General features: G+C 63.5%; 59 protein-coding genes and 3 pseudogenes (1 of these 62 only partly in view). 26 read left to right on the top strand and 36 right to left on the bottom strand.

All coding sequences use genetic code 11. The annotated features are described in order from the left end of the window. Positions 1-338, top strand: the 3' end of a protein-coding gene (locus tag NY1_RS33445) for an alpha/beta hydrolase (RefSeq protein ID WP_067721150.1). 532 nt of this gene lie to the left of the window's left edge; only the last 338 of its 870 coding nucleotides appear in the window; the start codon falls outside the window, past its left edge; it ends in the stop codon at positions 336-338. 31 nt (positions 339-369) lie between these two features. Here NY1_RS33445 and NY1_RS33440 read toward each other — a convergent pair whose 3' ends face one another. Beyond that, positions 370-2,133, bottom strand: a complete 1,764-nt coding sequence (locus NY1_RS33440) for an FAD-dependent oxidoreductase (RefSeq protein WP_067721149.1) — start codon at positions 2,131-2,133, stop codon at positions 370-372. Positions 2,134-2,531: 398 nt separating this feature from the next. Between NY1_RS33440 and NY1_RS33435 the strand changes: the two genes are divergently transcribed. Both NY1_RS33435 and NY1_RS45570 read left to right on the top strand, forming a co-directional pair. Further along, the gene (locus NY1_RS33435) at positions 2,532-2,957 is read left to right on the top strand and encodes an Hsp20/alpha crystallin family protein (RefSeq protein WP_067721202.1); all 426 of its coding nucleotides are present in this window, start codon (positions 2,532-2,534) and stop codon (positions 2,955-2,957) included. Between the two features lie 396 nt (positions 2,958-3,353). After that, positions 3,354-3,731: pseudogene (locus NY1_RS45570) on the top strand (cold-shock protein); the annotation flags it as partial. Positions 3,732-3,890: 159 nt separating this feature from the next. On the opposite strand, the gene NY1_RS33430 reads toward NY1_RS45570, so the two are convergent. Next, the gene (locus tag NY1_RS33430; protein ID WP_067721148.1) at positions 3,891-4,643 is read right to left on the bottom strand and encodes an IclR family transcriptional regulator; all 753 of its coding nucleotides are present in this window, start codon (positions 4,641-4,643) and stop codon (positions 3,891-3,893) included. Positions 4,644-4,760: 117 nt separating this feature from the next. Here NY1_RS33430 and NY1_RS33425 point away from each other — a divergent pair, with 117 nt between their 5' ends. The 4 genes from NY1_RS33425 to ptsP are packed head-to-tail and all read left to right on the top strand — an operon-like array spanning position 4,761 to position 9,574. Further along, positions 4,761-5,507, top strand: coding sequence for an MIP/aquaporin family protein (locus NY1_RS33425; protein WP_067721147.1), 747 nt, complete (start codon positions 4,761-4,763; stop codon positions 5,505-5,507). 13 nt (positions 5,508-5,520) lie between these two features. Next, positions 5,521-6,522 carry a dihydroxyacetone kinase subunit DhaK gene (dhaK, locus tag NY1_RS33420; protein ID WP_067721201.1) on the top strand — a complete coding sequence of 334 codons (1,002 nt, stop codon included), beginning with the start codon at positions 5,521-5,523 and terminating at the stop codon, positions 6,520-6,522. Continuing rightward, on the top strand, positions 6,522-7,139 hold the full coding sequence (dhaL, locus tag NY1_RS33415; protein WP_067721200.1) for a dihydroxyacetone kinase subunit DhaL: 618 nt from the start codon (positions 6,522-6,524) through the stop codon (positions 7,137-7,139). The genes dhaK and dhaL overlap by 1 nt, the downstream gene beginning before the upstream one ends. After that, positions 7,136-9,574 carry a phosphoenolpyruvate--protein phosphotransferase gene (gene ptsP / locus NY1_RS33410; protein WP_067721146.1) on the top strand — a complete coding sequence of 813 codons (2,439 nt, stop codon included), beginning with the start codon at positions 7,136-7,138 and terminating at the stop codon, positions 9,572-9,574. Before dhaL ends, ptsP begins: the two co-directional genes overlap by 4 nt. A 249-nt stretch (positions 9,575-9,823) precedes the next feature. On the opposite strand, the gene NY1_RS43865 is transcribed toward ptsP, so the two are convergent. Then, positions 9,824-9,979 carry a hypothetical protein gene (locus tag NY1_RS43865; protein ID WP_169815433.1) on the bottom strand — a complete coding sequence of 52 codons (156 nt, stop codon included), beginning with the start codon at positions 9,977-9,979 and terminating at the stop codon, positions 9,824-9,826. 174 nt (positions 9,980-10,153) lie between these two features. Between NY1_RS43865 and NY1_RS33405 the strand changes: the two are divergent. Then, positions 10,154-10,655, top strand: a pseudogene (locus NY1_RS33405) (hemerythrin domain-containing protein). Positions 10,656-10,762: 107 nt separating this feature from the next. Here NY1_RS33405 and NY1_RS33400 read toward each other — a convergent pair. After that, a complete protein-coding gene (locus tag NY1_RS33400; RefSeq protein ID WP_067721145.1) occupies positions 10,763-11,104 on the bottom strand; it encodes a putative quinol monooxygenase in 342 nt (113 codons plus the stop codon). A 167-nt stretch (positions 11,105-11,271) separates the two neighbouring features. Between NY1_RS33400 and NY1_RS33395 the strand changes: the two genes are divergently transcribed. Genes NY1_RS33395 through NY1_RS33385 form a run of 3 tightly spaced genes read left to right on the top strand, consistent with a single transcriptional unit; the run spans position 11,272 to position 13,153 of the window. Continuing rightward, positions 11,272-11,724 carry a MarR family winged helix-turn-helix transcriptional regulator gene (locus tag NY1_RS33395; RefSeq protein WP_067721144.1) on the top strand — a complete coding sequence of 151 codons (453 nt, stop codon included), beginning with the start codon at positions 11,272-11,274 and terminating at the stop codon, positions 11,722-11,724. Next, positions 11,724-12,146, top strand: coding sequence for an organic hydroperoxide resistance protein (locus NY1_RS33390; RefSeq protein ID WP_067721143.1), 423 nt, complete (start codon positions 11,724-11,726; stop codon positions 12,144-12,146). The genes NY1_RS33395 and NY1_RS33390 overlap by 1 nt, the downstream gene beginning before the upstream one ends. Before the next feature lie 11 nt (positions 12,147-12,157). Then, positions 12,158-13,153, top strand: a complete 996-nt coding sequence (locus NY1_RS33385; RefSeq protein WP_067721142.1) for a zinc-binding dehydrogenase — start codon at positions 12,158-12,160, stop codon at positions 13,151-13,153. 135 nt (positions 13,154-13,288) lie between these two features. Here NY1_RS33385 and NY1_RS33380 read toward each other — a convergent pair whose 3' ends face one another. The 3 genes from NY1_RS33380 to NY1_RS44290 form a co-directional block, all read right to left on the bottom strand. Next, positions 13,289-13,690: a hypothetical protein gene (locus NY1_RS33380; RefSeq protein ID WP_067721141.1), complete on the bottom strand. Its 402-nt coding sequence runs from the start codon at positions 13,688-13,690 to the stop codon at positions 13,289-13,291. 167 nt (positions 13,691-13,857) lie between these two features. Further along, a complete protein-coding gene (locus tag NY1_RS42320) occupies positions 13,858-14,250 on the bottom strand; it encodes a hypothetical protein (RefSeq protein ID WP_174567246.1) in 393 nt (130 codons plus the stop codon). A 10-nt stretch (positions 14,251-14,260) separates the two neighbouring features. Continuing rightward, positions 14,261-14,611: a zinc-binding dehydrogenase gene (locus NY1_RS44290; RefSeq protein WP_233434598.1), complete on the bottom strand. Its 351-nt coding sequence runs from the start codon at positions 14,609-14,611 to the stop codon at positions 14,261-14,263. Positions 14,612-14,637: 26 nt separating this feature from the next. Here NY1_RS44290 and NY1_RS43250 point away from each other — a divergent pair, with 26 nt between their 5' ends. The 5 genes from NY1_RS43250 (at position 14,638) to NY1_RS33345 (ending at position 17,972) form a co-directional block, all read left to right on the top strand. Next, positions 14,638-14,886, top strand: a complete 249-nt coding sequence (locus NY1_RS43250; protein ID WP_067721138.1) for a hypothetical protein — start codon at positions 14,638-14,640, stop codon at positions 14,884-14,886. Positions 14,887-15,236: 350 nt separating this feature from the next. Beyond that, entirely contained in the window at positions 15,237-15,845 is a 609-nt protein-coding gene (locus NY1_RS33360; RefSeq protein WP_067721137.1) for a methyltransferase family protein, read from the top strand. Positions 15,846-16,145: 300 nt separating this feature from the next. Next, positions 16,146-16,340 carry a hypothetical protein gene (locus NY1_RS33350; RefSeq protein ID WP_067721135.1) on the top strand — a complete coding sequence of 65 codons (195 nt, stop codon included), beginning with the start codon at positions 16,146-16,148 and terminating at the stop codon, positions 16,338-16,340. A gap of 165 nt (positions 16,341-16,505) precedes the next feature. Continuing rightward, a complete protein-coding gene (locus NY1_RS43245; protein ID WP_157762611.1) occupies positions 16,506-16,676 on the top strand; it encodes a hypothetical protein in 171 nt (56 codons plus the stop codon). Positions 16,677-16,748: 72 nt separating this feature from the next. Then, positions 16,749-17,972, top strand: coding sequence for a ricin-type beta-trefoil lectin domain protein (locus NY1_RS33345; protein ID WP_084535834.1), 1,224 nt, complete (start codon positions 16,749-16,751; stop codon positions 17,970-17,972). A gap of 109 nt (positions 17,973-18,081) precedes the next feature. Here NY1_RS33345 and NY1_RS44105 read toward each other — a convergent pair whose 3' ends face one another. Continuing rightward, on the bottom strand, positions 18,082-19,023 hold the full coding sequence (locus NY1_RS44105) for a hypothetical protein (RefSeq protein WP_176581979.1): 942 nt from the start codon (positions 19,021-19,023) through the stop codon (positions 18,082-18,084). Between the two features lie 380 nt (positions 19,024-19,403). Here NY1_RS44105 and NY1_RS33335 point away from each other — a divergent pair, with 380 nt between their 5' ends. After that, positions 19,404-20,516 carry a tetratricopeptide repeat protein gene (locus NY1_RS33335; RefSeq protein ID WP_157762610.1) on the top strand — a complete coding sequence of 371 codons (1,113 nt, stop codon included), beginning with the start codon at positions 19,404-19,406 and terminating at the stop codon, positions 20,514-20,516. Further along, a complete protein-coding gene (locus NY1_RS45465) occupies positions 20,513-20,959 on the top strand; it encodes a tetratricopeptide repeat protein (RefSeq protein ID WP_084535861.1) in 447 nt (148 codons plus the stop codon). The genes NY1_RS33335 and NY1_RS45465 overlap by 4 nt, the downstream gene beginning before the upstream one ends. Positions 20,960-21,218: 259 nt before the next feature. Here the strand turns inward: NY1_RS45465 and NY1_RS33330 are convergent, their stop codons facing one another. The 5 genes and pseudogenes from NY1_RS33330 to NY1_RS33320 all read right to left on the bottom strand — a co-directional run bounded on the left by NY1_RS33330 (position 21,219) and on the right by NY1_RS33320 (position 24,770). After that, positions 21,219-22,289, bottom strand: coding sequence for a CHAP domain-containing protein (locus NY1_RS33330; protein ID WP_169815432.1), 1,071 nt, complete (start codon positions 22,287-22,289; stop codon positions 21,219-21,221). Positions 22,290-22,539: 250 nt separating this feature from the next. Continuing rightward, a complete protein-coding gene (locus tag NY1_RS33325; RefSeq protein ID WP_233434597.1) occupies positions 22,540-23,073 on the bottom strand; it encodes a YfbM family protein in 534 nt (177 codons plus the stop codon). A 257-nt stretch (positions 23,074-23,330) separates the two neighbouring features. Next, positions 23,331-23,465 carry a hypothetical protein gene (locus tag NY1_RS45230; protein ID WP_267888478.1) on the bottom strand — a complete coding sequence of 45 codons (135 nt, stop codon included), beginning with the start codon at positions 23,463-23,465 and terminating at the stop codon, positions 23,331-23,333. Positions 23,466-23,491: 26 nt separating this feature from the next. After that, positions 23,492-23,641, bottom strand: a pseudogene (locus NY1_RS45460) (NUDIX domain-containing protein); the annotation flags it as partial. Further along, positions 23,634-24,770: a DUF1152 domain-containing protein gene (locus tag NY1_RS33320; RefSeq protein WP_084535830.1), complete on the bottom strand. Its 1,137-nt coding sequence runs from the start codon at positions 24,768-24,770 to the stop codon at positions 23,634-23,636. The gene NY1_RS33320 and the pseudogene NY1_RS45460, both read right to left, overlap by 8 nt. Before the next feature lie 74 nt (positions 24,771-24,844). Between NY1_RS33320 and NY1_RS33315 the strand changes: the two genes are divergently transcribed. The 3 genes from NY1_RS33315 (at position 24,845) to NY1_RS33310 (ending at position 26,572) form a co-directional block, all read left to right on the top strand. Next, a complete protein-coding gene (locus NY1_RS33315; protein WP_067721199.1) occupies positions 24,845-25,591 on the top strand; it encodes a GntR family transcriptional regulator in 747 nt (248 codons plus the stop codon). Positions 25,592-25,732: 141 nt separating this feature from the next. Continuing rightward, positions 25,733-25,987, top strand: coding sequence for a helix-turn-helix domain-containing protein (locus NY1_RS43230; RefSeq protein WP_157762609.1), 255 nt, complete (start codon positions 25,733-25,735; stop codon positions 25,985-25,987). Between the two features lie 204 nt (positions 25,988-26,191). Further along, positions 26,192-26,572 (top strand): hypothetical protein, encoded by a 381-nt coding sequence (locus NY1_RS33310; RefSeq protein ID WP_067721128.1) that lies wholly within the window; start codon positions 26,192-26,194, stop codon positions 26,570-26,572. A 76-nt stretch (positions 26,573-26,648) separates the two neighbouring features. Here NY1_RS33310 and NY1_RS43225 read toward each other — a convergent pair whose 3' ends face one another. The 22 genes from NY1_RS43225 to NY1_RS33215 form a co-directional block, all read right to left on the bottom strand. Continuing rightward, positions 26,649-26,786: a hypothetical protein gene (locus NY1_RS43225; RefSeq protein ID WP_157762608.1), complete on the bottom strand. Its 138-nt coding sequence runs from the start codon at positions 26,784-26,786 to the stop codon at positions 26,649-26,651. 14 nt (positions 26,787-26,800) lie between these two features. Beyond that, positions 26,801-27,751, bottom strand: a complete 951-nt coding sequence (gene mshB / locus NY1_RS33305; RefSeq protein ID WP_067721198.1) for an N-acetyl-1-D-myo-inositol-2-amino-2-deoxy-alpha-D-glucopyranoside deacetylase — start codon at positions 27,749-27,751, stop codon at positions 26,801-26,803. Positions 27,752-27,759: 8 nt separating this feature from the next. After that, a complete protein-coding gene (locus tag NY1_RS33300; RefSeq protein WP_157762607.1) occupies positions 27,760-28,365 on the bottom strand; it encodes a mycothiol-dependent nitroreductase Rv2466c family protein in 606 nt (201 codons plus the stop codon). 26 nt (positions 28,366-28,391) lie between these two features. Further along, positions 28,392-29,081 (bottom strand): O-methyltransferase, encoded by a 690-nt coding sequence (locus NY1_RS33295; RefSeq protein WP_067721126.1) that lies wholly within the window; start codon positions 29,079-29,081, stop codon positions 28,392-28,394. 34 nt (positions 29,082-29,115) lie between these two features. Further along, positions 29,116-31,206 (bottom strand): iron-containing redox enzyme family protein, encoded by a 2,091-nt coding sequence (locus NY1_RS33290; protein WP_067721125.1) that lies wholly within the window; start codon positions 31,204-31,206, stop codon positions 29,116-29,118. A 24-nt stretch (positions 31,207-31,230) separates the two neighbouring features. Next, positions 31,231-32,247: an NAD(P)/FAD-dependent oxidoreductase gene (locus tag NY1_RS33285; RefSeq protein ID WP_233434596.1), complete on the bottom strand. Its 1,017-nt coding sequence runs from the start codon at positions 32,245-32,247 to the stop codon at positions 31,231-31,233. Positions 32,248-32,290: 43 nt separating this feature from the next. Further along, positions 32,291-33,754, bottom strand: coding sequence for a pyruvate, phosphate dikinase (locus tag NY1_RS33280; RefSeq protein ID WP_084535824.1), 1,464 nt, complete (start codon positions 33,752-33,754; stop codon positions 32,291-32,293). After that, the gene (locus tag NY1_RS33275) at positions 33,751-34,365 is read right to left on the bottom strand and encodes a hypothetical protein (protein ID WP_067721123.1); all 615 of its coding nucleotides are present in this window, start codon (positions 34,363-34,365) and stop codon (positions 33,751-33,753) included. Before NY1_RS33275 ends, NY1_RS33280 begins: the two co-directional genes overlap by 4 nt. Continuing rightward, a complete protein-coding gene (locus NY1_RS33270; protein WP_067721122.1) occupies positions 34,355-35,959 on the bottom strand; it encodes an AMP-binding protein in 1,605 nt (534 codons plus the stop codon). Before NY1_RS33270 ends, NY1_RS33275 begins: the two co-directional genes overlap by 11 nt. A gap of 243 nt (positions 35,960-36,202) precedes the next feature. After that, positions 36,203-36,529 carry an acyl-CoA dehydrogenase family protein gene (locus NY1_RS44285; protein WP_233434604.1) on the bottom strand — a complete coding sequence of 109 codons (327 nt, stop codon included), beginning with the start codon at positions 36,527-36,529 and terminating at the stop codon, positions 36,203-36,205. Next, positions 36,447-37,400 (bottom strand): acyl-CoA dehydrogenase family protein, encoded by a 954-nt coding sequence (locus NY1_RS33265; RefSeq protein ID WP_218028502.1) that lies wholly within the window; start codon positions 37,398-37,400, stop codon positions 36,447-36,449. The genes NY1_RS44285 and NY1_RS33265 overlap by 83 nt, the downstream gene beginning before the upstream one ends. Then, positions 37,397-38,968, bottom strand: a complete 1,572-nt coding sequence (locus NY1_RS33260) for a PEP-utilizing enzyme (RefSeq protein ID WP_218028500.1) — start codon at positions 38,966-38,968, stop codon at positions 37,397-37,399. The genes NY1_RS33265 and NY1_RS33260 overlap by 4 nt, the downstream gene beginning before the upstream one ends. An 88-nt stretch (positions 38,969-39,056) precedes the next feature. After that, a complete protein-coding gene (locus tag NY1_RS45455) occupies positions 39,057-39,287 on the bottom strand; it encodes a hypothetical protein (protein ID WP_439956057.1) in 231 nt (76 codons plus the stop codon). Continuing rightward, a complete protein-coding gene (locus tag NY1_RS44855; protein WP_233434595.1) occupies positions 39,224-40,258 on the bottom strand; it encodes an acyl-CoA dehydrogenase family protein in 1,035 nt (344 codons plus the stop codon). The genes NY1_RS45455 and NY1_RS44855 overlap by 64 nt, the downstream gene beginning before the upstream one ends. Then, positions 40,255-41,463: an acyl-CoA dehydrogenase family protein gene (locus tag NY1_RS33250; protein ID WP_067721120.1), complete on the bottom strand. Its 1,209-nt coding sequence runs from the start codon at positions 41,461-41,463 to the stop codon at positions 40,255-40,257. The genes NY1_RS44855 and NY1_RS33250 overlap by 4 nt, the downstream gene beginning before the upstream one ends. Further along, positions 41,460-42,401: a pyridoxamine 5'-phosphate oxidase family protein gene (locus tag NY1_RS33245; RefSeq protein WP_067721119.1), complete on the bottom strand. Its 942-nt coding sequence runs from the start codon at positions 42,399-42,401 to the stop codon at positions 41,460-41,462. Before NY1_RS33245 ends, NY1_RS33250 begins: the two co-directional genes overlap by 4 nt. After that, positions 42,373-43,176 (bottom strand): class II aldolase/adducin family protein, encoded by an 804-nt coding sequence (locus NY1_RS33240; RefSeq protein ID WP_084535820.1) that lies wholly within the window; start codon positions 43,174-43,176, stop codon positions 42,373-42,375. Before NY1_RS33240 ends, NY1_RS33245 begins: the two co-directional genes overlap by 29 nt. Further along, positions 43,169-44,668 carry an FAD/NAD(P)-binding protein gene (locus tag NY1_RS33235; protein WP_169815430.1) on the bottom strand — a complete coding sequence of 500 codons (1,500 nt, stop codon included), beginning with the start codon at positions 44,666-44,668 and terminating at the stop codon, positions 43,169-43,171. The genes NY1_RS33240 and NY1_RS33235 overlap by 8 nt, the downstream gene beginning before the upstream one ends. A 64-nt stretch (positions 44,669-44,732) precedes the next feature. Further along, a complete protein-coding gene (locus NY1_RS33230) occupies positions 44,733-45,290 on the bottom strand; it encodes an SRPBCC family protein (RefSeq protein ID WP_067721117.1) in 558 nt (185 codons plus the stop codon). Between the two features lie 60 nt (positions 45,291-45,350). Next, positions 45,351-46,055 (bottom strand): PIG-L deacetylase family protein, encoded by a 705-nt coding sequence (locus tag NY1_RS33225; RefSeq protein WP_067721116.1) that lies wholly within the window; start codon positions 46,053-46,055, stop codon positions 45,351-45,353. A gap of 111 nt (positions 46,056-46,166) precedes the next feature. Next, positions 46,167-47,162, bottom strand: a complete 996-nt coding sequence (locus NY1_RS33220) for a ParB/RepB/Spo0J family partition protein (RefSeq protein WP_218028496.1) — start codon at positions 47,160-47,162, stop codon at positions 46,167-46,169. A 147-nt stretch (positions 47,163-47,309) separates the two neighbouring features. After that, positions 47,310-51,050 carry a type I polyketide synthase gene (locus NY1_RS33215; RefSeq protein ID WP_084535816.1) on the bottom strand — a complete coding sequence of 1,247 codons (3,741 nt, stop codon included), beginning with the start codon at positions 51,048-51,050 and terminating at the stop codon, positions 47,310-47,312. A 322-nt stretch (positions 51,051-51,372) separates the two neighbouring features. Between NY1_RS33215 and NY1_RS33210 the strand changes: the two genes are divergently transcribed. The 4 genes from NY1_RS33210 to NY1_RS33195 all read left to right on the top strand — a co-directional run bounded on the left by NY1_RS33210 (position 51,373) and on the right by NY1_RS33195 (position 54,367). Then, positions 51,373-51,999: a TetR/AcrR family transcriptional regulator gene (locus tag NY1_RS33210; RefSeq protein ID WP_067721114.1), complete on the top strand. Its 627-nt coding sequence runs from the start codon at positions 51,373-51,375 to the stop codon at positions 51,997-51,999. 67 nt (positions 52,000-52,066) lie between these two features. Further along, entirely contained in the window at positions 52,067-52,477 is a 411-nt protein-coding gene (locus NY1_RS33205; RefSeq protein WP_067715678.1) for a M67 family metallopeptidase, read from the top strand. Between the two features lie 18 nt (positions 52,478-52,495). After that, positions 52,496-52,774: a MoaD/ThiS family protein gene (locus NY1_RS33200; RefSeq protein WP_067715448.1), complete on the top strand. Its 279-nt coding sequence runs from the start codon at positions 52,496-52,498 to the stop codon at positions 52,772-52,774. 381 nt (positions 52,775-53,155) lie between these two features. Further along, positions 53,156-54,367 carry a S8 family serine peptidase gene (locus NY1_RS33195; protein WP_169815429.1) on the top strand — a complete coding sequence of 404 codons (1,212 nt, stop codon included), beginning with the start codon at positions 53,156-53,158 and terminating at the stop codon, positions 54,365-54,367. A gap of 746 nt (positions 54,368-55,113) precedes the next feature. Here the strand turns inward: NY1_RS33195 and NY1_RS33190 are convergent. Continuing rightward, positions 55,114-55,959: an alpha/beta hydrolase gene (locus NY1_RS33190; RefSeq protein WP_233434594.1), complete on the bottom strand. Its 846-nt coding sequence runs from the start codon at positions 55,957-55,959 to the stop codon at positions 55,114-55,116. Between the two features lie 337 nt (positions 55,960-56,296). Here NY1_RS33190 and NY1_RS33185 point away from each other — a divergent pair, with 337 nt between their 5' ends. Then, positions 56,297-56,758, top strand: a complete 462-nt coding sequence (locus tag NY1_RS33185; RefSeq protein WP_084535812.1) for an SRPBCC family protein — start codon at positions 56,297-56,299, stop codon at positions 56,756-56,758. Positions 56,759-57,108: the final 350 nt, after the last annotated feature.

Raw genomic sequence — 57,108 nt, 5'->3', positions numbered from 1 at the left:
ATGTGGGGATGCCTTTGCGCGAGGCCTATGAGTTCTACGGCACGCCGCGCGGCGCGGTCCCGAACTACACCAACGGGTACGCGGTGGCGTCGTTCGCTTACGGCGAGTTCGACTCCATGGAGGCCGCCGCCCGCATCGCGGTGCCCTTCGCCATGGTGCACTCGGAAAACGCGCTGGTGCCGCCGTTCGCCCGCAAGTTCTACGCGACGGTGTCCAGTGAGAAGACCGAGACGTGGCTGGAATCGGTCGGCCAGATCGACTTCTACGACGACCCGAACCTGATCAACCCGGCCGCCGACGTGGCCGCGCAGCTGTTCCACACCGTGCTGGGCCGCTGACCTGGATGAGCTGTAGCGCTGGACCGGCAGTTCAGCGCGAATGGATTTCGACGGCAGTGCGGACCGCGCTTTCCAGTGCGCCTTCGATCCAGGCGGGTTTGAGGCTGGTGTGGTCACCGGCGAAATGGACACGGCCTTCGACGGTTCGGGTGGCGGCGTGGTGTTCGTGGAGTTGGCCGGGGGTGGGTATGAGGGCTTCGCCGAGGGCGTATCGGGCGCGTTGCCAGCTTTGGGACAGACCGACGCCGGTGAATTCGGTGTCGACGACCGGGCCGAACAGATCGCGCATGCCGGCCAGGCCGAAGTGGATGCGTTCGCTGTCGGTGAGTGAGTCCCAGCGCATGGCGTCGTCGGACCAGGTGTAGCTGGCCAGCACCACGCCGCCGTCGGATCCCTCGACGTGGGAGGGGAAGTAGATGAAACGGTTGGGGCTGTCGGTGACGCAGCCTCCGCCGCGGAATCCGTTGGGGCCCTGTTCCCAGAAGCGGGTTTTGAATTCGAGCAGGACCTTGGTGGCGGCGTCGTGGTGGAGTTCGACGATGGCGCGGCGTTTGGCGTAGGACAAGGGCGGGTCGAAGGTGCAGAAGCGCGCGGAAGTGAGCGGGATGGCGACGATCGCGTAGTCGGCGTCGAAGGATTCGATCGGGTCCGTCGGTGCGCCGTCGGTGTGTTCGGAGCCGGATTCGGCGGTCGTCCACACCCGCACACCGTGTTCGGTCTGCTCCAGCCGTGTCATTCGTTTGCCTTGCCGCACAACGGGTCCTAGTTTCGCCGTGAGTGCGTCGGTGAGGGTGGCGGTGCCGCCTTCGAGTTCCCAATAGGTGGCGTCGGGGCGGATCAGGCCGTGGTCGACCAGCGCGCCGATGACACCGTAATGCAGGCGGGAAGTGAGATTCTCGAGCGTGCCGACGGCTTCGATCTGCGGCAGCGTCCAGCCTTCGGCCATCAGGTAACGGTGCAGGGAGAAGTCCTCGTAGGTGTTGAAAATGTCTGTCCAGCCATCGATTCGGCGGTCGATGGGTTGATCGGCGCGCACGTCGGCCTTGCTGAGGATGGCATCTAGTGCCGAACGTGCCGGCGAGGCGAACTCTGCCCCGAAGCCGCTGTGCACACCTGCGGGGTCGGCGGCGTACTCGGTGCGGCGGACGCTGCGCCCGTTGACACGGATCAGTGTCGCACCGCGCGCCGCGGGCGAAACCGGTTCGCGGACATCACCGTTGGACCAGTCTTCACCGGTGAAGGAACGGTGGAGCACAGGCACCGGTGCCGCCGACGCCGCGTCCGGCGCTACATCGACATTGTGGAATTGCCGCCGTCGAACGCCGAGCTTATCGGCCAGCGCCAGCACCATGGGGTGGGCGCTGGGCAGCCGCATAGCGCCCGCTTCGGCGTAGAGCGCCGGGTCGGAGAAGACCCCGCGGAAAGTCTTGACCCGGCCACCGGTACGACTGGCATTGGCTTCGAGCACGGTGACCTCGTGCCCGGCCTCGTGCAGCAGATTCGCCGCGGTCAGCCCCGCCGGACCTGCCCCGACTACCAGAATTCGCTTGGGTGAGCGGGTTTTCGGCAATCCGGTATCGATGAGGGTCTTCAGGTGCGCGAGCTTGAGGTCGTTGCCCTGTTCATCGACCTGCAGCATCTCGAGCGCCAACGCGCGACTACGGTCGCGGTCGCGCTGAGTCTCGGCAGCCGGCGCCGGTTTCGCGCATCCACTGGTGAGCGCACCAGTCGCCAGCGCCCCCGCCACCACCGCCCGCGACAGCAGCGCCCGCCGACCGATCACAAACCCCGCCATGCCCGACCTTCCCTCGTGGGATACCGACCTGACCGTACGAATGTGAGACGGCGTCACCCTAGCAACACCAAGCCCGGTAGAGCCGGAGGCTCTCTCATCCGCCGGACATGGTGTGCGGGGGCCGCCACGGCCGAACGAGAGTCACTGTCGCGAGGCTTCTGCCAGAGGATTCCCGGCATGCGCCGGACAGCTCCTTCGCTTGCCGGACTCACAACTGCCGACGCTGCGGAATGGGTGGATCGGCCCGTGCCATTTTTCGGCCGGGGTGTCCTTCGGAGGACTGCCTCAAAGGCACTTGCACACCCGACAGGTCGAGTGCTACACATTATCTATGTCAGACAACATAGATAATCTGACGTATCTTCAACAGAGAATGGAGTGAGCAGGAGGTGGCGACCATGCTGATGCGTACCGATCCGTTCCGTGACCTGGATCGCCTGACCCAGCAGGTTTTCGGCACCCCGGCGCGACCGGCCGCCATGCCGATGGACGCCTGGCGCGAGGGTGACGAGTTCTTCGTCGAGCTCGATCTGCCCGGGATCGACCCGGATTCCCTCGACCTCGATGTGGAACGCCATGTGGTGACGGTGAAAGCCGCACGCCCGCAACTGGATCAGAACCGTTCGATGATCGCGGCCGAACGCACCCGCGGGGTGTTCTCCCGTCAGCTGTTCCTGGGCGAGAACCTCGACACCGACGCCATTCGCGCCGACTACCGCGACGGCGTGCTGCGGCTGGTGGTGCCGGTCGCGGACCAGGCCAAGCCGCGCAAGATCGAGATCAACCGCGCCGAGACCGCGGAACGGCAGGCCATCAACGCCTGATCCGTGGTCCCGGGCCATCAAGGGAGGTCCGGTGATGAGGTGCATGACTAATGCAGCGCCGGTCGAGGAACCGGGCGCGCGGTCATGGTGGCTCGAACCGGGACTGGCCGAGCTGGACCCCGACCTCGAGGAGTTGTTCGCCGAGGTCGACGCCATCCTCCGGCAGGCCGTCCGGCGGTTGCCACCGCGATGGCGTGAGTTCCGGTCCCCGCCCGTGCGCAGTGCGGCCACCCGGTACCGGGTGCGGCCCGCTCGGTGGCGGCGCGGTCCGGTCCGCGCCTTTGAGCGCGGACCACCCCGCAGGCCGGATCAAGCTCGTACACAGGGAAACTCGGCTTCGCGAAGATGAGGTGATGCCTTTCAGGCCTTCCATAATCGGCGATTCCCGGCTCGGGCATGGCCCGGGAGCGGCGGTCACCTCATACTTCTCCGAACCTCGTCCACACACGGGTGAGCCCGTTCAGCGTCGTGCTTGCGGGCTCACCCGGCCCTTCCAGATCCTGCGAGACCACGACACCGATGATGACGACTTCTACTGCCTCGCTTCCTGATCCCGTACACCCCCACACCGAACTCACCACGCTGCCCCACTGGCACCGCGCGCGGGTGGACTGGTTCGACGCCGCGAAAGGCTTCGGATTTCTCACCCCCATCGACGGCGGGCCCGTGATCTTCGTCGACCGCACCGCGATCGAAGTACCCGGCTTCAAATCCCTCAGCGCCGGTCAACCAGTCATCTACCAGGCCGTCGACACCGATCACGGGCCCGAAGCCACCCGCGTCATCCCCTCCCCAATCGCCGATACCGACCGCCACCCGCGCCGCGCGCAGCGCCCACGGCGACGCAACCGCTGCCAATCGCGCGCCGCCCGACCGACCCGCCCGGTTCGCGCCGGACACCCGGCATTCAACAATCGAGGGTCTCGTTCCGGCTCACCGGGGTGCCGGCGCGACCGCCGAAGGCCATTGGGCGGCACCGAGTTCGCGGGATATGGTGCGGGCGGTCGTGCGCACCATATCCACCACCGCCTCCGAAGCCGGCCAGTCCAGGGTGGGCAGGACCACCGCAACCGCACCGGCGATGCCCGTGCGATCGAAAACCGCACCCGCGACAGCGGATTCGCCCAATACGGCTTCATCACACTCGTATGCGATGCCCGATTCCCTGGCGACGGCGAGTTGTTCGCCGAGGGCCGCATGCGAAGTGAGCGTCGCCCCGGTCATGCTGCGCAACTCGAGGGCGTCGGGCAGACCACCGAACGCCAGCATCACTTTGCCGAGAGCGCTTGCGTGCGCGGGGATTTCGGCACCTATCTCAGGCATCTGACGGCTGCCGTCCGGGCGCGGCTCGTGATGGATGATCACGACTTCCTCGCCGAGCAGCACACCGACACGCACCGCCAGACCGGACTGCCGGGCCAGTTCGTGCGCCCACGCCAGTGCGCGGGCACGCAGGTCGAGCGAGTCGAGATAGACATTGCCGAAGCGCAGTACCGCAGGTCCTAGGCGGTACCGGCCACCATCACCCTCCTGAACGACTACCCCGTGCGCGGCGAGGGTGCGCACGATGCCGTGCACGGTGGTCGGTGCCAGTTCGAGCTCGCCGGCCAGTTCCGACAGCGTCATGCGGCGAGCGCCCTGCAGCGCGAACAGGATACGAACCGCCCGATCGACCGACTGGATCACGCCGAGACCTTCCTCGATAGCCGCAGCGGGGTCTTGTGACCCACGCAACTTCGTCGTAGTCTACGCATCACATTCGACATTATCGAATGGGCTTCGAAATTCTCTCGGGAGTTCCCCATGAACGGTCTGCGGACGCCACAAAAACTGGCGGCTGAGGTGCTCGGCACTGCGTTCCTCGTCTTCATCGGTGTCGGGTCGGTGCCCGCCACGCTCATCGTCAACGGCAGCGCGCCGTTCACCATGGCCGATCTGGGCATGATCTCGCTGGCGTTCGCCACGGTCGTCGTCGCGACCGTGTACGCCTTCGGGCATGTGTCAGGGAACCACATCAATCCGGCTGTCACGCTGGCCCTGGCGGTCACCCGCCAGTTCCCGTGGCGAGAAGTGCCCGCCTATCTCGCCGCGCAACTGACTGGAGCGGTGCTCGGCGCGTTCGCGATCGTCGGCGTGCTGGGCAAGCGGGCCTCCGATGTCGGGCTGGGCGTGGCCGCCTACGGCCAGGGCGTGGGCTCCGGGCAGGCGTTCATCGCCGAATTCGTCGGCACCTTCATCCTGGTGCTCACCGTGCTGCTAGCCGTACACCGGTCCGCGCCTGCGGGATTCGCGGGCGTGGCCATCGGCCTGGTCGTGTGCGCCGCGATCATTCCGGTCGCTCCGGCCACCGGCGCCTCGATCAACCCCGCCCGGACACTGGGCCCCATGATCGTCCAGCAGGTCCTCGGCGGACACGTTTCCTGGACGCAAACCCCCGTCTATCTCGCTGCCGAACTGCTCGCCGGTGTCGCCGCCGCAGCGGTAGCGCGACTGCTGCTCCCCGCCGAAACCGAAGCAGCCCACCATGATCCGGTCGATGCGACCGCGTGAGCAAGGAACCCTGATGAAGAAATTGATCAACGATCCAGCCTCCGTCGTCACCGACGCTCTTGCGGGCATGGCCGGCGCGCACCCCGAATTGCGGGTGGATCTGGAGCACCGCCTGATCCTGCGCGGCGACCCGCCCCGCCCCGGCAAAGTGGGACTGGTCTCCGGCGGCGGCTCCGGGCACGAGCCTTTGCACGGCGGGTTCGTCGGCCTCGGCATGCTCGACGCCGCTTGTGCCGGTGAGGTTTTCACCTCCCCGGTCCCGGACCAGATTCTGGCCGCGACCACCGCCGTCGAAGCCGGCGCGGGGGTGCTGCACATCGTGAAGAACTACACCGGCGACGTCATGAACTTCGAGATGGCCGCCGAACTGGCGGCGGTCGAGACCGGGGCCGAGGTGCTCGCGGTGATCATCGACGACGATGTGGCGGTGCAGGACAGCACCTTCACCGCGGGCCGGCGCGGAGTCGGCGCCACACTGATCCTCGAGAAATTGGCCGGAGCGGCCGCCGAACAGGGCCGCACGCTGGCGGCGGTCGGTGAGGTGGCCCGCGCGGTCAACGCGAACTCGCGCAGCATGGGCATGGCATTGACTTCGTGCACCGTACCGGCGGTGGGCAAACCGACCTTCGAACTCGGTACGGCCGAGATGGAGATCGGTATCGGAATCCACGGCGAACCTGGCCGAGCACGCGTTCCGCTCGCTTCGGCACGCGAAATCGCCGAGATGCTCGTCGAGCCGATCCTCGCCGATCTCCCGTTCACCAAGGGAGACAACGTCATCTGCTTCGTCAACGGGATGGGCGGCACACCGCTGCTGGAACTGTATGTCACCTACAACGAGGTCGCCCGGATCCTGCGCGGACACGGCGTACAGATCGCGCGCAGCTTGGTAGGACCCTATGTCACCTCGCTGGACATGGCGGGTTGCTCGGTGACCCTGACCAAGACCGACGACGAACTATTGCGGCTGTGGGACGCGCCCGTGCGCACGCCCGCACTGCGCTGGGGGATGTGATCGTGCTCGATTCCCTGTCGTGGCTCCGCGAATTCGCCGCACTCGTGGAGGCCAACGCCGACGAACTCACCGAACTCGATGCCGCCATCGGCGACGCCGACCACGGCAGCAATATGCGCCGTGGCACTGCCGCGGTGCTGGACGCGCTCAGCCAATCCCCACCGGCCACTGCCGCGGAGACCACCAGACAGACGGCGATGGTGCTGATCCGCAGTGTCGGGGGCGCCAGCGGACCGCTGTACGGCACGTTCTTCCTGCGCTTCTCGGCCGCGATCGAGGAAACCGGGCTCGGCACAGCCGGTTTCGCGAAAGCGTTCCGCGCCGGACTCGACGGCGTCGTCACGCGCGGCAAAGCCGAAGCCGGAGACAAGACCATGTACGACGCCCTGGCGCCGGCCGCCGCGACTCTCGACGAATGCGCTGCCGCCGGTACCGCATTGGCCGAGGCGCTCGATCGTGCGATCGCCGCCGCGCAGGCCGGATCCGATGCCACGGTCGAGATGGTCGCGCGTAAAGGCCGCGCGTCCTATCTGGGTCCGCGCAGCATCGGTCACCGAGATCCCGGGGCCGCCAGCGCGGTGCTGTTGGTGCGGGCCGCGCGGGAGGCGCTGCGATGATCGGCATCGTCGTGATCTCACACAGCCGGGCCCTCGCGCGCGCCGCCGTGGCCCTGGCTTCGGAAATGTTGCACGGCCAGCCCGTTCCCATCGAAATCGCGGCCGGGCTCGATGAGCGGACTTTCGGCACGGACGCCAGCGCCGTCGCGGAGGCGATCACCGCGGCCGATCACGGCGACGGTGTGCTGGTGCTGATGGATCTCGGCAGTGCCGTGCTGTCGGCGGAATTGGCGATCGACCTGCTCGACGGTGCGCATCGCACCCGGTTGTGCGCGGCGCCACTGCTCGAGGGCCTGATCGCCGCGACGGTCGCCGCGGCCGGAGGTGCCGATCTCGACACCGCTGCTGCGGAAGCTGAGAACGCGCTGGCCGGAAAACGCACCCAGCTCGGCGAACCCGCGGTCCTCCCGATCGAAAGCTCACACGGGGAAGATGACCGGCCGAGCAACCAGCCTGATGCCGTCGCCGCCTTCGTAATTCACAACGCGCACGGCCTGCACGCCCGACCCGCGGCACGGCTCGTCGCCGAAATGCGCGGGCACGACGCCCGGGTATGGTTGCGCAATCTGACCACCGGCAGCGGCCCGGCTTCGGGCAGGAGTCTGAGCCGCATCGCGGCGCTCGGTGCGCTGTGCGGTCACGAAATCGAGGTCACCGCAAGCGGTTCCGCCGCGGTAGAGGTGGTCGAACGGATTCGCGCCCTCGCCGCACGCAACTTCGACGAAACTCCAGCCACGCCGGACACTCCCGGCGAACCCGCCATCGAGCACGACAGCGGTCCCCGCGCCGCCTCACCCGGCATCGCGGTCGGCCCATTGCGCCGAGCCGACCAATTGGAATTCGCTCTGCCCGATGCCCCCGAAGGCACACCGGCCGAGGAGCTGCAACGCCTCGACACCGCACTCGATGCCGCACAGGCCGCCATCGACCGGGTGCGGGCGAGCGCGGGCACCGAAGCAGGGATCTTCCACGCACATCTGATGCTGCTCGAGGATGAAGAGCTGCTGGCCGATGCGCGCCGACGCATTACCAGTGGCGCCGCGGCCGCGACGGCATGGGCGGCGGTCATGGATTCCGCCGCAGCCGAGTTCGACGGGCTCGCCGACGAATACCAAAGAGCGCGCGCGGCCGACCTGCGCGCCGTCCGCGACCAGGTGCTCGCCGCGGCGCTCGGCGTCAGTCTCGACCTCGCACAGGTAACCGGCGTCCTGGTCGCCGCCGACCTGACTCCGGCCCAGGCCGCTGCGCTGGACCCACACCTTGTCTGCGGAGTCGTTCTCGCACAAGGCAGTTCGACCTCCCACAGCATGATCCTGACCCGATCGCGAGGCATCCCAGCCGTGGTCGGTGCCGGCCCGCGAATCCTCGCCGCGCCCGAGGGCACGATGGTGGCACTCGACGGCGCGACCGGCCGCCTCGTCGTGGACCCGGACACCGCGACCCGAGCCGAATTCGACCGCTCAGCCAAGCAACTGGCACGGCAGCGCGCAGCCGCCGCGGCCGCCGCCACCCAGCCCGCCCGGACCACGGACGGCCGACTCGTCCACCTGGCCGCCAACATCGGCGATATCGCCGACGCCACGACCGCCGTGCGCCACGGCGCGGACCTGGCGGGACTGGTGCGAACCGAATTCCTCTTCCTGGGACGCGATCACGCACCATCCGTCGAAGAACAGGAACAGACCTATCGCGCGATCGCCGAAGCCTTCGAAGGCCGCCGCATCGTGCTGCGCACCCTCGATGTCGGTGGCGACAAACCCCTCCCCTACATCGCGCAATCACCGGAGATCAATCCGTTCCTGGGCGTCCGCGGCATCCGCCTCGCCCTCGCCCGCCCACACCTGCTGCGCGACCAGTTGACGGCCATCTGCCGGGTCGCCGCCGATCATCCGGTCAGCGTCATGTTCCCGATGATCACCCAACTCGACGAATTGCAGGCCGCCCGACGCACGCTCGACGACGTCGCCCCGCCCGGCGTCACACCCGAAGTCGGCATCATGGTCGAGGTTCCGGCCGCCGCCGCCAAAACCGCCGCCTTCGCACCCCACGTCGACTTCTTCAGCATCGGCACCAACGACCTGACCCAATACACACTGGCCGCCGAACGCGGAAACGACGCGGTCGCACCCCTGGCCGACGCCTTGGACCCAGGCGTCCTGCGCCTCATCGACATGGTTTGCCGCGAGGCGGGCGATAAACGCGTCGCGGTATGCGGCGAGGCAGCCGCCGACCCTGCGACCATCCCGCTGCTGCTCGGACTCGGTGTCGACGAGCTCAGCGTCGCGCCCCCGGCGATTCCGTTGGTGAAAGCCACTGTGCGCGAATATGACTCGGCAATGTGCGCACGCACTGCGGCCCAGGCACTGCGGTGCGCATCAGCCGAGGAGGTGCGGGCGCTGGTCCAGCGTCACCATATGCTGCAGGCCGCGCGATGAGCATACGGGCGGCTACGCGCTGATCCACGTGACTACCAGCCCCGCTGGCCTTGCGCACTGAGGCCGGAATCTCCCTGCCGCCGAAGTGGTTCCGGCCTCGAGTCGGCCATGGCGGGTGAGCACCGGGACCAAAGGCGTCGGCCTGTCGCTGGATCAACTCGACTCCGCTGATACCGAGCCAGACGAGTGAAGCCGGATCCCACGTCATCACGGTCCTCGTGCACCGGACGGTTCACGAGTTGCGAGTGACTAGTCCGGAGGTTCCTGCGCGCCGTCCTCGGTGCCGAGATCCTCGGCCACCTCCCGGCTCGCCATCCCACCGTCGTCCCCCTGGTCCGATGGGCCTGGCCGGCCGCCCTTCGGCCGGTCGGGATCCTTCTCGCGGTTCTCTTCCGGTCCATCCATGGCGGTTTCCTTCCGTGCGATTGGCGAATCAACGACCGACTACCTCTGCACGGCGCGAGCAAACCTGCAGCACGTGAGGGAGCGGGCCCTGCGGCTGCGGTTTCGTTGCCGGGCCCGCGGGAATGGCGGACCTGACGGTTGATTTCCATGTCTTGCCGCGGTGGAGGAGTTGCGATGTCCAGTGATGCGATCGTGCTGTTGCGTGAGGACCACAAGCAGATCCGGAAATTGTTCCGGGAATTCGAGAAAGCGGGACCCGGGCGCACACGCCGAGCAGGGTCGGCTTGTTGACAAGATCATCGAGCTACTGACCGTGCACACCTATCTGGAAAACGAGTGTATGTATCCGGCGGTGCGCGAGCTACTGCCCGAACTCGAGGACGACATCCTCGAATCCTATGAGGAACACCATGTCGCCGATGTGCTGGTCATGGAATTGGCGGCGCTGAAGCCGGCGGACGAGCGCTTCACCGCGAAGACCACCGTCCTGATCGAGAACGTCGATCACCACATCGACGAGGAGGAAGGGGAATGGTTCCCCAAAGTCCGAGAGAAGCTGGGGCGCAAGCAGCTTCAAGAAATCGGTGAGCGGATGATCGAGCTGCGAGAGAAGGCGCCACGGTCGCCGGCACAGCCGTCGGCGGTGAAGAAAGCGGTCGATGCGATGCGGGCCTGACCGGATCGGATGAGCGTCTCCGGTCCTGACAGACGCTGACCCGCCGACGGCCGAACCTCGGAACTACCGGGGAAAGTCAGTCGGCGAGTTGGGCGAAGTGGCGGAGATCATCGCCGTGGTCCGGCGACCGTGACCTCGGCAAGAAGGCCGGAGGGGTAGTCGCTGATCATCGTCTTGAAGTAGCCCTCGGGGGGTTCGACCAGGTAGTCGAGCAGGTTGTCGAGGAAGTGACGCAGCGCCGGGTACTTCTCGTTGTGCGCGTCCAGGTCCTCCTGCGAGCGCCAGACCTCGTAGAGGAACAGCCGCCCGTCCGCATGCTCGTGCAGGTGGTACTCGAGGTTGCCCGCTTCTTCGCGTGTCGGCTCCACCAAGGAGGTCAGCAGGGCGCGTACTTCAGCGGCGCGGTCGGGCTTGGGACGGAGAAACCCGTACAAGGAGATCACTGACATGCCCGAACCAACCTGCCTGCCCGTCGATTTCATTCCGGCCGGACCCGTGGCGCGCCGCATGCCGATCCAGCGGATCTCCCCTGCTTCCGGGGCCGTTCTCCAGAGGGTGACGAGCGCGACAGGCCGTTATATTGTGCGCAATATAGTTGCTGCCTATATTATTGTGCGTGTCAGATGAGCAGGCCCTGGAGAACCAGCTGTGTTTCGCGCTCTACGCGGCATCGCGGGCGATGACCGCGATGTACCGTCCCGAACTCGACGCACTCGGGATCACCTATCCGCAGTATCTGGTCCTGCTGGCGCTCTGGCAGCGCGATGGCCGCACCGTCGGCGACCTGTGCACGGCACTGGAGCTCGACTCCGGCACGCTTTCGCCGCTGCTCAAACGCCTCGAGTCGGCAGGTTTCGTGCAACGCCGACGATCCGCGACGGACGAGCGGCGCGTCGAGATCACGCTGACCGATCGCGGGCACGAATTGCGTTCGGCCGCATGCCATATCCCGCAGCAGTCGGCGGAGATCACCGGCATGACGATGCACGAACTGGCCGAACTCCGAGAAACCCTGCGCCGTCTGACGACCGCGTTGACATCCCACACCCGATCGAAGGAGATCCACTGATGGATGCGCTCTATACCGCAGAAGCCCTCGCGACCGGAGAAGGCCGTATGGGCCAGGTCCGTACCGACGACGGCAAACTGGACTTCGCGTTGTCGATTCCGAAGGAGATGGGCGGCGACGGCATCGGAACCAATCCCGAGCAGTTGTTCGCCGCGGGCTACGCCGCCTGCTTCCATTCCGCGCTGCGTACCGTCGCCCGCGCGACCAAGACGAACATGGACGATTCGGCGGTGGGCGCGAAGGTGGGCATCGGCTCCAACGGCGCCGGCGGCTTCGGCCTGGCCGTCACCCTCGAGGTGTCGCTGCCGCATTTGCCTCTCGCCGAGGCCCGGGCGCTGGCCGAGAAGGCGCATCAGGTGTGCCCGTACTCCAATGCCACCCGCGGCAATATCGAGGTCGACGTGATCGTGGTCGAGGACTGAGGAGGATGAGCATGCGTGCGGTAGTCATCGAACAGTTCGGCGAACCCGAGAAGGTTCTGACGGCCGGTGAACGACCCGTTCCCGAGCCCGGCCCGGGCGAGGTGCGCATCGCCACCACGCTGGCCCCGATTCACAACCACGACCTGGCCATCATTCGCGGCGTCTACGGATACCGGCCGGAACTGCCCGCCGTCCCCGGCACGGAAGCGGTCGGCCGCATCGATGCCCTCGGACCCGATGTCACCGGCCTGGAAATCGGCCAGCGCGTGACGGTTTCGGGTGTGCACGGTGCGTGGGCGGAGTACTTCCTGGCCAAGGCCGGCGCGGTCGTGCCGGTGCCGGATTCGGTGTCCGACGCCACCGCCAGCCAGTTGCTGGCCATGCCTCTGAGTGCCTTGATGCTGCTCGAGGACCTGAATGTCGAACCCGGACAATGGATTGCGATCAATGCCGCCAACGGTGCGGTCGGCCGATTGGTCAACCTGCTCGCCCGCGCACGCGGCGTGCATGTACTGAACCTGGTCCGCAGCGCCGCCGCCGCGAAGTCCTTGCAGGAGTTGGGTTTCGAACCGGTACTCGACACCGGGACCGAGCAATGGCAGCAGCGCGCGGCCGAACTGACCGGCGGCGAGCCCATCCTTCGGGCCGTCGACCAGGTCGGCGGACCGGCCGCCAACGACCTGCTGTCGCTGCTGGCCGCCCGCGGTGAACTCATCACCTTCGGCGCGCTTTCCGGGCAGCCGCTGGTCCTGAACCCCGGCCCGATCATCTTCAAACAGGCTGTGATCAAGGGCTTCTGGGGTTCCCAGCGCGCCGAGGAGATCGGTGGCGAACAGCGGCGCCGCCTCATCACCGAACTGGTGACGCTGGCCGCCCAGGGCGTTCTGGACCTGTCCGTCGAGGAGACTTACCCGCTAGAGGGCGCCGCAGCGGCAGCCGCTGCCAGCGAACGCCCCGGTCGCAACGCCAAGATCGCTCTCGGCACTGCGATCAACACCAACGCATAGATGGTATCCAGCTCGGCTAGGTGCGCGTAAGCATCTGATGGCGCAGACATCTCTCCGAAGCCACTCTTCCCGCAACCGGTTCTTCAGACCGGGTATGGGGCTTCGGACCGCGGTATCGCGGGCATGGGGCAGTTCTTATCCGGGATGGCCTGGAGCGAATCCACCGACATCCATCGAGATCATCCAGAACGCCAGTACGCCCCCGAGCACAAGAAAAGCAGTAAGCGCTGCAAGTACGAACACCCGACTGAACTTCCAGAATGCGAGGATCGCGCCCGATAGCCCGATCGCCACCGGCAAGATCATCCAACTTGCCCAATACGAGCCGGCGACGTGCTTCGATCCACGCATGTCTTTCAAGGGCACAGCGCTCGGAAGCGGGACATGAAGGAGATCCTGGATCTTCACGGTCAGAGGTATGTAGGCGAGTGCCAGGATGAGGCCTGCGATCAGTCCGAACGCGATCGATTTGGCCGCACCCGCGTCACGCCTCAGCTCGCTCGCGTCGAGACCATCAGCAGAAGGCTTCGCCTTCACTGGACCTCCAATCCGCCCCTGACAGGAGCTGAAGAACTGGGCTCGCTGCATCCTACAAGCAGAGATTCAATAGGCATGCCTGTCACGCCAATCGGCTGGGAAGCGAGTTCGCCGACTGGCGCCGCAGCAGTCTCGGATCGAACGATCGCCGGCAGGATGGGGGGTGTTCAACCTTCGACGCCCCGCCTCAACCGAAGTCGTAGATGCGGCTGCACATCTTGCGGCGACGCCTGACTCATATCTTCGTCGTCGGGCCCTGCGGCGACGCGCCGGCGACAGGTCTCAGCGGATTTGTGGTGGGCGCCATGGGAATCCGAACTGTAGAGACCCATTTGGCGAGCCGCACGATCGAGGTGCTGCCAGAAGCTGAACGGGACTTCACGCCTGTCACCGATATGGACGACGACGTCGAACGCCAGCCCCAGCTCATTGTGTTCCAGATACTCGGCCATTTCCGACAGATCGACATCTGGCCGGCCCACCAGCTCGGTACAAGCAGCAGCGAGATGCTCCCGAGTCCGCCTCCAGCTCTCCCTGAGTTCTGCGCGATCATCAGCCACGAAGCCAGTTTCACCCATGGGTGCGGCGGATCTGATCAGAGCGCGCACTGAAGGTACTGATGGTCGCGCCGGTTCCCTCATTTTGATAGTCGAACTCGTCGCTGATGTACAGGTCGAGAATGAAGCAGGTTGCGCCGCGGGGTATGCCGAGATCCTCGAAGTCGTCGGTGGTGATCTCAACGCGATCGAATTGGCGGAACACGATGCCCCTCACGTCGGTGTCCAGGACATGGTCGGCGCCCAGATTCCGTACCGTCTCGTGTTTGCTCGGCGAAGCGGTCGCGATCACGATCGCGCCGAAGTGCTTGGCCAGGCGCACCGCAGCTTGACCGACCCCACCCGCCCCCGCTTGAATCAGCACGGTCTCACCCGCGGCGAGTCGACCTAGTGGTCGCAACCGATGAGCAAGCACTCGACCTGATCGTCAACTGGGCCACCGCACTTGCCGCGTTCTTGCGCGAGTGCGACCTCGTCGCAGAGGTATTGCGCCGCACTGATGGCAAGGGCGCGGACCTGGTGCTGGAATCGATCGGCGGGCCCGGCCAGCCCACAGTATTCGAACTGGCCGCAGGGCCAGAAGCGCTCACAGCACTCGCGGCGGGCACCACCACCGGCAAGTTGGCGCTACAGCCATAGCACGCTAGGGAACAACAACCTGTCGGTCCGCGGATCCGCCGAAGCATTGCGAGTGCCCAAATACTCTGAGAAACAAGCGAGTTCAACCTATAAACAGCGGACGGACGCCCGCTGGACTGCGGAGAGCGAGACGGTTCATAGCCGTTAGTTTGCTCGGCCGTCGGCAGTTGCCGATATTCGGCCGACCCAAGATCGCCACTGGCGGTTGCTCTTCCGCGTTAAGGGCATCGCTGCGATAGCTGGCATGCGATGCCCGGCAGCGATCAAACGGCCACCGGTATTGCATACATTGCAATGTGTTTATATGTTTGAGGTTCCTTGGAAGCTCGACACCTCGCGGGAGCACGATCATGGCCCAGGCCGCACTTGCCCTCTACCTCCTCTTCGGAGCACTCGGCTTCGGGTGGCGAAGCTGGGATCAGCTCCGCCGCACAGGATCAACCGGTTTCCGAGGAATCAGCGGTCGCACCGGATCGGTCGAATGGTTCACAGGCGTAGGGTTCGTCACCGCTATCTTGCTCGGAATCGCCTCACCTGCACTGCAATTGGCTGGAGTCCTCACACCGCTGCCGCTCCTCGATGTCCCCCGGATCGCAACCGCTGGAGTCCTCGTTGCGGTCGTGGGGATCGTCGCGACGGTGTACGCACAAAACAACATGGGCGAGTCGTGGCGAATCGGAGTCAACCCAGACGAGGCAACGACCCTCGTCCGCACCGGTGTCTTCGCGCTCGCCCGCAACCCCATCTTCACGGCAATGTGCGTGTTCGCGGGCGGTATCACTCTCATGATCCCGAACCCACTCGCACTCGCCGCCCTCGCTGTCTTGGTCCTCGCGATCGAAGGGCAGGTGCGGATCGTGGAAGAGCCGTATCTCAGCCGCATTCACGGACAGGCTTACAAGGAATACACCCGACGAACGGGCCGGTTCGTCCCCCTCGTTGGACGTGTTCGACTTTGAGGTCGGTGGCGAAGTAGTCGAGCAGTGGGCCGGCGGTGAATGCCTTGGTGTCGAGGTAGCTGTCATCGACACTGACCAGTTCGGGAATGTAGGGGCTCAACGCCGTACTCATGCCCTTGACGATCTCGGGGTTCACGTCGACGAGCGACTGGGACCGGCCGCCTTCGAGGTGTAGCAGGTCAGAGCCGTGTGCACCGACGTAGTCGGCCAGGCTGGTGGCGGCTTGGCCATCACCGCGAAGATCTTTTGCGCGTTGGGCAGATTGTGCCGGTCCAGTTGGGTGGATGTGGCACTGTCGGGGTGGACACCAATACCGAAGCAGCCCAGGACTTCAACGCCAAGACCCTGCTGGCCGCCCAACAGCTCGACGCCCAGTGGCTGCAGTCGGTCCTCGACGAGGCGCGTTCGGCGATCTGCGGGTCGGCGTTGGTGGCGTCGGCGCCGATCCACGACAGCATCTTGTTGACCTGGCGGCCGTCGTCGACCCACTGGTGATGGGTGAACGCCTCGAGCACTTGATCTTTGGTCATGGACACACCCGTGGGGAGTCCGCTGCCGGTTTCGGCACCGACGGTCCCCCGCTCGGCGGATTCGGTCCGGTCGACACCGGTGACCGCAGTCGTAGGGTTCAGATCAGGGGTTTGTCCGGAGGGAGAACTCGTGTCCGTGGCGCTTCTGGTGATTGTCGCGGTGGCTTTGGCCGCGACTGTGGTAGCCGCCTCCTATGCGACCGTGGCGATCGCCTATTGGTGGGAGCAACGCGGCCTGCATACCGTTCGGCTGCCGTACAAGAAGCCGGTCGGAAGTCGAACCAAGGCCTTCCCGCACTGAGGCGCCACACCACTCACCACACTTCCCACCTCCGGGAAGGATAGCGATGTCGGGTCTCCCTACGGTTGGCCCATGCTCCAACGACGGTCTCGTTCCAGAAAGCGGCGCGCCTCGGCAGGCTTCGCCCTAGCCGCTCTTCTGCTGCTCTCGCTGTTGTCCGGAACCGGCGACGCCTCGGCCGCCGACGGCGATATGTGCGATGAACAGCAGACCACCATGGTCCAAGACGGTCGATACGCGATCCGGAACAACAACTACGGCAAGGCCAGACAGTGCATCCGGCCATATGGCAGCAGCGGATTCACCGTGACGGAATCGGCTGCGGCAGGCGGCGGGGTGGACGGAGCGCCGGTCGCGTATCCCGAGATTTTCGAAGGCTGTCATTGGAATACCTGCACGCAAGGGACGGCGCTACCGGTGAAGGTGGACCAGATCGGCAGTGTGCAATCGACCTGGGCAACCTCGAAAGACTCTGCAACGACCGGGGATTACAACATCTCCTACGACCTGTGGTTCCACTCGTCGGAAAGCCCTGCGGGACAACCTGACGGTGCCGAACTCATGCTGTGGCTCGACCGCCAGCCGCCCGGTCCGCCGCCGGCCGACAGCACGATCGCCTGGATCGCCCGCACCCAGTTCCGCGTCTGGAACAGAACCGGCACAGCCAACGGAAAGACCTGGCCGCTGATCGTCTATCAAGCCGTGAACCCCAGCAGTGCCGTCTCGGTGAACCTGCGTGAGTTCATTCGTGATGCCACGGTGCGTGGAGTGGTCAAGCAGTCGCACTATCTCGTCACCGTCGAGGCCGGATTCGAAATCTGGAGCGGCGGCCGAGGATTGCGTGTCGATGACTTCAAATCGACCGCACGCAAGGGGCATGTGGTCGGTGCCATCCGCGCCGGCGCCGCCGATACCTGTATCGAGGAAAACGGAAGTGTCCCCGGCACGGACGACAACCCGATCGTGGTCGCCCGGTGCGCCGATCGCGCCACGCAAAAGTGGACGATCGCCATGGACGGCACGATCCGTCACAACGGCATGTGCATGGGCACGACCGGAGCGAAGATCGCGCTGCATCCGTGCAACGGCTCGCCCTATCAGGTGTGGCTGCCCAGCGGATCCGGCGGACTGTGGAACCTCGGCACCATGGCCCAGAACAACAACAATGGCCTGTGCCTGCGGGACCCATCAGAAACCGGTAACCCCGGAACACAATTGGACCTGGTCAACTGCGACGGCTCCAGCAACGCCCAGCGGTGGTCTCTTCCCACCGACGTAACCGCAACAGCGGCATAGCCACACTCGAATGCGCATCACACCGATAGTGACCGTGCTCCGACCGATCCGGGGTAGACGACGGAACGCATCCGGATACCCAGACCGCAGCGGTACTCCGTGGTCTGGATCAGGACGAACTCGAACTGCTCGAACTCGAGGAGGACGACGACGAGGACGACGACTTCGAACTCGAGGAGGTGGACGAGGGCGAAGAGGACGAGGTCGTGCTCGACATCGAGTAGGACCAGGCCGTATCTGTGGCCGGCGTGAAATGGAAAGTGATGTTCAATGCGCTGTCGACGTCGATCGCGCTGATGCCGGTAATGCCCAGCTCGCGGGTCCAGTCCATAACGAGATAGGCGGGGCCGCTGCCGTTTTCGGTACCCAGCAGTGCGTAGTAGATCTCGGTGCCGTATTCATAACGGCCGGCGGGAAGCCCCAGGGTGTTCTCCCGCGCAGCCAGATACAGGGCTACCATCGCGCCGGAACCCGATGCGACACCGGACTGGCGCAGCAGTTTCAACCGTGGCACGGCGGTGGTCAACGGCGCACCCCGCCCTCCCATGGACTCCAGATATTGGAAGTAGAAGATGTCCGAGCTGCGCAGCGGCTCCTGCCTGGGATTCTCGATGGGCTTTTCCGCCGTGGACTTTTCAGCGAAGCGGTTGATGGTCGAGCACAGGATGCGATTGTTCTTGGGTTCGGGGGTGTTCTCGTAGTAGCTGCGCTCGGTGGTGGTGCCTTTCCACGATGCCACGTACGCCCCGTCGGTGACCTTGTCGTCTTTGGGTTCGTTCGTGTACTCCTTCTGGAAAATCGCCCATCTGCCATCGCGCGTTTCGACGCTGGCTTCGTCCGGTTCCTTGCCGCGCAACGCTGCCGCCTTCGCCATCAGGTCGGCACGTCGACGCCCGGCTTTCACGCACTCCTCATACTCCGGTTTCAGCGTCTTCAGCCTCTCAGCGCGTGCCTCGGACGCCGACGGCGCGACGTCCATCGGCGGAGGCGGGGGTGCATCGGAGGTGGCTGTTGTTTCCTCGGTGGATTCTGGCGTCTCCGGGGAGGTCATCTGTTCGTCCTGACTCTCGCACGTCGGCACCGCACCGGCGTTTCCTCAGTCTGAGCCGAACCCCGCACGCGCCCACGGATTCCCGCAGACCTGGCATCAGTCGTCAGTGACCCGCAGTCTGTTTCACCCGGTCCACGCCGAACGTCCAGGCAAAGTTGATACCAACGGCCGAGGAGTTCGAGATCCACCCCCGGGGCGGTAACTACTGGTGGGAATATGCCTGCCGTCGCCATGGATACAGTTTCGAGACGTCGATTTCCACCGGCGAACACGATCATCTCCTCTATCAGCTCGCAGGTTGGCACGACGATTCGGTTCGGCTCCACCAGTATTCGTTGCACACCGTCGAACAAGAGCTCGGTTCACGCCACCGCCGGGCCATGGCGGAATTGCTGGATTCGGGGGAGTTCGTCGATGCGCCGGACTTCGAGAGGTTGATCGCCGACTGCGTTGTGCTCTATGACGCCGACGATCCGAAGACGATCGATGTGCGCACCGCGGTCGCGATCGATTTGAATAGGCGCGGCCGCCACGAGGACGCAGTCGGGCTGCTCGAACGCAGCCTGGCCGACAACAAGCGCGTTCGAGGCCTCGACAGTCGCCTGACTCTGGAAGCACGTGAGTATCTGGCATCGGTGCTGCTCAGGCTTCCCGATCGGGTGCCGGACGCTGTCGTCGTTATGGGACAGGCCCTTCGGGATCGCGAGCGCATCATCGACCTCGACGATCCGGTCGCCATCGACCTTCGCTACCGGCTGATATCGCATTACGTGGAAACCGACCGCGACGAACTGGCGATCCCACTGCTCGAGCGCGTACTCGACTCCGCCGAGCGCGTCCACGGTAAGGATCACCCCGAGACGGTCCATGCCAAAAAGGGATTGGCCGCCCTGTATCGGGGCACCAATCGCTACGCCTCGGAGATTCCGCTGCTCGCCTACGATCTGGTCGTCTGCGAGCGAGAATTGGGCCTCGACCACGACGACACCATCGAAGCGAGATTCCAACTCGCCTGGAGTTCTTGGCATTCCGGTCATCCAGAGCATGCGCTGCCGATGTTCGAACAGGTCCTGGCTGCTCACGAACGGCTACGCGGACCCGGTCACGACGACACCATTCCGGTACGCCGCATCCTGGCACACCTCTACTCCGCCACATTCGAGCAGTTCGACAAGGCCGCCGACCAGTGCGAACACCTACTCGCACACCACGAGCGGAACGACGGACCCCGCCACGACGACACCCTCGTCGTCTGCAACAACCTCGCCCACGCCTATCACCAGCTCAATCGCATTCCAGTAGCGATCGAACTGCACGAACACGTCCTCGCCATCCGCATGGACACCGTGGGATCGGACCACCCCGATACCCTGCTGACGTTGCACAATCTGGCCGCGATCTACGAACAGGTCAAACAATACGACCGCTGGGCAGACGCCTACGACCGGATCCTGGCCGTCCGTAACGCGTTGCCGGCCCGCACGATCCGCTGACACTGCTCACCCACGACAACCTGGGCGCCGCCTACAAGGCGCTGGCCCGCTACACCGACTCGATCGAACAACACAAACTCGCACTCGCCGGACGCGGCCACCTCCTGGGCCCGGACCACCCCGACACCCTCAACTCCTCCCACAACCTGGCAGCCGCCCTCTCCGCCGCCGGCCACCACGACGAGGCGATCGCCCTGGCCGCACGCACAGTCGAGGACCGAGAAAGGGTACTCGGCGCCGACCACCCGGGCGCGCTGTCGACCAGACACTTGCTCGGCGACGCCTACCACTCGGCCGGTCGCCACGACGCCGCGATCACCACCCTCACCCGCGCCCTGGCCGACCGCGTCCGAGTCTTCGGTACCGACCACCGGTACACCGCTGTCACGCGAGAAATGTTGGCGATCGCACAGCGAGCAGAAGCACGCCGGGCACAGCAGTAGCCGGAAGGGCCACTTCGAGCCACCGATGAATCGACCAGGTGTTGTCCCAGGGATCGGCGAAGCCAGCGACCGGTTCACCGAAGGCCAGTGCTATGGGTTCGGTGAACGAGCGGAACCCAGCACCCGGGGGCGTTGTTGCAAACAGCTTCGGTGTCGTCGACCAGCAGGAACTACAGTGCGGGTGACCATTCCGGCTTGCGATCGAACATCCAGCGCCGACACGATCGCGTACTCGGGGCCACACGAATGGGAGGGCGGTTCAGACGGCCCGCACGGTGGAGCTCGGGGGGTGAATGACGCCGGTGAAATTTCCGTCCGTGAGAACGTAGGTGTGCTGACGTACTGCGTCGCCCGAGTTTCCCTCGACAGTGGTGATGGTGTTGCCGTCACGAGCAACCACCACGCCGAGGTGGTTCTGGCCGGCGAAGACGACGAGGTCTCCAGGACGAGCCGCCGACACGTTGCTGTCGGCCAAGCCCTGGCGGGCGGCATCGGACCACAGGCTGGGAACGTAGTTCTTGTTGCTCCAGTCGACGTTGATGCCGGACTGCTTCCATACCCACGTAGCGAAGGACGCGCACCAGGCATCGTCGATGTTGTACGGACGGTTGACATGATTGCTGCCGGTCTCGGTGACACCGAGCTCGTTCTCAGCGAACCCTTTGATCTTGTCGACGATTCCGGCGTCCAGGGGCGGTACGTAGCTGTGCCTGGACACAAGTGCGGACTGTGGACCTGGGGCACCGCTGTAACCGTTGCCGGCCAAGGTCATGGGCATCGATTCGCGAATTTTGTCGGCATGACGCTGAATGTCGAACGCGGCGGTCCGCATTCGCTGCTCCACCGCGTGAGTGGTTCTTGCGCAGGCCGTCCGCAACGGGCCCTCCACCGATTCGGGCCAGAAGCTGCGGCCCGACGGATCGATGCTCGGGCCGGGCGTGTTCTGTGCAGCGTGGATGGTCCGCTGAAGGTTTGCGACCGCGGCTTCTATATCGACGTAGGCGTCGTCCGCTGCCGCAAAAGCACCGTAGGTCGAGCTGTCGACCCCGACGTCGTTCGTTTCCATAGAAGCTTCCAAGTCCCGCAACGCCGAGGCGGTCTGATTGTGACTGACGGTGGTCAGCGACTGGTTCTGGTCATCAACGATCTTGTTGTCTCGCAGCATCTTCGTGAACTTGGGGGCTTCGGAGGGTCTGCCGACACCCAGTTTGTCGACGTTGACCTGGATTGCCGCATGGGTGGCGCGGACCAGGCATGCGAGCGCCGCCGACGCGTACTCGGGAACCGCCAGCGCCGGCACGATCCGATAGTGGTGGACGGTAGGGCTCATCGAATTCGAGTGTTGTGTATTCCCAGAAGAGGGAATCAGAAAGCTCACCCGGAACAGAACCGTGATAGCTGCCAGACCACGTGTACGCAGCTGATGCGCACACAGCATCGTCCCGAACCGCGACGAGCAGCGACACTGCGGCCGACACAACCACTACGCCAACGTCTACCTGCCGTGGAAGAACTGCACCCTCACGTCAGCGAACTCAGGCTCCGTCTCTGCCAGTCGATCAGCAGATGCGCGAGCTCGCCTACTTCGCGGTGAAGACGACGGCTCGTCGCGCGGTGGCCGCCCGGTCGTAAAAAGCCCGCACATCTACGAAATTGCTCCAGGTGTACTCGAAGTCTTCGTCATCGAGCGCCCCGGCATAGTCCTCGCCATCGATGGCATCGAAAGCCAGCCGCATACCTTCCCGGTCCACCTCGTGAAGGGCCTTCGCTATGTCCTGCACATGATCCGCGTTCACATACACCGCGTAGTAATCGTCATGCAGGTGCCGTCCACCGATGATGGCGGGCGAGAGCGGATACTGCCCGCTACTGGGGCCGAGGGTGCCATCGGTCAAGCTGCGATGGATCGCATCCCAGGCCTTGTCGGTGTCAACTTTCAACTCGTCCTCTGCCCAGAATTCCTCCATGCCACTGAGCAACTCGTCGATCGCGTCCACGTCGTCCAGATCATCGGCGACCAATAGCGCCCGCTCCTGCTCCGCGGTAATCGCGAAGTGCACTCCCAACATGGATTCGACGGTATCCGAAAGAGCCAACACGGGCTCGGTCAGCACACAGCGCACGTGCGAGCATTGCGTGGACATCCGCCGGTGTTCGTGCTGCCCGCGTCATCGTGATCGTCACGGCACATTGGTTGTGGGCGTGATTTCGTGATCTGGGACGAGAGGCTTTCTGCCCCTTGATCTTCAAGCCCGCTGTCCGGTCCTTTCCAGACCCCGATATCGACCGAGCTATGTCATGGATGACTGGGCCGCACAAGCCACGAATACCGTTGGTGGGCAACGCATCCGGCACGGGCGTACACGGCTCATTACCCGAGGTCGGTGGCGGTGCCGCGCAGCTGGGTGAAGTACTCGGCCAGCAGGTTGTGTTCCTCGAATCCCAAATGAATGCCAGCGACGTCGGTGGCGCCGAACCACCCCAGCCGCTGGCCTTCGGTGAGCACGAGCTGATCAAGATCCAGAGCGTCTCACCGGGCTCGATGTGCCCGCCAGGCAGTGCCCAGGAGTTCAGGAACGGAAAATCGGGCATGTCATCTCGCAGGATCAGCAGAATCTGGCCGCGAGGGTTGGTGATGATGACGCACCTTCCATACCAGCAGCCATGCGGAAGTTCATCCACCGATGCTCGGATGATCACAAAGACGATCGCTACCAGGGTTGCCTGCACGCAGAATGTAGATCGGCGGCCGGAAGTTGTTGCCCCGATGTTCAGCCAGCAGTCGTCGCAGGGCCGAGGTGGTGGCTGGATCGACCGCGGAAACCATCTCGGCGACCCTGCGCAACGTCAACGCATCAACCCCACGGGCCAGTGTGGCCTCGACTTGGCGATCGATTATCTCTAACGATTCAACAGACGGCTCAACAACTTTGGACCGATCCTCGACGGAACGCCGACGCTCGATGTCCAATTCACTGCGGCCACCGCGGCGGTCACGAAGCAGTTGTTCAGCTTCCTCGAAGCTCTCGGTCGAAACCAGCCCGGCCGCCAGCGATGTCTCCAGCAAGGCTGGCGCCTCGACCTCGAACACCCGGGGCACGATGTCGCTGAGCTGAATGAGTGACCGACGTTGCGTCTCAACCACACCGCGCCAGCCACCAGCCGCCGTCGCCAGCAACGCGGTGGCCTCGGAGGGATGCCAGGACCAGATTCCGTGATAGGGGGCTACGTCGTCCGCGGTGAGGTGGCCGACTTCGTGTCCGTGAAGGTCGTCGAGTCGGGCCAATACCTCTACGATCGACAACTCTCCGTCGACCGCCGGGCCGGCAACCAAAACGCGTGTGGGGAGGCCGGATTCGAACGCTGCAGCAAGTGCTAGGGAGTCGGCCAGCGGACTGTTCAGCCCCGGCTCGCGCCCTTTGGCCAGGATGTCACCGCCCACATCGACAACCAGCAGTTCGTCCGCGTCGAATGCCTTTGCTGCACGCGTCATGAGCGCCGCCATACCAGTCGCGCCACCTTCTGCGTCCAACAGCACCAATGGCAACTCGATGCAGGTCGACAGTCGCGGCAGCGTGGACATTCCGTTCCGGAGGGTGGCCGACGGTGTCACTATCGCAACACCGTCACGATCGGTGAGCCCTTCGAAGTCGGCCGGACATCGTGGGCCCGGCGCAGGATCGATCATGAAGCGGTCCCACGAGTAGCTCATGATGGCGGTGACCTGAAGACCTGGTATTGAACGTGCGAGTATGGCAGCGGTTACTGCATCACCACCCCCGCCAGCTGCGATTGCGAGCGATCTCGTCATTACCGCGAATTCGGTCCTCTCCCGGCCTCGTACACTGGCCAGTGGCTTATGGTACTCACGGAGGAATGCAGCGGTTGCCCGAAATCGAAGAGGTACTCCCTAAGTATCTGCAGATCGCCGGCTACCTGCGCGATCAGATCGTCCGCGGTGATCTGCCGCCGGGCGCGGAAGTCCCGTCTGAACGCGAGCTTGCGGCGGTATGGAAAGTGGCGCGCCCCACGGCAGCCAAGGCGCTGCAGGCACTACGACAGCAGGGACTGGTGCAGAGCAAACGCGGGTCGGGGACATTCGTCCAGCATTTGGGTTCCGCGCCGCGGGCACGCGAACGGTTCGAACGTGCCTCCGCGCTGGGGACGATGTACTCCGACACCGAGCGAGTCGATTTCCCGTATGTCGGGATAGTCGACGCGCCAGAGCATGTCACGACGTCGCTGGCGCTTGATCCTGGTGAGCAGGCGCTTCGTCGTTGCCGCGTCATCCGTAATCAGGTGAGCGGGCCGACCGAGTTGTCCACTTCCTGGTTTCCGGCGCGCTTCGCTCATTCCGCTCCCCGACTCGCTGTGCCAGAGCGCGTACGCGGCGGCACATTGCCTTACCTTTCCGAGGTCCTGGACGAACGCAACCTCTACGCTCGGGATCAGGTGTCGTCGCGCCTCGCGACCGAGCAGGAACGCCACACACTTGATCTTCCCAATCCGTCTGCCGTGCTTGTGTATTGGCTCGTCGCATACACTTCTGAAGACCATCCGATCCAGTTCGATGAGGCTGTCTACCCTCCGCAACGATGGGCGTTCCGCCAGGAGTACCCGATCACTACCTAACCCTCGGTCGGCACCTCTCTCGATCGGAAGTTTTCCGATTTTCCCAAAGTGGACTATGCCACTTACATTTCAAGTGGCATAGTCCACTTGCAAGGTTGCCTCAGCGCCGAGCAGCGACAACCGACGACGAGGGGAGCTCCCATGGCGTTGACCGAGCATGAAGCCAAAGTGCTTGCCGCGCTCGCCATTCTGGAACCCACCGGGTCACTGACCGTGAATGAGCTGTGCCATCACGCCAGGCTCACCGCGACCGCCGTACGCCACGCACTGCTGCGACTCTCACGCGACGGCCTGGCCATGAAAACCAAGCAGGCACCTAGCCGGTATCGATCGACGAGCCGCGGCTCAGTAGCGATCCGGCGACCGGTCTACCGCCAGTTCGGAGGACGCCGGTGACCCCTCCTGCCACCAAACACACTCGTCGAACTTGCCGTGGCGTCTCATCGCCACCGAGACCGCCGAAGAAGTGGCGTCGTCAAACCCGACGACCAGACAAGGCTCTGCCCAACGACTACCAACAGCGCGAACGTCGATGACTACTGCGCTGCTACCGGACATGCATGCACCGTCCACCACCAGACAAAGCACGAAGGGTGAACCATGGCCACGCCTTTGATACTGCCGTCTGTCGTCGGATTCATCTGCCCGGGCACGCCCGGCGCCGACTGGGAAAAGGATTCGGCCGAGATCCACAGTGTGGCAATCAAGCTCGGCTGCGTCGTCGCGGCGATCGTCTACGACATTCCAGGACGCTACCTGCCCTTCGGGCGCATCACGAGTACGGCGTGGAGCGCCGATTCCATTGCCGTAATCGTGCCCAACGATCGTCATCTGAGCGCCGGCGAGGTCGATGACCTGCTCGCCGTCGGAGATGTGATCTTCATCGAATCCGCCAAGCGGCACACCGCGATCGGCAGAGAAGTCAAGGTAACCGACCTCTGGAACAGCGGGCCCGTCGGCACATCGAGTACCGACCGGTAATCGGGCTCCATCGAGTATTCCGACGGTTCTCTTCAAAATCACTTCGCGACCTTTATGCGTTCTGCCGCAACGGGATTCATTCACTCAGGCAGGTGGCCGCCACCGGGAGTAGCAGTTCTGGCATGCCGACCGAAACCATTTGGAAGACAACGAGATCGTCGCTGCGGGCCAGCATCGCGTAGGCAGGGCAGAAGATCGTCTTTCGCACGAGCACTACCCGTCCTTGGTTCACAATCGGGTAGCGGGCAAGCTGCGAAGCGCCTGACATTCCTGCATTCCCGCAAATAGATCGTCCTCACGGCCGTCGTCTCCGACCGGGCCGCTACGCCCGCGGACAAGAACATAGTGCTCCTCGCTCAGGAGCGGCTGCGCAATGTTATTGGAAAGACTCACAGCGCTGCCCAGCGGAGACACCCGAATCTGAGTCGCGTGTGCACAGAGCGCAGCCCGCTTGGCATCCAGCACACTGGCCACGTTGATGGTTGCCGTCACGAGGTTCGCGTCGGCCCCGGTCATTTCGCCGGATGTAGGCAGGCGTGAGTGTGGCGGTAGAGCACGACCGGGCTGTGCTATCGCCAGGCGGCGCAGCTCTCTTGTCTGTTGTTGCAGGACCTCGAGATTCGTAACTGTCCAGTAGAGTTTGGGAACGTCCCATCCAGCTCTGACGGCCTCCTCTACGGCCATCATCGTGATCCGATGAGCATGGATGTGGTCCGGGTGCCCGTAACCGCCATTTGGGTCGTAGCCGATCACTACCTGTGGCTGTAACCTCACGATCACCTCTACCAGTTGTTCGACCGCCGCGGAGCCTGACTTCACGAAAGCACGTGGGTGCCCGGCTGTTTCGGATTCACGAGGGTCTGACATCGACCCCGCCATACCTGAGTCTCGCCATCGGCCGGCACCACCGAGAAAGAGCGGCGGGCCCGCGCCGAGCGCGGCGAGCGCGGTGCCTAGTTCCCCGATCCGATAGCCACCGAGTTGATCGGCAGATCCACTGACCAGTTGTGACCACTGGTCCCCGATAACCTCGCCTTCCTCGCCCAGGGTGCAGGTAACCACGGTCACCGGGACGCCGCGCCGCCGGTAGAGGGCTATCGTGCCGCCGGTAGCGATAGATTCGTCGTCCGGGTGCGCGTGAACGAGGAGCAATCCGCCTTTCACGATTTCCTCCGGCATAGGGACCGTCATCCGAATACCGGCATCTCGGTACGAGTCTTCTGATATTCGAAAAGATATGGATACGAAACCAGTGTGGAAATCGCATCGAAGATTTCAGCGGCCTCCGGGCCGGCCGGAACTCGCGAGATCGCCGGACCGAAAAAGGGGTTTCCGTTGATACGGATGGTAGGAGCTCCCGAGGTCGATCCGTCATCGTCGCTACGAGCCGTGTGGCTGGCCCTGATGCGCGCGTCGTGCTCGACTGCCTGCGCGTGCAGAAGGAGCTCTTCGGACATTTCGCAGCTTCGTAGGCACTCCCCGATGATCTCGATCGTTTCGGAACGACTCTTGCGCTCGTGTAGGTGCGAACCGATAGCGTTGTAAAGGTGCCGAAGGCCTCGCTGTCCGTGAAGGTCCTCAACTGCAATCAATACTCGGAGGTACGGCCACGAACCGGCGACAATGCTGCGGACAGGCTCCGGAAGTTCCTTACCCTCGTTCAATACCGCAAGACTCATGACGTGAAACGATAGATCTATATCACGCTCGGGTTCGACGGCTTGAATCCACCGTGCCGCAGCCCAGCACCACGGGCTGACCGGATCGAACCAGAACTGCACTCTGTCTGCCACTTTTTCACCCTCCACTAGTTAATATCCTACGCCTCGACGCCAGTGTAAACGGAAATGTAATTGCCCCGCTCGGGATGAAATGGCAGAGGCAATGTCATGTAACCGTTTCCGGCATCCTGAACATAACTCAGGTAGGCATTGTCGAGGTCTTGAGCGTTGTCCGCAACAACAATGGCGTTTGTCGCGAGATTTGGTTCCAGAAGCCGGAGAACCGGCAGGTAGAGGTGATAAGCCCCGTCTAACAGTAGGAGGTCGATCGGGCCTCCTACGCCGCCCCGAAGAGTCTCACGAGCGTCACCGACGCGGACTTCAGCTAAGTCGCCCAGGCCGGCTGCCTCGAGATTCTCTACAGCTTTCACCGCCTTGACCGACTCCAATTCGGTGCCGATGAACTTGCCGCCGCCATTGTCCTTCAGGGCGCAAGTGAGATAGATCGACGATATGCCGAAGGAAGTGCCGAATTCCACAATCCGCTCTGCCCGCATTCCGCGAGCGCAGAGATAGAGGAACTTCCCCATATTCGGATCTATGTTGAGAAAATTGTCGATCTGATCATGGCAGAGCTTCCTGAAGTCACATCGATCGTCTTGCAGCATTTGCTCGACAGAGTAGGAGCCATCAGCGAACGAGTCATGCAACGGCTTGTCTGCCACATTCGCCTGACCGATCAACCGATCGAGAACCTCCGCCACAGGCGAGGTTGTCAAAGAGTTCACTATTCCCCCTTCTATTTTCGAATATGGTTCCGAATCATAATCCGATATCCGCGGGGTTCAACGCCGCATATCCGTTCCGCACGCGCCGCCACACCGAGGCGGTCGCATCTGCGCCTTCAGTCTTGAGGATCGATGCGAGATATATGTCGATGGCATCGGATGCCCAGGCGGAATGTCCGGTAGATACGTTGTCGATTGTACTGTGAATATCGATGAATCGGGTATCGAACTTGTGCGCGGAATGCGCGCGCCGCATTCGGCGATATGTCCCGCCAACGCCCGATAGTTCGATCGCCAGGTTCAGTCCGAGTAGCTCCGGCGTGAACGTCAACGGGAATCTACTCAAGCTAAGCCAGTAGACCGGCACCGCAAACGAAGAGTCTTTGAATCGGTCCCATTCCGAGAATTCCTTCGAAGCCGTCGGCGGGGCGTCGATGCCCATCTCGCCGAGCAGCTGGCGGTATATCAACGGATGATTGAGCCTCAATTCACTGTTGCCAAGTTCATCCCAGTATGTCGCGAACAAGGAGAAACCGATCTCCGTGCTGGCTAGGGAGTAGTCGGTGAATCCCTGCAGCCAGGCACCGTCGATCAGAATCATCGGTGCCAGCTGAATCGATTCTTCCACCAACTCTTCTCGCGTCGGCAGTGGCTCATCGGTCTGCTCGTACTCCAGCGCATGGCGATCGTGCTGGTCCAGCAACCACGGTCTGAGCCCGACCGAGTCCCAGACCTTAGGCAGGTGCACTTCGGTGTCACGTGCGCGATCCAGCCAGCAGCGGACGTAGTCCATGGCGTAGTCGTTCAGTGCCACCGACTGCCGGCGGGAATGAAGGAGGTAGTAGGCCTCGCGAAGACCACGCGGCGGCTCTCCTTGCTCAGGAGGTGAGTACAGCCCGTCGATCGGGACCGCAGTCGTCGGGTGGTTCTCGCTCATAATGGTATCCGGCTCAGAATCGCCGGTCGGTAGTGCCGAGATCCATCGTCGAATAGTCGATAGGTCCTCCTCGGTAAACACTCGGAACATGCGGCCCCGCTCGGCCACCAGAGTGGTGACGAGCGGACTGGCCTCGGGTCGTCCCGGCCGGATCAACCTGCTGGTGGCAAGTGCACGTACGAACGGAGCCGGATCAGTTCTGGCCTGCTTGAACCAGTCCGACAGCGAACGCCCGGCCAGCCGGAAATCATGGTGATAGACGTAGGCTTCCCGGGCGCGCGAGCGGACCAGTTCAGCCATTTCCACTGCGGGGTCGAGCATTCGGACCAGCTCGTCGAACAGCAACGTGCTCCACCGTTCGAGTTCGGCCAGCGCCCAAGCGAATCCGTGCCGCACCGGAGTCGAATCCGTCGAGTTCTCGGTTATGACGGTCACGATGGCGGCGCTGCGATCGACAGGAAGCTGAGATTCCGATGACCGTGCCGTGCTGAGGTCGATACGTTGCCAGTCGGCCGGAACGACCCCGCCCGATTGCACCGCAGCCAAGGGTGGGAGCAAGGCGACAGTGCGCAAGCACAAATCGACGCCCATGAGCTCGCCCGCGAACTCTTCGGGTTTGCGGCTCATCAGTAACAGTCGAGCGGCGAAGTCGAAGGCGTATCCGGGGATTCGAGAATCGGCCGGGAGCCGAGATACCGGCTCGGCGTACTCGGATATCTGCAGCGATCGCATCAATCCGAGGTATGCGTCGCCGCGTGAACGTCTCGGCCGACCGGCTCCCACATCATCGGCGTAGAGCGCCAGTATTCTCAGCGCGAGATCGTCCTCGCAGGTTCCGGATCGGTTCAGCCACTGCAGCCATGCACCCGCCATCAAACTGATGGGTGCGCAGCCCAGGACGATCCGACGAACGAACCCCTCGGTTACACCTCGATCGGTTGCAGTGTCCAAAAGTTCACGATAGCGGCCGCTTTCGCGCTTCCCCCACTCCGCGGTCCGTCGAATCAGCTCGTCGAGATCATTGGAGTCGCCGATGGCGACCAGCCGGTCACGCAGCCCAGAGACCAACGGCTGTTGGGGGAACTGATATTCGGGGTCGACCGCAATTCCGTAGGCCGAGCGGGCATCGGCAGCGTCGCCAGCCGGGGGTTCCGTCCCGGTGGGCAGAGCTGAGCCGAAGGGGTGCATTTCGTACTCTCCCTCTGGTTTCGATCACAGTCCGTGTCGGCGATCACCGAGGACGAGTTCTGATACCCGCCGCTCCATCTCGTTCGAGAAGACATCGCCGTACGAACGCTGACTCGCGACCGCACGATCGATCTCCGCGGCCAGCAGATAGTGATTGACGGCAACCGCCGCCATGTAGGCGCCGCCCGCCGCACTGACGATCTGCGCCGGCGAATCGACGACATTGCCGCTCGCCCACACCCCGGGAACACTGGTCGCACCGGTCGAATCGATACGGACCCAACCGTTTTCGCCGAGCTCGCACCCCAGGTTCTTCAGCAGGGTGTCACTCGGCCGGAACTGCGGCCCGATGAAGATGATCGTGCGAGGCACCACTGACCCGCCACTCATCCCGACGCCGGTGATCCGGTCATCGGACAGTTCGAGGTGTTCTACCGATCCCTCGCTGATTCGCACGCCGAACGCGAGCATTCGTTCGCGCTCCTCGCTCGTGAGCTCGATCCCGTTGGGGAAGAACACGACATCGTTGGACCATTTGCGCACGAGCATCGCCTGGTGCACGGAGAACGGCCGATTCTTCCCGCCGATCACCCCGATCGCGCTGTCGCGAACCTCGTAACCGTGGCAGTACGGGCAATGCAGGACATCGCGGCCCCACCGGTCAGGTACTCCCATGATGTCGGGAAGATCATCGCGAAGCCCCGTTGCGACCAGGACGGCCGAGGTGGTCAGCAGCCGGCCATCGTTCAAGCTCACCGAGAATTCGCCCGCGGCGGTCCGCTCGATTGCCTCTACGGCGCCTTCCCACAGTTCACCGCCATAGGTCTTAACCTCGGCTCGGCCCACCTGCAAAAGTTCCTGCGGGTCCATGCCGTCACGGGACAGGTAGCCGTGCAGGTGCGCTGAAGCCGCGTTGCGCGGTTCACCGGCATCGACAACGACGACATGTCGGCGGGCTCTCGCCAGCACCAGTGCCGCCTGCAGGCCGGCCGGGCCGGCACCGACTACAACTACCTCACAGCGCATTTCATGTACTCCCATCGATTGTTGGTCCGGCCCCGGGGATGTAGGGCCGGAATCTGTTTCAGCGCAGAGATTTCGAACGCGCACGCAGTAGCGCGTGGAGATCGCCGGCAGCCGTGGAGCCCTGCTCGGCGACTGCCCATTCGGTGAGGGTGATCAAGTCTGGATCATCGGGTGTGCCGGGCAGTTCCGCGGAAACAGCTCCGTCGTAGACGGTCCCGGTGTAGCCGTCGACGGTCACTGTTCTGCCGACAAGTGTCCGAAGTGTGTCCGGCCCGCAGCCGACTACGCAGGGGATCGCCATTTCCCGGCATACGACAGCCGCATGAGAGGTCGCCCCTCCGTGCTCGGTCACCACGGCCGCGGCCATACTCATGGCCGGCACGTCCTCCGGCTCGGTTGTCGGTCGCGCGAGCACAACTGGGTCGCCGGTCAACTCGACAAGTTCGGGTTCAGCGACGACGGATCCAACACCGATGCCAGGACCCGCAGGGAGTCCGGTCGCCAGCACCTTGGCCGATCGTGCGGCCGCCGAGTCGATACGCGGCCGGAGGAAGGTCGCGATGTGATCAGGAGAAACACGATCGAGGGCCTGCCCAGGAGTAATCATCCGCTCGCGGGCCATCGCCACCGCGTGCCGTATCGCCGCTTCGGAAGACCGCTTGGCAGTACGGGTCTGCAACAACCACAACTTGCCGGATTCGACGGTGAACTCGATGTCCTGAACGTCCCGGTAAGTCCGCTCGAGCAAGGCAGCCGCCCTGGTCAACTGCCGATAGACCTCAGGCATATCGGAGAGACCAGCCAACGCCTGGACGTCGCTTCGGCCCGACACCACGTCCTCACCCTGTCCCCCAGGCAGCCATTCGCCGTATAGGTGAGCATGGCCGGCATGCGGATCACGGCTGAAAACCACCCCGGTGCCGGATTGGCGATCGCGGTTTCCGAACACCATGGCCTGCACCGTAACTGCCGTCCCACCCGATTCGGGCAAGCCGAGCCGCGCCCGATACGCCTGGGCGCGTGGAGAATCCCACGATCCCAATACCGCGACAATGGCCGATCGCAACTGCGCCCACGCGTCGGCGGGCGCGGGCCGTCCCACAACTCGGTGAAACTGCTCGCTGAATCGGTGGCGGAGATCGACAGCGAACGGCGAGTCGTCGAAAGTCTCGTCGGTCAGTCCGACGTTCAGGACGGTATCCATCATCCCGGGCATACTCACCGCGGCACCTGAACGCACCGATACCAGAAGGGCGTCGGTTCTTCCGCCGAACCTGCGCCCGGTCAACCGTTCCAGCCGACCGATCATCTCGACGACATGGGCCCAGACCTCAGCGGGCAGGTCCTCGGCGGGCGTTCGGCGCCGCCACACCTCCGTAGTCAGCACGAAGGCCGGCGGGACCGGTAACCCCAAGGCCTGCATGCTGTTCAGAGATGCGGCTTTGCCGCCGATCGACTCCGGTCCCTGGGTACATGTGCCGTCCAGTGGCAGTACCCACTGTCGGTCATCGCCGGTACTCATGAGGCACGTCCGGATGCCGCCTCGTTCAGGCGCGTACGACCCGATAATCCGATGAGTTCTTCGTGCAGTTCGAACCACACAGTGTGATAGCTGTCGGCCAGCGGCGCGGTCAGCCACTTGACCTCGCCGGCCTCGACGCGTCGCACGGCGTTCTGCAACCGGGCACGATAAGGCCACAACCGTGGGACGAGTTCGATGATCTCGCTGAGGAGCGGTTGAAACTGCTGATGGACGACGCCGAATCGAGCGAGCACCGCCATGTCGTAGTCCGGGTCCGTGTGATCGTTGGCCAGCGTCGGACTCCGCAATTGCCAGTCGGTTACGACCTGTTTGAGGGTTGCGTTCGGATGCTCGAAGCGGGTGTAGCAGTCATCGAGGAGCCGGTGGTCGATACGCTCCCGCTCGTCGGCGAGCAGGGTTGCCAATCGGTCCCTACCAGCGGTGGACAGACTGAATCGTCCATGCGATTCCGTACAGTGCCCTTGGGCGACAAGGCCGCTGAGCATCGATCCGAGATCGGGACCGATGACACCGAGCGCGTTCCTGAGCGTCTCACCGTCCGGTCGGCCCTTCAAACGAATCGCTTGCAACACAATCGTTTCACCGGTCATCGCGTGCACTCCTCAGCTCGAGACTCAATTGCGTGCGACGCAATTTCCCCATTCCGGTCTTGGGAATCGATTCGCGCGACATCGCCTGTACACGCACCGCCGATACGCCGAAACGTTCGGATATATGGTTCGCAATCCACCAGCGATCCCAATGCGAACCCGCACCGGAACGAGGATGATAGGCGACAGTCAGTTCTCCGTCGATTAGGCAGGCAACCGTGAAAGTCGGATCGACAAACGGGAGTTCTTCCACGGCCGATTCTATTTCGTGTCCATAGAATTCGCTGCCATCGATCTGAATCAGATCATCGACACGACCCGTGACAGTCAGCAACCCGTCGGAAATGAAGCCGAGATCGCCGGTCACGAACCACCCATCCGCGGTGAAATGTGTCGACGCATCGTCGATGCCGTAGTAGCCGTCTGTGACCGGTTCCCCCGTGACCTGGACCCGGCCGATCTGGTTCTGAAGCAGAACTCGGTCTTCCGGGCCGACAACCCGCACCGAGACTCCAGGATGTGGGTAACCGACCGGGGTGAATCGGTCGTGGGAGAACTCTTCAGCGGACATCACATGATCGACGACGCCGGACGACGTTTCGGTCATACCCCACCCCGGATGAACAGCGGTGTCCGGCAGACCGAAGGGTGCGAGCAAGGCGAGAAAACGGCGCGCAACGGCCGGCTTGATGGCCTCGCCGCCGTTCATGATGTATCGCAGTGGGCTGAGATCCCAAGTTCTGCAGCCGATCTCGGAGGCTCGATCATTGATGAGCCCGAATGCGAAGTTCGGCGCCCACGTGGTATCGCAGTTGTAGGCGTCTGCCAGATCAAGCCAACGCAGGGGATCCGCCAACACCCATGCCGTGGGTGCGTGCACCTGATGACAACCGACCAGGACGTCGCGTATATGAAACATGACAAGTCCGCCGACATGGTCGAGCGGCATCCAATTCAAGGTGCGGCTGCCCTGCGACAGCCTCCGCTGGTGAGCGGTCGCGACGGAACGGCTGAGGATATTGCCGTGGGTGAGCATGACGGCTTTGGGTAGACCGGTGCTACCCGAAGTCAACAGCATGGTCGCGAGATCGCCGGTGCTCGCCTGATGAAAGTCCTGGGTTGGATGCGACGCTCGAAGGTCCTCGACCGAGCCCAGCAATCGCTCGGAATCGACTCCGGTGGTGCACTTTCCGACGACCCACTCGGCATCGAGCAGTGTGCGGATCTGCGCCAGCAGTTCCGCGACCGACAGAGTTCCGCTCTGCGGTGCCGTGGACACCGGAACCGCCACCAGCCCGCCGAGTTGGCATGCCCAGAACACGCCCATCAGATCGAAAGGTTCGGCAACCTGGATGACTACACGTTCTCCAGGACGCACACCCGACCGCCGCATACCGGCCAAGATCCGTGCCGCATCATCGAGCAACTCCGCATAGGACTGTGTACGCGGCGCACCGCTCTCGTCGAGACAAACGATCTCGCCTCCGCCGGTGCGCTCCGCGGCTTCCAGCAGTGCAGCCGGCAACGACGCGACCGGGAGTTCTATCGACTTTCCCCCATGGAGTGCCGCACGAATGAGTTCGAGTTTTTCCATCACAGGTCACATTCGAATACTGCAGAGATGAGGGCATTGTTCAGAAACATCGATGGCTCCTTCGAAGGGCAAATCCAGGGCACAACACCGCAGTTGGAGATTGTTCAAGGCTTGGGCATCGACCGCTGTGGTTGTTTGCGCACCCGGCGCAGGGTTACGGCCATCTTTATCGGAAATTATCCGAGCCCACGCCGGCATGCAATGGAGTGAACAGTTCGTTCCTTGAACGCGGATACATGTAGGTCAGACGAAGCCGAGCACGAGCGGGAATTGCGGCTTGCCGCCCACCAGGTAGGCGCCACAGGACTGCACGATCCGGTCCTGCGCCATGACGTGTTGGCACATCGTCTCGAGGTCACGCAACCAGCGGTCCAGAGGCGAGGACTGGTAGATCGACATGGAGGCGTGCAGGTCGTAAAGCCTGCGAACGATTGCACGACTTTCGCGCATGGCATGGAAACGCGCGAGCGCGGTGGCCACACGTTCGTCAGGATTCAGGTCGTCGATGGTGGCGCCGGCTTCCATTCGCTGCCAGCGATCTTCGAGGGTGCCGTAGACACCGTGGCGCATCGCCACGAACGCCATCTCGCACTCCCCCAACGTGAACTGCACCCTGATAGTCCTGCGACCACGGCACTCCCGTCGACCTGTCGACCTTGGTCCGCGCCACCTCCCGTGCATGATCCAACGCCGCCCGCGCCACACCCAAAGCCACCCCGGGCATCTTCCGCATCAGGGCGTCCGGCGAAGCCAAAGCTCCGGTGCGAGTGCGTTCTCCCAAACTGAACGTATGTTCCTCGGGAACGAATTCAGTCTCGACCTCGAAGTCGATACTGCCGGTGCCACGCAGGCCCGTGGTGTCCCAGTTCTCGATCAGTCGCACGTGTTCGGGCCGAATCATCATGACCCGCCAGGTAGCTCGCCCGCTCGGGCCGATCTCACGCTGACCGTTCTCGTCGTGAACAAACGCGCCGGCCGACACCCAGTGGGCATGGTGGATACCACTGGCCATCGTCCATCTGCCGGATACGCGATATCCACCTGGAACGCGGTCGGCCCGGCCCACCGGAGTCAGCATTCCGGCGACGGCGACGTCGAGAGAGGGGAACATCTCGCCGACCGCGGTGTCGCGCAGGCTGTACATCCCTGCGTCCATTCCGACCATCGCGCACCAACCGACCGACGTGTCGCCGTAGGAGAGCGTCTCGATGACCTCGATCTGTTCCATCGACGTCAAGCCCGGCCCGCCGAATTCTCGCGGGAATCCCATTCGCAGGACACCGGCGGCGCGAAGCTCGTCCATGATGTCCTTCGGGATGCGGCCGGTCCGTTCGATCTCCGCCGACCGCGCACGCAGACCGGGAACCATTGCACGAACTGCCGCCAGTACGTCCGGATAGCTGTTCGGGGTCGATTCCGTCGACCGCTCCAGCGAGGTCATGACTGCGCTCCTACGGTGTTCGCGCCCGATGCTCTGGTGAGGATCTCCACGGTTCCGGACGTACCGTTGACGCGTACACGATCGCCGGTGCGCAGAACCGCGGAGCCGTCGCCGGTCCCGATGACGCACGGAACACCGATCTCGCGGGCAACCACCGCCGCGTGGCTGAGCAGACCACCGACGTCGACGATCAGTGCGGCTGCGAGCACAATTACCGATGCCCAGCTGGGATCGGTTGTGCCACAAACCAACACCTCGCCGGCCTCGGCGAGGTCGTTGAAGGCGGGATCCTCGATCACCCGGACAACGCCTTCGACCACTCCGCCGCTGGCTCCGATCCCGGTGATCACCGAACGCTCCCGGGTCGAGGGGCGCGCGTCGGTAGCGGAAATCGGGACCGGGGTGCCCTGCCAACTCGCGGGCAATGTCATCGTCGCGAAGGTAGTGCGTTCAGCGCGCCGTTGCGCAACGACCCCGGCCGGATCATCGGGGAGCTGCCCGCACAGTTCATCGACCGTGAAATAGAACACGTCCTCGGGTTCGCTGATCACACCTCGGTCGAGGAGTTGGGTACCCATTCGTCGCGCGGCGCCGCGCGCCACGTCGAACGCTTGGAGGAACGACGCCTTGGCCACGCCCCGAAGCGGCATTCGAGACGCCGTCGCCGCGAGCACGACTCGCGCAGCAGGCCGCTGCCACGGGCTCAGCGAGCCGAGCAGCGCCCGTTCCGCGTCGTGTCGTTTGCCGGCACGGTGGACTGCCGCGGCGACCGGATCGGCGTCGTCGCCGAGAGACCGATAGTGCTCGGCCAGACGAAGTACCGGTGTCGGATCCTCGCGCCATACGAGACTGGAGATCTCGCCTTCGAGTGGCCCGTGGTATCCGTGCTCGGAAAGGAAGTCCGCCAGCTTGATTCGGCCGCGGCTCAGCGCCCACAAATCGGTGATCATCGCCGTTTCGGCGTGATCACCCTGCCCGGAGATCAAGGCATTCGCGTGATCGGGATCGAGATCAGAACGGGCGAGCAGAGCGAGGAACTGGTCGTAGACCGACTGAATCGCCACGAACAGTCCCGCTGCCTGAAGACGGATCATTTCCTTGAACCAGATGTGCGCCTCCGCGAGGACCAGGCGCGCACCGTCCAGGTCCCGCTCATCCATCCGAGCGATATGGTGCCGCCACCACGGCGACACCGGCGACGTGCGACGAAGTACGTCACGTCGGATCGTGGCCTGGGTGTATGCCGTCTTCGCTGCCACGATCGGCCACCGCCGATGGTTACGCTCGGAGGGGATGCCGTCGGGCAGTTCACCGAGGAATTGTCGCGCGATGGCATCCGGTGCCGTACCGGGCAGATGGGCGCCCATGCGGCAGAAGAAGTTCACGTTCAAGGCGCCTCGCCCGTAGAACACCGAGATGAGCCGGTCCTCCATACGTTCGGGTATACGTACTTCCCGCCGTGGCAGCGCGCCGACGCGCGCATAGCAGTCCCGGATCCCGAGCTCTACCGATGGCCCGCACAGCGACCAGCCCAACGGTGTCAGCACTCCGGGAAACGCTTCGCCCACATTGGTGGTGCTCCAGAAGGTCTGTGGATCCGAGCGCGCATGCAGCGGCCCGACAGCGTGATCGATCGAAATCATCGGTTCCCTTGCGCTAGTTGATAATTCCGAGTACGAGCGGGTTCCACGGCTGCGCGCCGAGAAGGTACGCGCCAGCGGATTGCACTATCTGATCCTGCGCCATGAAGTGCTGGCACATGGTCTCAAGATCACGCAACCAGCGATCCATCGGCGAGCGCCGATGGATCGACATGGTCGCGTTCAGGTCATAGAGACGACGGACGATCGTGCGCGCCGTACGGAAGGCGTGCAGCCGCGCGAGCATCGTCTCGATACGCTCGTGGGGCGACAGATCGTCCTGGCCGATCCCTTCGTCGAGTCGGTCCCATCGGTGTTGGAGAGAGCGGTAGACCGCCGTGGCGCATCGCCACGAACGCCATCTCGCACTCCCCCAACGTGAACTGCACCCTGATAGTCCTGCGACCACGGCACTCCCGTCGACCTGTCGACCTTGGTCCGCGCCACCTCCCGTGCATGATCCAACGCCGCCCGCGCCACACCCAAAGCCACCCCGGGCATCTTCCGCATCTGCAGGTCGGGGGTGGACAGCGGTCCGGTCGATACGCGCGGTTCACGAAAGCTGAACGAATACTGTTCCGGTACGAAGACGTCGTCGATCGTGTAGTCGAGACTGCCGGTTCCGTTGAGACCTGTTGTGTGCCAACGATCAATGAGTTGGACCTGTCGTGGCGGGAGGAGCATCACCCGCCACTCAGGGTTTCCGCCCGGGGTCCGCACCACGTCGCCGCCGTGGGTGACATGTGCTCCCGCGAATACCCAGTCCGCGTGGGATATTCCGCTCGCGAAGCTCCACTGCCCCGACAGCCGGTATCCATCGGCGACACGTTCGGCGCGTCCGCCCGGCGCCAACATGCCGGCGATGCTTTCATCCATCGTCGGAAACAGTTCACGCACTGCATCCGGGGCCATGTAAGTGGAGAACAAGCCGGAATCCATGCCAACCATCGCGCACCAGGCCGCCGATGTATCGCCGTAGGCAAGGGCCTCCAGGACTCGAGTCTGTTCAGCTGCGGTCAAGGCCGGGCCACCGAATTCCGTGCCGAAACCCATACGGAACACACCGGTTCCGCGGAGCAGTTCGACAACATCCGATGGCAGGCGACGGTCACTCTCGATTTGCGCACTGCGGGCGCGTAGCGCGGGCGCGATCGCCTTGGCTGCGGCCAAGATCGAGGTGGCGGTATTGGGGATCTCCCGACTGAGCGCCGGTGTCACTCGGTGACTCCCACCGCGAAGGGGAACCGCGGTTCGCCGCCGAGGAACGACGCGCCGGCCGACTGCATGATCACGTCCTGAGCCATCACGTGCTGGCACATGGTGTTCAGGTCGCGCAACCAACGGTCCATCGGCGAGGGCTTGTAGATCGAGGTTGTGGCGAGCAGATCATAAAGCCGTCGCACGATCGACAGTGCGCCCCGGAATGCGTTGAGTGCGATCAGGACACTGCCGACCCGTTCCTCCGGGGTGAGGTCGTCATAGGTGGCGCCTCCCTCGAGCCTCCGCCACTTGTGCTCGAGGCTGCCATACACCGCGTGTCGCAAGGTGAGGTATTCCATTTCGCACTGGCCCAGGGTGAATTGCACTCGATAGTCGTCGGCCCAGCGTTCACCGGTTGCCTTGTTCACCTTCACAGCCGCGACCTCGCGGGCAAAGTCGAGAGCAGCCCGGGCGGTGCCCAGGGGTACACCGGCCATCTTGCGCATGAGAGTGTCGGGGGCTGCCATCGCGCCGGAACGGCTCTTCGGACGACTGAAATTGAAGGTGTGGTCCTCGGGCACGAAAACATCGGTGATCGTGTAATCGAGACTGCCGCTGCCGGCCAGACCTGTGGTGTACCAGGTATCGATCAGCTCGACCTGGTCCACGGGGACCAACATGACCAGCCAGTTGGGATTGCCGTTGGCGTTGCGATCCTGCTCGCCGTCGGTGTAGGTCAGCGCACCGGCGGACACGACGGACGCGTGAGTAATGCCGCTTCCCAGCGGCCATCGGCCGCTGAGGCGGTAGCCGCCCGGGACTCGATCGGCCCGCCCGATCGGCGAGACGAACCCTGCGGTCACCGTGTCCGCGTCCGCAAACACTTCGCGCACTGCGGTCGGCGACAGGAACGCGGAATACAGTCCGCCGTCCATCCCGATCATGCCGCACCAGCCAACAGAGGGATCGGCGTAGGAAAGGGCTTCGATGACCTCGGTTTGTTCCATAGAGGTGAGGCCCGCCCCACCGAAATCGGTGGGGAACCCCATCCGAAACACACCGGCATTGCGCAGCTTTTCGACGACGTCGACCGGCAAGCGGCGCTGCTGTTCGATTTCGAGGGCCCGATCGCGGAGCTCGGATGTCAGCGCCCGGACCGCGGCGAGGATGTCCTCGGCGGAATCGGGAATGGCGGTAGCGGCGGGCTGGTCGAGTGTGGTCATTGTTTGCCTTCCTGTGGCGGCGTGTTCGGGTCAAGGCAGTCGACCGACTGCCAGCGCAGGTTGGTCGCATTGCGGATCTCGATCACGCGATCGATCTCGAAATGCACGAGACGTGCTGTGTGATCGTGTGGATCTGGTCCCCAGTCGATGGACGCCGCTCCGGACAGGTGCAGCGTTCGCCCATGCTCCCAGTCCAGGAAGCACAGCCCGCAAGCCGGATTCAGCTCGAGGTTGCCGAATGTCATGTAGAAGGAATTGCCTGGATAGTCCGGCCAGCTGATTCGACGAGCATCGGCGACGGATACGAAGCCTGCTGGTCCTCCTCGATGGTTGACGTCGGCACCGTGCTGCGGAGAGTAGCTCGCGATGAAGAATGTATCGCTATCACTGATCCACTGCTGTTGCGCTGCAGTCAGTTCCGAGCCGGACGTGACGCGGGGCTCTGCGGCAGGTGCTGCGGCGATCAGCTCGCGCCGGTGAATGTACTTCGGACAGTTGCGAAATGCCAGATCGCTGTGCAGAACCAGTCGATCACCGTCGCGAACCATCGGCCCGTTGACTCGAACACGCCGTCTGGATTCAACATCGAGAAACAAGGTCGCGCACGGGCGTTCGGAATCGAAGGCGCCTACCAGAGGATCGCCCGGGACCGGCAGTGCGGAAAAGACGATCGTGTTCTTCTCGGCCTGCGCCAATCCTGCTTCCGCGGTCAAGATGGACGCCCACAGCATTCCGCGGCTGTCCGGGCTCCCCAGGATCACCATGGGCTGTGCGGCGATCACTTCGGTGAAGGCGGAGTGGAGTTCCCCGTCGAACATGGGCGAGCCGCGGCCGGGTCGCTGCTCCCCCGCCCGGCGCTGCACGATTCGCTCACCCTCATGATCTCGCGAAACTCCTTGTGACAGAGAGCTATTCGTCGAGGAAGTCAGGTTCGTCATGGACTATCTCCTCCCACAAGAGCTGAAAGCTGAACCACGCCAGCTGGCTGTCGCCGAACCCAGCGCGGGCGAGCTCGGCTTGCTCCTGGTTCATGACATGGGGGCTTCCCGCCGCCGCGGCGAGCAATTGAACCCGCGCACTACCCTCGAATGTGAAGAACCAGTGCACCGCCTCCTCGAGCGAACCGCCCTTGGTGATGAGACCGTGATGACGCAACAGGATCGCGGCGTTGTCACCCAGTTCGGCAGCTATCCGCTGACCCTGTCGGACGTCGATCGCGGGACCGTTGTAGTCGTCGAACAGCACATGATTCCGGTGGAATGCCGCCGACTCCTGATCGATCGGCAGTAGCCGCTGGCCGATCGCACCGAGCGCCCTGCTGTATTTCGTGTGGCCGTGCGCGATCCCGTCGGAATTCGGACACAACCGATGGATCTGGGAATGAATCGCGAAGGCGCTGGGATTCACCCGGTGCCGTCCCGACACCACTACCCCGTCGCCGTCCACACAGATCAGGTCGGAGACCCGGCAACGCCGGAACGATATACCGAACGGGTTGACCCAGAACAGATCCGGATGCTCGGGATCGCGCACCGAGATATGGCCGGAGATACCCTCGCCGAAGCCGTGCCGGCCGAAGAGCCTGATCGCCGCGGCAAGACGCTGCTTTCGATACCGCCGTTCGTCATCGACCCGTTCGAAGACGGGCGGGCCTGGAATGGGCAAGCCGGTCGCGGTGTCGGCCAGATGCGCCTGAGTGGAGGCTTCAGACATAGCTCTCTCTCCTTTCATCGACTCTGCCGACCATCAAGAGGTCCATGACGATGTCGCGGCATCGGTCGACAAGCGATGGGATTCCGAAAGTGAAGAAGAACGTTCCCCCGGTGATGTCGCCGATCGCGTAAAGACGCGGGTGACGGCGGTACCCCCGGGGACCGTTGTTGTTGCACAGGCTGTTGTCCGTCCGGACGCAGAGCCCGCCATCGGCATGCAGAAGTGCCAGCCCCTGCTCCACCAACGAGTTCACCAGCGACTGGGCAGCATCGGGGATCCGATGACGCGGCGCGCTGACACAGTTGACGACGTGATCCGCACGAAATGAGGCGCTCGGCGGGTTGATCACGAAGTCACCCGCGGCAGTGGCTGTGATATCGATCGTTCCGTGCATGACCTCGAGCCGGCCGGCCCGCATCAGCCGTGACAACGTCCGGGCGCTGCTGAGAGGCATCGGGCAGCACAGGCTCATCAAGGTCCGGTAGTGCGTCTCCAGCACTTCCCGCTTCACCTCGTCGGCCAGTAGTGGCCACAGGTCCGGGCCGCAGACAGGAACTGCTGTCTGCAGGATTCGAAGGCCGATGTGGTCGGAATCGACAGCATCGATCTGTCGCTGCAGCCGTCGCAATGGCTCCTCTCGGTCGCGTCCGGTGATCTCGACCAGCACGTCGTCGAATCGAGCACCCGACTCCTCGAATTCCAGCCGGAGCAGGTCCAGTACCTCGGACAGCTCGAGCTTCTTGTCTTCCCCGGCGAGAGCATGCAGTCGAGCGGGCACGAAATGCTCAGGCTCGTACTCGATCGGGCGTTGCCGAACCGCCGGCAGAATCCCGCGGCGGGACAAGAGCGTGATGCGCCCCCGATGTCCGCGAGCGTCGAGCGCCAGGACGGTGTCGACGGCGGTCAGACCGCTCCCGACCACCGCAACCGCATCACCTGATCCGATACCGCTCAATTTCTCGGCGATCGGATAGGGGTCGTGCACGAAGTTGACAGCATCCTGAAGCCCGAAAATATCGTCGGGCCGACCGACGCCGACCGCGACGATCACACAATCGAATGGTCCATACAGGAGGCTGCCGGAGCTGAGTGAAATGGAATCTTCGCCGCGCCGCGAGCCGGTGACCGCGAGCGGAATTACGTCGACATCCCAACCTTTCTCCCGCAAACGAACGACAGATTCATCACCCACGGCCGACAGATACTCGCCATAGATCGATCGCGGCGCGAATTCGGGAGCCGCGCCACCGATCGACGCGTACCGAGAAATAAGCCAGCGGTCGAAATGGCCAGGGTCTCCGATACGAACCGACATATCTTCGGCTCGGGAGTTCACCAGAACAGTATCGGAGTCATTCTGATATGCACGGCCACGCCATAGATTCGGAGTGGGTTCGAAGATATGAAGACTACCTTGCCACGGAACTAATGTGGCAAGCGCATCGATAATACATGTAGTCGATGCACCGCCCCCGATGATGCCGATACGCACAACAACCCCCGATATCCGATCTTTCCAGCTGTCCCACAGTCCCGCCTAGACGTTCAGGGTGAGGTTAATTCGGCAGGGTCACACTCTCGGCAGTCTTCTTGATTAATTCCAGTGTCGATACCATGGATCGGCGGAGATTCTCGCGCCGTTCTACCATGCTGGCCCGCCGCTCCTCCTCGCTGAGGTCTTCGAGCATCGCGCGATAGAAGGGGCTCGGGAATTTCATCGAATGGTCTTGGGTCAGCAGGGAATCTGCGCCAATGCTCTCGATAGTGAATCCCCATGTCATATCACCGATCTCGGAGCCGGTGGTCCAGGGCAGATCGTCCTCAGGGCCGCCGGGCCGGAAGCTGAGCACTGAGAACCGGAAAGTGCTTGCCGGTCGAGATTCGATCACGACAGATTCACTCACCCAGCTCGCCTCCCCTTCGCGGTTGAAACCATGAAACCGCGACCCGACCTGGCCGAGTTGCCCTGCGACCCAGGCTCCGCCGTAGCACTCGGGCGACCACTCTCCCATCCTCGTGATGTCGGTGACGAGCTCGAAGATCTGTTCGGGCCGAGCGGCAACGACGATCGACTCCGCCAACTGCCAACCGGTCGAGAACGCGTTTTCAGACATTGCTGATACCTCTTCTTCGGGAGAAAATTGACACTTCCGGACCTGCCGGCCTCTGAACGACTACAGAAGTTCGAGAGCGACACCCGGGCGGCCATCGAACTGGGCTGCGACATCCATCTCGAATTTCCGCAACATCGCCTCCGCCTCTGTGGCCTGAGTGCCAAGTTCTTCGAGATAGACCCGATGGGCAAGAAGCGCACGCAGACCCGCGTCGAAATGGTCGGTGGTATCGACGGCATGCGTCGGCTCCGGGGAGCCGATGAGTGCGATATAACGGACTCCGCTCCAGGGCTCCTCGCTCAGTTCCCGGAAAACCCATCTGTTGGCCGCATCGCGCACCGCATCGATCGCTGCCTGGCCGACAGCACGATGGTCGGACATGTTTATCATCCCGTTCCCGGACAACTCGCGATGATTGCCGATCAATACGAAATCTGGCCGGTGGGTCCGAATAGATCTGGCGATATCACGTCGCAGCGAGAGGCCGTACTCGATCATCCCGTCGGGATAGTCGAGAAATTCCACTCGCGATACGCCCACCTCCGCAGCAGCCGCTACCTGCTCCGCAACTCGTATTTCAGCGGAGACTTCCGGAGCCTTCCCGGCAAATCCGGCTTCGCCACGACTGGCTACCAGATAGATTATCTCTTTTCCTTGTGACGTCCACTTGGATATCGGTGCAGCACCTGGATATTCAATATCGTCGGGGTGCGCTATAACGACCAGCGCCGATTGCCAGTCTTCCGGAAATTCGATCAAGCTCACGATTAATTTCTAACACGAAATGAGACTTGCTCTCAATGTTCAAGAGCGTTCGGAGCTTTACAAGAAATGGTTAGCGGTGTGCGTGAAAGAAATCAGATCGCTGCGAGGCGATTATGCCTTGTTCACGCGTTCAGCGAACTTCGACCAGTCGCGGGCGATGGCTTCGGCGAGTTCCGCGATCAGTCGCGCACAATGCTGAGGAACACCGTCGGCCAACGCAATCCACTCACGCTCCTCCATGGGTTGCGAGGCAAGTCGGCGCAGCAAGTCGCGGCCGGCGTCGGTGAATCGCAGGGACGGATCAGTGCGCAGGATGTCGAGCAATGTGCCGAGAGCTCGACTGTCGGGTTCCAACCGCGACGTGGCCAGATCACCACACGGCTTCGCCGAGACGCGGTTCGGCTGCGAACTCGTGCGAGCAGGAACCGGATCTTCTCCGCGCCGCATCCTCTGCCGCACGTCGTGGGCAGTACCGACAGACACACCAGCGGCTTGCGCGACCTGCCTGATCGACGCCTCTGGATTGCGGGCGATGAGTTCACCCACACGCCGCCGGCCGACATCCGCGGTCAGGGTATGCGTTTTGCCGTCTTGTCCGAGCCGGGTGTTCGGTTGGATATTTTCCCCACCTGAACACCATCGGATCCTGCCCACTGTCCGGTGTGACAGTCCCACAGTCGCCGCGATCGATCGGTCCGACCGTTCTGGGAACGCTCTCAGAATACGTTGGGCCGCAGACTTGCGATCGGCGAGCGACAGCGGCAGCCCGTGACTGTTGTTCAGCTGCACCGCCAGTACGAAGGCATCGTCGTCAGTTCCGTCGTACAGGGTTGCGCGAATCATCGTCTCGCCACGCATCAGCGCGGCACGAACCCGGTGCACACCGTCGATGACCCGCATGGAAGGTCGATGCACCAGGATCGGGGGCAGAACCGCGTCCACCTCCGCGAGTGTGTGGACGTGATCGCTGCTTTCGCCGCGTAGCCGAGGAGATCCAGTCAAGATCAACTCGTTCACCGGCAGCTCGATGGTCGCGTCGATCAGCGGCAGATCATCACTGGCCGACAGGGCTTGCGTCTTCTCCTCCTCACACAAGTCCGCGGTCACAGCCGTCACCGGATTCGGTTTGTTCGAGCTGGATGGATCGGCTATTCGTGGAATTCCCACCTCGTTACCCCTTCTCGACGTGGATTTTTGGAGACTCTAGACACCCCGACGGTCAACGCCGTGGCTCACCAGCCGACCGGCGAGCGCTCACTCGTCGACGGCAGCATGGCATTTCGACCGATTGTCGAACTTCCGAGCGATTTCGGCGACGGTGTCCGCCGACAGCAGCGTCGACGGTCCGATCTGCAGTCGACTGGGCCCGGCTCGCAGCCGTTTGGACAGCTCGACGGCCATCAACGAATCCAACCCCTGGTCCGCAAGCGACAATCGGGTGTCGATTCGGTCCGTAGTTGTACCCAGCACGTGCGATGCGCCGAAGAGAATGGAATCCATTGGCGTGCAGGTATTTTCATCATCATTCGCAAGAACAGCGGAGGTGGCCGCGACGGTGCCGACTGCGAAGCCCTTGAGAACGATGCCCTGGAAATCTGCGACCACAACCCCCGCGGGCGAGACAACCGTGACAGTGCCGATCGCGTCGCCGATATCGCCTGCGACCTTCACCGTGCAGATCGCCCACAATTGCGTGGGATCCGTTCCCCATTCTCCGTCGACCGACACGGCTTGAATAGCCGCCGGGGCATAGGACCTATCGGGAGGCAGCAATGCCAGCAGCGGTTGGAGACAGGCCTCGAGGAGGACCGCCGACGAACTCGCCGCGATGGATCGGATATGCGCGACCGCTTCGAACGGAGATCGCCACAGCCGCACCGATATCGAACGACCGGGATCAGTGGTGACGCCGCGGCTAGCGAGTATCGCGTGGAAGTCGTTACCCGGCATGTAGGAGTGGCACCGCGACAATGCCGCGTCCAGGAGCGCAGCATCCCAGCGATGCTCGTCGGTCGAGGTCACCATCGCAGTGGCGCACGTGATGTCCTCCGAGCTGCGGGAAATCACGGCTACCGTCGCGTGCCATGCCGTGGCGCTCGCAGGGCGCAGCGTGACCCGCAATCGTGGATCCGTCAGGCAATCGACGTCAATCGAGGCGGTGAACCGTACATCTTCGAGCGCCACATCGCTACTCAGGTGCAACGATCGCGCGGCGTCCAGAACCGCCGCGGCAAAGGTCACCGGGGGTATCGGCCGTGTACCGTCGACACGGAAACCGGTGACCTGCCTGTCGAGTGGCAGTTCGATAGTGTGCGTTCGTATTTGAGTCAGTGGCGAGGATTCCCGGCGGTAGTACTCAGCATCCCAGGCATAGGTTGGGAAGCCGTCGATGGCGGTGCCAGCGGGAAAGTAGTTCTCCCAAGCCATGTTCGCTCCGAATGCGAACATCTGCCCAAGCGCGGCGACCAAGGCCGTCCGCTCGTCGCCACCACGCACCAACGTAGCGACCGCGGTCGGTTCGGTGCCGTATTCCTTCTGGTTCTCACAGATCGAACTGACCAGAATCGGATGCGGGCTTATCTCGAGGAAGACACACTCTTGGTCATGGGCTGAGAGCATTCGGCGAACCGCAGTGCCGAACAGCACTGGTTGACGGAGGTTTTCCGGCCAGTAGTCCGCGTCCAACTCGGTTCCGTGCACGGTGGACGCCGTGACGGTGGAACGCATGGGAATCTGAACGGATGCAGGACGCAAGTCGACAAGACGGCGCCGTAGCTCCGCCAACAGTACGTCGGTCTGGGGAGAGTGTGATGCCACATCTACCTTCACAGGTCGCGCGAGTACACCGACCTCATCGAGACGGGCGGCGATCTCCTGCAGGACCTTCGGCTCGCCGGCCAGGACTGTCGATGTCGGAGCGTTGCTCGCCGCGATACTGACTGCGGGTCCGAATTCGGTGACGAAGCCTTCGGTGTCTTCGAGTCCGAGGCCGACGACAAGCATGGCGCCGGCACCGGCGATACCTTCCAGCAGAGCGCTACGGTGACCGATCACCCGGGCGGCCTCGTCAACCGACAATGCGCCTGAAACGGTAGCGGCGGCAACCTCTCCCATGCTGTGGCCCACGCACTCATCAGGCTCGAGCCCCCATGAACTCAGCAGTCGACTCAGAGCCACCTGCACAGCCCACAGCACGGGCTGAACCTTCGCAGTGTTCATCGGCGGGTGCTCCGACAGAAGGTACTCGAGAACCGACCACCCGAATTCGGCCCGAATCGCCTGGTCGGCATGTTCAAGTGCTTCTCTGAACACAGACTCCGTCGCGAGCAGAGACTGAGCCATGCCACTCCATTGCGAGCCTTGGCCCGAGTAAACGAAGACCGATCGTGGTGTCCGGCTCCGCACTTCGCCGATTCCCGCTCGGCGTGTTGGTGTCCCCTCGTCGAGCTCCTTCAAAGCCGCCGAGAGCTCCTCGTGGCTGGATCCGACTGCCCAAGCACGGTAGCGATGGTGATCTCGCAGCAAGGCAGCATTTCCACAAATGGCTTGCAGCGGTTGGGCTTTGCCCCGCCCGTTCAAGTACTCCACGAATCGGGCGCGGAGCGCATGCAATGCTGCCTGAGAACGCGCGGAGAGCAACAGCAACGCTGGGCGCGCGGAGGCGGGGGCGGCATCTTCGAGGAGGTGCGGTCGCGGAACTCCGCTGACGATCACGTGTGCGTTAGTGCCGGAGATACCGAATGAGCTGACACCGATCACCGCGGGACGACTCGTCCTCGGCAGGGACCGGGCACTCTCGACAACCCTGATGGGCAGGTCCGCCAGCACCGGATGCGGTGTGGAGAAATGGAGCGAGGGCGGGATGATGCGACGGTGCGCGATCAGGACGGCCTTGATCAATCCAGCTATGCCGGCCGCCGCCTCGGTGTGACCGATGTTCGTCTTGACCGACCCTACTTCCAGCGGCCGGCCGTTCGGTCTTCGTACCGCGATAGCGGCACCGAGCGCCCGCAACTCGACCTCGTCACCAACGATCGTCCCGGTTCCGTGCGCCTCGACATAGTCGATATCGCCGGGCTCGACTCCCGCATTCTCGCAGGCTTGGACAATCATCGCCGTCTGACCGCTCACAGCAGGTTGGAGCAGCAGGCCGCTGCCCTTGCCGTCGTTGTTGACCACGCTCGCGTTCAGCACGGCCAGGACGCGGTTGGCTGCGGAGTCGGCATCATGGGTTCGTTTCAACACGATCGCCCCGATGCCCTCGCTGCGGACGAACCCGTCGGCGCCGGCGTCCCCGAAGCGACATCGCCCAGTGGGCGAGAGCATCTTCGCCTGCGAGTACACGATCGCGTCGGTCGGCGACTGAATGAAGTTCACCCCCGCCGCGATGGCGAGATCGCACTCCCCGCTGAGAAGACTTTGTCTTGCCAAATGAACCGCGACCAGCGACGAGGAGCAGGCCGTGTCGACGGTGATGCTCGGCCCCCGCAGGTCGAGCGCGAATGACACCCGCCCGGCGGTAACCGTGCGCAGGCGACTTCCTGCGGCATCACGAATACCTGCCGGTTCGCCGATGGCCTCGCCATACTCCGACGTCGCCTGACCGACGAAGACGCCGACACGCGTGCCCGCAAGGGTTGCGGGACGGATTCCCGCGTCCTCCAGCGATTCCCATACGACCTGAAGCAGGAGACGCTGCTGCGGATCCATACCCCGAGCTTCAAGGGGTGAGATACCGAAGAAGGCGGCATCGAAGGCGAAAGCATCATCGATGAACCCACCGTGACGAGAGACCGTCCGCCCTGGCACCCCGGGTTCTGGGTCATGCACCGACGCCACATCGAATCGGTCCACAGGGACCTCGACCACCGCGTCCCGGCCCTCGACCAGCAGTGACCAGAACTGTTCGACATTGTTCGCCCCCGGAAACCTGACCCCCAGACCTATGACTGCCACAGTCTCCGGATGTGACTGCAGCCCGCGCGAGTCCACCACCGATCCCCTCCATCGTCCACGGACAGTGCGTACGCTGCCCCCCTGCTTCCAAACGGAAGTGTACCAGCGTCCAACTTCAGTCTGCAGTCAATGTTTCCGACCAACGAGATTTGAACCAGGTTCCGGACGGGTTCCGGCGACAACGACCACGTTTGACGTAATGCGCTTGCGCCACTGACAGTTTGGTACATGCAAGGGCTGCTAGTCGGCGCGATGAGTCACAAGTGCAGGATGCCCGAGGCCTCGCAAACAAAATGAACTACAGTTCATCATTAGGCTATGGTGCACACTGTTTACGATGTTGGCCTGCGAGGGAGGTTCGATGCAGCAGGACACAGCCGACCACACCGCGTTGGCAGGACGCAGGGAGCGGAACAAGCTACGCAATCGCTCCCGCATCTACGAGGCCGCGATCGAACTGTTCGTCGAGAAGGGATACGACAGAACCACGATCGACGACATAACCGTGCGTGCCGACGTCGCGCGCGGCACCTTCTTCAACTACTTCCAGCGCAAAGAGGATCTGATCACCGAGTGGGCCACCAATCGGCGGCGCATCATGATCAAACGACTGCAGCTGCCGCTGAGTATCGAAACCACCGACACGGCAACATTGCTCCAGCTCTGCCTCGGCATACTCGCTCAGGTAAACGAAGAACAGCGCGAGCAAGTCGACGTCATGATCACCGCATGGGTCAAGGTGGGCCGGCCACTATCGGAGGAGCCGCACACCGCAGAGGTGTTCGCCAGCATCGTCCGGGCAGGGCAGGAACGCGGCGAGATCAACCAGGACGCTGACCCTGAGACGCTCGGCAATGTGATCCGAGACCTGTATCTGGGCGCCTTGTACCGATGGATCAGGCAGAACAGTCCTCGTGGTGAGCTGATCCAGGATCTGCGCAACATCATTCAAGTTCTGTTGAACGGCATCACCGTGACCAACCGGTAGCGATCAAGAAGCGGACACGAACAGCGAAACATAAGCGGGTCAGGGAGGACCCGGGGGAGGAAATTACGTGCTGGTGATCAGGGCTGACCTGGTGGACGCCATGGTGGCGCACGCCCGCGCCGACCATCCCGACGAGGCGTGCGGGGTGATCGCCGGGCCCGAGGGGTCCGACCGGCCCGAGCGTTTCATTCCCATGATCAATGCCGCGCGCTCGCCGACCTTCTACGAGTTCGATTCCGGTGAACAGCTGAAGTTGTGGCGCGAGATGGACGCCGCCGACGAGGAGCCGGTGGTCATCTACCACTCGCACACCGCGACCGAGGCGTACCCGAGTCGCACCGACATCTCCTTCGCCTCCGAACCCAATGCCCACTACGTGCTCATCTCCACCCGCGATCCGGAGCGGCACGAGCTGCGCAGCTATCGGATTCTGGACGGGCAGGTCCAGGAAGAGCCCGTTCAGATCGTCACCACCTGAAAGCAAGGAGTCCCAGTCATGCCGGTCACCGTGTCCATTCCGACCATCATGCGCCCGATCACCAAGGGCGAGAAGCGAGTTCAGGGCGAGGGCGCGACCCTGGCCGCGCTCATCGACGACCTGGAAGCCAATTTCCCGGGGTTGAAGGAGCGGCTGCTCAAGGACGGCAAGCTGAACCGCTACGTGAACATCTACATCGACGATGAGGACGTGCGCTTCGCGGGCGGGCTGGACGCCGAGGTGACCGACGGCGGCACCGTGACCATTCTTCCGGCGGTCGCCGGCGGCGCGCGCTAACCGTGGCGCGCTACGAGTCGCTGATCGCGACGTTCGGCGACACCCCGCTGGTCGGGGGCGGGACGTCAACGGATGCACATTCCCCAATTCCTGCGGCAGCGGCAACTGCCGGTGACCATCACAGCCCAGGGCCGTCAATCTTCAATTGGTCGTGCTGGCCGGTTCGGTCAGCGCGGTCAGCGGCAAAGTAGGGCGTCTATTGCGCAGCCGTTCCTGGGGTATGTCACTGATTCGGCTGTGTTCCGACGGGTGCGGACCTTCTCGTACGGGCATCGAGTGAAATGATCGTTTTGTCGCGCAGCCGATTTCGATCTGACAGTATCTGAAATGTAATCGTTTCAATCTAGCTCGTGGGTAAGGTCAATGAAGAAGTCTTGGCTGGTGCTGCCGGTGGTCGCGCTGTCCGTACTCGCCGCATCGGCACTCCCCGCCGCTGCCGCTCCCCCTGATCCCAAGCCGCTTGTCGAGATCCAGCGGGCTCCCGCCTCGGACAAGGTCACGCCGCGGCCTGGGGAATACATTGTGATCGTCAAGAGCGGTGAATCCGTCGATGACGTACTGGCGGATGCCAACGTCAAGCCGGACAATCGGTGGACCCCGATGCTCAACGGGTTCGGAACCAAGCTGACCCCGAATCGGGTCGAGGCCTTGCAGCGAGACAGCCGTGTCGAATCCATCATCGAGAACGCCGCCGTTTCCACGAAGGACACCCCCTCCGCCAAAGCGCTCACCGCCTCAGCCGCCCCCGACAACTGGGCGTTGGATCGGATCAACCAGGCAAATCTTCCCCTGGACGGTGTCGTCCAAGTCAACTCCACGGGGGCCGGCGTGAGGGTCTATGTCATCGACGATGGCATCGATCTCAGCCATCCCGATTTCGGAGGCCGCGCGTCGAACGGTTCCGACCATGTCGGGGGAACGACCACTCCCGCCTGCTTCGAACACGGCACCGAAGTGGCCGGTGTCATCGGCGGCACCAGATACGGAGTCGCGAAGCAGGCACAGCTGGTTTCGGTCCGCGTCGGCGACTGCGCCGGGCAGGTCGGCTTGATCCAGTTCTTGAACGGCGTCAATTGGGTGCGCACCAATCATCAGTCCCCGGCCGTGGCCAACATCTCGAGCAACTTCGAATACTGGGTGGCGCAGCTCGCCGGGGCGGCGCTTCGACAGGCCGTGAACTCCCTCGCCGATTCCGGTGTATTCGTCGCGGTCTCCGCCGGCAACGACCACGACGACGCCTGCCACCACCCACCGGCCGATGCCGCTGGCGGCTTCGCGGTCGCACACACCGACTTCACCGACAGTCGCGACGTGCAATACGCCAACTATGGCACCTGCGTGCAGATGTACGCACCTGGCGATGTCGTCGATGTGCCGATTCCCGGAGGCAACTACGGAAGGGACAGCGGTTCATCGTTCGCCGCGCCCCTGGCAGCCGGTGTTGCGGCACTGTACAAAGCCACCTACGGCGATGCCTCCTGGCAGACCATCCGCGACTGGCTGATCGACAAGTCCACCAAGAATGTCGTGCAGAACAACAACACGGGTTCCTACCCGACCCCGAACCGGCTGCTCAACACCGGCGGGCTGTAAAGCACTGCGACCGAACCACATTGGACTCAGCGATAGCGTGCTTCGGAACCGGCGGTGCCGAAGCCGCTACCGTCGTCCTTGGTCGTGACAAGCGATGTCGCCTACTCGGGCCGGGCGGCAATTCGTCAATGCGGCGTTCGGTTCCGCACCGGAGCGCACGAAGTAGCGCGAGATCCTGGTTGCGAACTTCGCCTACTCGACGTCCTGGACGCCGAGATCGAGCAAACCGGGACGTTCGGCCCCGCTGTAACGAGATTCTCCGACTTCTTGCTCTACCTAAGCTGGCCGGCGTGGTCTCGATTGGCGGTGGGGTTTCCGCCTTCATCCGCCATTCGTCCTCCTCCCACGCGGAGAAGGACATCATGTCGTCCGCAATGCGCTCCTTGTGCAGCAGTTCCCGAATCTCCATATACAGGTCGACCGCCTCACCTTGACTCGTCAGACGCGAGACCGTGAGCCCGAAGTCAAGACAAACTGACACGGTCCCGAAGGCTGGACCAATCCGCCGGAGCCCGAGCGCTGGCTGGTGTCGGCTGGTCCTGGACAGTCATCGAGGCACACTGAATTCGCCGTGAGCGTGCATTCGCTGGCGGCCAGCGCGGCCTGGTTCGGAACGCGAGGGTCGTGGCGATGAAGGATCCTGCACAACAACAACGGTCGCAACAACCACTGCAGCGCCCGGCGCCACCGTGATCAAAAGTTGTGCTGCACGAGGGCGGATCTCGACAGGGAATACTCGTCCTGATTCAAGGCCGTACCCCGAGGGTGCCGGCCAGGAAAGGCCATGAGTCGTGCAAGTCGTCTTCCCAGTATCCCCACGAGTGGGTTCCCACGGGCCGATCATTCACGGTGGCAGGGATATTCAGCTCACGCAGGCGAGCGGCCATGTTCGCGGTGCAAGTATGTACGGCGGCCTCGATCGGGCCGCCGAACGCGATCTGTACAGGTAGCGGGATGAGGCCCTCGGTGACGCGCCGATCGGCAGGGGTGTCATGCGGTGCGGCGGCGACACCGGTGCCGGAACTCAGATAGATCGCGGTGCCTCGCAACCGGTCCGCGTTGAGCAATGGATCGTTGGCGCGCCAGACCGGACCGCCGATCGGACCCCACATGTTCTCGACACTGCTTGCGCCGGACCAGTTCTCAACCGTGACGCGGACGTACTGCCCTCCGACCGGGTCCGAGGTTTGAGCGCAACCGCTGTAGGAGGCGACGCCCTGCCAGAATCCGGGCTTGACTATGGCCAGGTTCAACACCGAAGTGCCACTCATCGATACACCGACCGCCGCCCGGGTTCGGCTGGCCCCCAAGTGTTCCTCGATCGCCGCCGGCAGTTCCTCGTTGAGGAAGGTCTGCCATTTGTTGACTCCCAGCACCGGGTCCTCGCGGATCCAGTCGGTGTAGTAGGAACCGCCGCCACCGATCGGATTGACGACATTGACGTCTTTGCCGCGCAGGTAGTCCGGCGCGTCGGTCTGGGTATCCCAGCCACTTCCGTTCGGACCGCCCTGCGAACCGTTGAGCAGGTACAACGTTGGTCGTGGCGCTGGGCTCGATGCCCGGATGATCCGCGCCGGGATCGTCTTGTTCATGGCGGGTGAGTACACCTGCACCAGCTCGTCGCGATCTCCGAGTACCTGCACCGAAACGACTGCGGGAGTTCGCGAATCGGCTACGGCGTGCCCGGCACCGGCGGCGGCCACGCCCATGATGATCCACGCCGCCATCACAAACCGTGCTGTCGCAGCGGTTCTCGATCGTCGTACTCGCATCGGCATTCCTCCCGCGGACCGCTATCGGACGTAATCTCTACTCTCGAAGGTTTCGCGACGACACCGCCCGCGGTTTGGTGGCCGGGTCCCGTCGCAGCCGCGAGCCTGATTCGCTCGAGCAGCCGTGCCCACGACCGGATGATCTAGGGTCGAGTGCGTGTACGACGAAGTCACGATCCACATGGCGGCCCCTGCCGAGCAGATCTGGCAGCTGGTCAGCGATGTCACCAATGTCGGGCGCTTCAGCCCGGAGACCTACGGCGCGCGGTGGGTGGGCGGAGCGACCGGACCTGTGGTCGGCGCCAAATTCCGCGGGCAGGTCGATCGTAACGGTTGGGGGCTCAAGTATTCGACCGTATGCCGCGTCATCGCCGCCGAACCGGGCCGGGAATTCGCCTTCACCGTGCTGGGTCCCGGCGGCATGGAGATCAACACCTGGCGGTATCTCCTCGAACCCGATGCCACCGGCACGCAGGTCACGGAATCCTTCCACCTGCACAATTCCCTCCCGCTGCGCCTGTACTGGCTGCTCGCCGGCTGGACACGCGGCAAGACGAATCGAGAAGGCATGCGGCAAACCCTCGAACGCATCAAGGCCGAGGTCGAAGCCCCGCGTTGACGCCGAATTCGCTGCTCACCCGGCTTTCCGTTGCTGTTTTCGGTGGAGGTCCGTGTCCGGTGGTAACGGTCCGGCGTGGCGTTCGCGCTGGTGAGGTACCCCCTGAAATGCGGGGGTCGTGCGGGTTGTGCGCGCCGTCGTTCTCGTCTAGTTCCAGCCGGCGTGTGATCGAAAGGGGCTCGACATCATGGGATTTCCCGAAGGCAACTGCACTATCACCAACAACGACACCGGCCGCTGCGTGCGGGTACGCCTGGGCCGCAGTCACGACGTCAGCAACCACAAAAAGGCACCAAATACCTGCAGACGGTGACCGACAAGCCATGGCTGGAGCTGGGCGAACCCGACGG

Source organism: Nocardia yamanashiensis NBRC 100130 (assembly GCF_001613325.1).
GTDB lineage: Bacteria > Actinomycetota > Actinomycetes > Mycobacteriales > Mycobacteriaceae > Nocardia > Nocardia yamanashiensis.
Note: the sequence above shows the minus strand (reverse complement) of the source record. Positions and strands in the feature narration are given on the sequence as shown.

What these genes read in the sequence shown, in the direction of transcription:
- NY1_RS33440 (WP_067721149.1), bottom strand. Translation starts at nt 2,133, where the DNA reads ATGGCGGGGTTTGTGATCGGTCGGCGGGCGCTGCTGTCGCGGGCGGTG.
- NY1_RS33435 (WP_067721202.1), top strand. Translation starts at nt 2,532, where the DNA reads ATGCTGATGCGTACCGATCCGTTCCGTGACCTGGATCGCCTGACCCAG.
- NY1_RS33425 (WP_067721147.1), top strand. Translation starts at nt 4,761, where the DNA reads ATGAACGGTCTGCGGACGCCACAAAAACTGGCGGCTGAGGTGCTCGGC.
- dhaK (WP_067721201.1), top strand. Translation starts at nt 5,521, where the DNA reads ATGAAGAAATTGATCAACGATCCAGCCTCCGTCGTCACCGACGCTCTT.
- ptsP (WP_067721146.1), top strand. Translation starts at nt 7,136, where the DNA reads ATGATCGGCATCGTCGTGATCTCACACAGCCGGGCCCTCGCGCGCGCC.
- NY1_RS43865 (WP_169815433.1), bottom strand. Translation starts at nt 9,979, where the DNA reads ATGGATGGACCGGAAGAGAACCGCGAGAAGGATCCCGACCGGCCGAAG.
- NY1_RS33400 (WP_067721145.1), bottom strand. Translation starts at nt 11,104, where the DNA reads ATGTCAGTGATCTCCTTGTACGGGTTTCTCCGTCCCAAGCCCGACCGC.
- NY1_RS33390 (WP_067721143.1), top strand. Translation starts at nt 11,724, where the DNA reads ATGGATGCGCTCTATACCGCAGAAGCCCTCGCGACCGGAGAAGGCCGT.
- NY1_RS33385 (WP_067721142.1), top strand. Translation starts at nt 12,158, where the DNA reads ATGCGTGCGGTAGTCATCGAACAGTTCGGCGAACCCGAGAAGGTTCTG.
- NY1_RS33360 (WP_067721137.1), top strand. Translation starts at nt 15,237, where the DNA reads ATGGCCCAGGCCGCACTTGCCCTCTACCTCCTCTTCGGAGCACTCGGC.
- NY1_RS33345 (WP_084535834.1), top strand. Translation starts at nt 16,749, where the DNA reads ATGCTCCAACGACGGTCTCGTTCCAGAAAGCGGCGCGCCTCGGCAGGC.
- NY1_RS44105 (WP_176581979.1), bottom strand. Translation starts at nt 19,023, where the DNA reads ATGACCTCCCCGGAGACGCCAGAATCCACCGAGGAAACAACAGCCACC.
- NY1_RS33335 (WP_157762610.1), top strand. Translation starts at nt 19,404, where the DNA reads ATGGCGGAATTGCTGGATTCGGGGGAGTTCGTCGATGCGCCGGACTTC.
- NY1_RS33330 (WP_169815432.1), bottom strand. Translation starts at nt 22,289, where the DNA reads ATGAGCCCTACCGTCCACCACTATCGGATCGTGCCGGCGCTGGCGGTT.
- NY1_RS33320 (WP_084535830.1), bottom strand. Translation starts at nt 24,770, where the DNA reads ATGACGAGATCGCTCGCAATCGCAGCTGGCGGGGGTGGTGATGCAGTA.
- NY1_RS43230 (WP_157762609.1), top strand. Translation starts at nt 25,733, where the DNA reads ATGGCGTTGACCGAGCATGAAGCCAAAGTGCTTGCCGCGCTCGCCATT.
- NY1_RS33310 (WP_067721128.1), top strand. Translation starts at nt 26,192, where the DNA reads ATGGCCACGCCTTTGATACTGCCGTCTGTCGTCGGATTCATCTGCCCG.
- mshB (WP_067721198.1), bottom strand. Translation starts at nt 27,751, where the DNA reads ATGCCGGAGGAAATCGTGAAAGGCGGATTGCTCCTCGTTCACGCGCAC.
- NY1_RS33290 (WP_067721125.1), bottom strand. Translation starts at nt 31,206, where the DNA reads ATGCACCCCTTCGGCTCAGCTCTGCCCACCGGGACGGAACCCCCGGCT.
- NY1_RS33285 (WP_233434596.1), bottom strand. Translation starts at nt 32,247, where the DNA reads ATGGGAGTACATGAAATGCGCTGTGAGGTAGTTGTAGTCGGTGCCGGC.
- NY1_RS33280 (WP_084535824.1), bottom strand. Translation starts at nt 33,754, where the DNA reads ATGAGTACCGGCGATGACCGACAGTGGGTACTGCCACTGGACGGCACA.
- NY1_RS33275 (WP_067721123.1), bottom strand. Translation starts at nt 34,365, where the DNA reads ATGACCGGTGAAACGATTGTGTTGCAAGCGATTCGTTTGAAGGGCCGA.
- NY1_RS33270 (WP_067721122.1), bottom strand. Translation starts at nt 35,959, where the DNA reads ATGGAAAAACTCGAACTCATTCGTGCGGCACTCCATGGGGGAAAGTCG.
- NY1_RS44285 (WP_233434604.1), bottom strand. Translation starts at nt 36,529, where the DNA reads ATGCGCCACGGTGTCTACGGCACCCTCGAAGATCGCTGGCAGCGAATG.
- NY1_RS33265 (WP_218028502.1), bottom strand. Translation starts at nt 37,400, where the DNA reads ATGACCTCGCTGGAGCGGTCGACGGAATCGACCCCGAACAGCTATCCG.
- NY1_RS45455 (WP_439956057.1), bottom strand. Translation starts at nt 39,287, where the DNA reads ATGCTCGCGCGGCTGCACGCCTTCCGTACGGCGCGCACGATCGTCCGT.
- NY1_RS33250 (WP_067721120.1), bottom strand. Translation starts at nt 41,463, where the DNA reads ATGACCACACTCGACCAGCCCGCCGCTACCGCCATTCCCGATTCCGCC.
- NY1_RS33245 (WP_067721119.1), bottom strand. Translation starts at nt 42,401, where the DNA reads ATGACGAACCTGACTTCCTCGACGAATAGCTCTCTGTCACAAGGAGTT.
- NY1_RS33240 (WP_084535820.1), bottom strand. Translation starts at nt 43,176, where the DNA reads ATGTCTGAAGCCTCCACTCAGGCGCATCTGGCCGACACCGCGACCGGC.
- NY1_RS33230 (WP_067721117.1), bottom strand. Translation starts at nt 45,290, where the DNA reads ATGTCTGAAAACGCGTTCTCGACCGGTTGGCAGTTGGCGGAGTCGATC.
- NY1_RS33210 (WP_067721114.1), top strand. Translation starts at nt 51,373, where the DNA reads ATGCAGCAGGACACAGCCGACCACACCGCGTTGGCAGGACGCAGGGAG.
- NY1_RS33200 (WP_067715448.1), top strand. Translation starts at nt 52,496, where the DNA reads ATGCCGGTCACCGTGTCCATTCCGACCATCATGCGCCCGATCACCAAG.
- NY1_RS33190 (WP_233434594.1), bottom strand. Translation starts at nt 55,959, where the DNA reads ATGAACAAGACGATCCCGGCGCGGATCATCCGGGCATCGAGCCCAGCG.